The sequence below is a fragment of the Paenibacillus glacialis genome (genome assembly GCF_001637205.1).
Taxonomy (GTDB): Bacteria; Bacillota; Bacilli; order Paenibacillales; family Paenibacillaceae; genus Paenibacillus_AQ; species Paenibacillus_AQ glacialis.
This window is the reverse complement of record NZ_LVJH01000010.1, coordinates 1-57,671: the sequence shown is the minus strand read 5'-3', so window position 1 is coordinate 57,671 and position 57,671 is coordinate 1. Positions and strand designations below refer to the sequence as shown.

The 57,671-nt window shown below is 39.0% G+C and carries 63 protein-coding genes, 2 pseudogenes and 1 riboswitch (1 of these 66 running past the window's edge); of the genes and pseudogenes, 9 read left to right on the top strand and 56 right to left on the bottom strand.

The features are described from left to right. The 13 genes and pseudogenes from PGLA_RS08275 to PGLA_RS08215 all read right to left on the bottom strand — a co-directional run. Positions 1-507, bottom strand: partial view of a GNAT family N-acetyltransferase gene (locus tag PGLA_RS08275; protein ID WP_068531490.1) — the 5' portion only. Its footprint begins 78 nt before the window's first position; 507 of the gene's 585 nt are visible here — the first part of the coding sequence; it begins with the start codon at positions 505-507; its stop codon lies off the left edge, out of view. A 271-nt stretch (positions 508-778) separates the two neighbouring features. After that, a complete protein-coding gene (locus PGLA_RS08270) occupies positions 779-1,546 on the bottom strand; it encodes a class I SAM-dependent methyltransferase (RefSeq protein ID WP_211269517.1) in 768 nt (255 codons plus the stop codon). 110 nt (positions 1,547-1,656) lie between these two features. Next, positions 1,657-2,115, bottom strand: coding sequence for a hypothetical protein (locus tag PGLA_RS08265; RefSeq protein WP_245699769.1), 459 nt, complete (start codon positions 2,113-2,115; stop codon positions 1,657-1,659). 103 nt (positions 2,116-2,218) lie between these two features. Next, positions 2,219-3,007: a class I SAM-dependent methyltransferase gene (locus PGLA_RS08260; RefSeq protein WP_084410854.1), complete on the bottom strand. Its 789-nt coding sequence runs from the start codon at positions 3,005-3,007 to the stop codon at positions 2,219-2,221. A gap of 133 nt (positions 3,008-3,140) precedes the next feature. Next, entirely contained in the window at positions 3,141-3,575 is a 435-nt protein-coding gene (locus PGLA_RS08255) for a GNAT family N-acetyltransferase (RefSeq protein WP_068531485.1), read from the bottom strand. Positions 3,576-3,620: 45 nt separating this feature from the next. After that, positions 3,621-4,118 (bottom strand): signal peptidase I, encoded by a 498-nt coding sequence (gene lepB, locus PGLA_RS08250; protein WP_068531483.1) that lies wholly within the window; start codon positions 4,116-4,118, stop codon positions 3,621-3,623. Between the two features lie 20 nt (positions 4,119-4,138). Continuing rightward, positions 4,139-4,327 (bottom strand): hypothetical protein, encoded by a 189-nt coding sequence (locus PGLA_RS08245; protein ID WP_068531481.1) that lies wholly within the window; start codon positions 4,325-4,327, stop codon positions 4,139-4,141. Between the two features lie 55 nt (positions 4,328-4,382). Next, positions 4,383-4,835 (bottom strand): GNAT family N-acetyltransferase, encoded by a 453-nt coding sequence (locus tag PGLA_RS08240; protein ID WP_068531479.1) that lies wholly within the window; start codon positions 4,833-4,835, stop codon positions 4,383-4,385. A gap of 38 nt (positions 4,836-4,873) precedes the next feature. After that, positions 4,874-5,385, bottom strand: a pseudogene (locus PGLA_RS08235) (class I SAM-dependent methyltransferase). 207 nt (positions 5,386-5,592) lie between these two features. Further along, positions 5,593-6,360 carry a thiazole synthase gene (locus tag PGLA_RS08230; protein WP_068531477.1) on the bottom strand — a complete coding sequence of 256 codons (768 nt, stop codon included), beginning with the start codon at positions 6,358-6,360 and terminating at the stop codon, positions 5,593-5,595. Between the two features lies 1 nt (position 6,361). Further along, positions 6,362-6,565 (bottom strand): sulfur carrier protein ThiS, encoded by a 204-nt coding sequence (gene thiS / locus PGLA_RS08225; protein ID WP_068531475.1) that lies wholly within the window; start codon positions 6,563-6,565, stop codon positions 6,362-6,364. Next, positions 6,562-7,707, bottom strand: coding sequence for a glycine oxidase ThiO (gene thiO / locus PGLA_RS08220; protein ID WP_068531473.1), 1,146 nt, complete (start codon positions 7,705-7,707; stop codon positions 6,562-6,564). Before thiO ends, thiS begins: the two co-directional genes overlap by 4 nt. Before the next feature lie 81 nt (positions 7,708-7,788). Further along, positions 7,789-8,394 carry a thiamine phosphate synthase gene (locus tag PGLA_RS08215; protein WP_068531471.1) on the bottom strand — a complete coding sequence of 202 codons (606 nt, stop codon included), beginning with the start codon at positions 8,392-8,394 and terminating at the stop codon, positions 7,789-7,791. 141 nt (positions 8,395-8,535) lie between these two features. Beyond that, a riboswitch (TPP riboswitch) is annotated at positions 8,536-8,640 on the bottom strand. 279 nt (positions 8,641-8,919) lie between these two features. Here PGLA_RS08215 and PGLA_RS08210 point away from each other — a divergent pair. Beyond that, on the top strand, positions 8,920-10,629 hold the full coding sequence (locus PGLA_RS08210) for a methyl-accepting chemotaxis protein (protein ID WP_068531468.1): 1,710 nt from the start codon (positions 8,920-8,922) through the stop codon (positions 10,627-10,629). Positions 10,630-10,704: 75 nt separating this feature from the next. Here the strand turns inward: PGLA_RS08210 and PGLA_RS08205 are convergent, their stop codons facing one another. The 9 genes from PGLA_RS08205 to PGLA_RS08165 form a co-directional block, all read right to left on the bottom strand. After that, entirely contained in the window at positions 10,705-10,992 is a 288-nt protein-coding gene (locus PGLA_RS08205; protein ID WP_068531466.1) for an immunity 53 family protein, read from the bottom strand. A 34-nt stretch (positions 10,993-11,026) separates the two neighbouring features. Next, positions 11,027-11,428, bottom strand: coding sequence for a ribosomal maturation YjgA family protein (locus PGLA_RS08200; RefSeq protein ID WP_245699767.1), 402 nt, complete (start codon positions 11,426-11,428; stop codon positions 11,027-11,029). A 278-nt stretch (positions 11,429-11,706) separates the two neighbouring features. Then, positions 11,707-12,105, bottom strand: a complete 399-nt coding sequence (locus PGLA_RS08195; protein WP_068531462.1) for a nitrous oxide-stimulated promoter family protein — start codon at positions 12,103-12,105, stop codon at positions 11,707-11,709. Between the two features lie 87 nt (positions 12,106-12,192). Then, a complete protein-coding gene (gene bcbE, locus PGLA_RS08190) occupies positions 12,193-13,395 on the bottom strand; it encodes a bacillibactin exporter BcbE (protein WP_068531458.1) in 1,203 nt (400 codons plus the stop codon). Positions 13,396-13,511: 116 nt separating this feature from the next. Beyond that, positions 13,512-13,889, bottom strand: coding sequence for an ArsR/SmtB family transcription factor (locus PGLA_RS08185; RefSeq protein WP_068531457.1), 378 nt, complete (start codon positions 13,887-13,889; stop codon positions 13,512-13,514). Position 13,890: 1 nt separating this feature from the next. Then, positions 13,891-14,325 (bottom strand): SRPBCC family protein, encoded by a 435-nt coding sequence (locus PGLA_RS08180; protein ID WP_068531453.1) that lies wholly within the window; start codon positions 14,323-14,325, stop codon positions 13,891-13,893. Between the two features lie 240 nt (positions 14,326-14,565). After that, positions 14,566-16,917 carry an RNA polymerase recycling motor HelD gene (gene helD, locus PGLA_RS08175; protein WP_068531451.1) on the bottom strand — a complete coding sequence of 784 codons (2,352 nt, stop codon included), beginning with the start codon at positions 16,915-16,917 and terminating at the stop codon, positions 14,566-14,568. A gap of 227 nt (positions 16,918-17,144) precedes the next feature. Then, positions 17,145-18,974: an adenine deaminase gene (locus PGLA_RS08170; RefSeq protein ID WP_068531449.1), complete on the bottom strand. Its 1,830-nt coding sequence runs from the start codon at positions 18,972-18,974 to the stop codon at positions 17,145-17,147. Between the two features lie 351 nt (positions 18,975-19,325). Beyond that, positions 19,326-20,414, bottom strand: a complete 1,089-nt coding sequence (locus PGLA_RS08165; protein WP_068531447.1) for an FUSC family protein — start codon at positions 20,412-20,414, stop codon at positions 19,326-19,328. Between the two features lie 151 nt (positions 20,415-20,565). On the opposite strand from PGLA_RS08165, the gene PGLA_RS08160 reads away from it, so the two are divergent. Further along, the gene (locus PGLA_RS08160; protein ID WP_068531446.1) at positions 20,566-21,015 is read left to right on the top strand and encodes a hypothetical protein; all 450 of its coding nucleotides are present in this window, start codon (positions 20,566-20,568) and stop codon (positions 21,013-21,015) included. A 123-nt stretch (positions 21,016-21,138) separates the two neighbouring features. Here PGLA_RS08160 and PGLA_RS08155 read toward each other — a convergent pair whose 3' ends face one another. Continuing rightward, positions 21,139-22,182, bottom strand: a complete 1,044-nt coding sequence (locus PGLA_RS08155; RefSeq protein WP_068531445.1) for an AI-2E family transporter — start codon at positions 22,180-22,182, stop codon at positions 21,139-21,141. Between the two features lie 399 nt (positions 22,183-22,581). Between PGLA_RS08155 and PGLA_RS08150 the strand changes: the two genes are divergently transcribed. Together PGLA_RS08150 and PGLA_RS08145 are read left to right on the top strand one after the other, a co-directional pair. Next, complete coding sequence (locus tag PGLA_RS08150; RefSeq protein ID WP_068531444.1) at positions 22,582-23,736, top strand: foldase protein PrsA; 1,155 nt, start codon at positions 22,582-22,584, stop codon at positions 23,734-23,736. Between the two features lie 261 nt (positions 23,737-23,997). Beyond that, positions 23,998-25,248, top strand: a complete 1,251-nt coding sequence (locus tag PGLA_RS08145) for a methyl-accepting chemotaxis protein (RefSeq protein WP_068531441.1) — start codon at positions 23,998-24,000, stop codon at positions 25,246-25,248. A gap of 83 nt (positions 25,249-25,331) precedes the next feature. Here the strand turns inward: PGLA_RS08145 and PGLA_RS08140 are convergent, their stop codons facing one another. Next, a complete protein-coding gene (locus tag PGLA_RS08140) occupies positions 25,332-26,417 on the bottom strand; it encodes a DUF4349 domain-containing protein (protein ID WP_068531439.1) in 1,086 nt (361 codons plus the stop codon). 232 nt (positions 26,418-26,649) lie between these two features. Between PGLA_RS08140 and PGLA_RS08135 the strand changes: the two genes are divergently transcribed. Next, complete coding sequence (locus tag PGLA_RS08135; protein ID WP_068531437.1) at positions 26,650-27,294, top strand: metal-dependent hydrolase; 645 nt, start codon at positions 26,650-26,652, stop codon at positions 27,292-27,294. 454 nt (positions 27,295-27,748) lie between these two features. Further along, complete coding sequence (locus PGLA_RS08130) at positions 27,749-27,994, top strand: helix-turn-helix domain-containing protein (protein WP_084410850.1); 246 nt, start codon at positions 27,749-27,751, stop codon at positions 27,992-27,994. Between the two features lie 98 nt (positions 27,995-28,092). On the opposite strand, the gene PGLA_RS08125 is transcribed toward PGLA_RS08130, so the two are convergent. From PGLA_RS08125 to PGLA_RS28840, 5 genes and pseudogenes are all read right to left on the bottom strand, one after another. Then, on the bottom strand, positions 28,093-29,121 hold the full coding sequence (locus PGLA_RS08125) for a Gfo/Idh/MocA family protein (RefSeq protein WP_068531435.1): 1,029 nt from the start codon (positions 29,119-29,121) through the stop codon (positions 28,093-28,095). Between the two features lie 69 nt (positions 29,122-29,190). Then, on the bottom strand, positions 29,191-29,817 hold the full coding sequence (locus tag PGLA_RS08120; protein ID WP_068531433.1) for an SGNH/GDSL hydrolase family protein: 627 nt from the start codon (positions 29,815-29,817) through the stop codon (positions 29,191-29,193). Between the two features lie 169 nt (positions 29,818-29,986). After that, the gene (locus PGLA_RS08115; RefSeq protein ID WP_068531431.1) at positions 29,987-30,238 is read right to left on the bottom strand and encodes a hypothetical protein; all 252 of its coding nucleotides are present in this window, start codon (positions 30,236-30,238) and stop codon (positions 29,987-29,989) included. Then, positions 30,231-31,265, bottom strand: coding sequence for a TIR domain-containing protein (locus PGLA_RS08110; protein ID WP_068531429.1), 1,035 nt, complete (start codon positions 31,263-31,265; stop codon positions 30,231-30,233). Before PGLA_RS08110 ends, PGLA_RS08115 begins: the two co-directional genes overlap by 8 nt. A gap of 192 nt (positions 31,266-31,457) precedes the next feature. Continuing rightward, positions 31,458-31,624, bottom strand: a pseudogene (locus tag PGLA_RS28840) (catalase); the annotation flags it as partial. A gap of 440 nt (positions 31,625-32,064) precedes the next feature. On the opposite strand from PGLA_RS28840, the gene PGLA_RS08105 reads away from it, so the two are divergent. Beyond that, positions 32,065-32,385 carry an iron-sulfur cluster biosynthesis family protein gene (locus tag PGLA_RS08105; RefSeq protein WP_068531427.1) on the top strand — a complete coding sequence of 107 codons (321 nt, stop codon included), beginning with the start codon at positions 32,065-32,067 and terminating at the stop codon, positions 32,383-32,385. Here PGLA_RS08105 and PGLA_RS08100 read toward each other — a convergent pair. Further along, on the bottom strand, positions 32,382-33,068 hold the full coding sequence (locus PGLA_RS08100; RefSeq protein ID WP_068531425.1) for an LrgB family protein: 687 nt from the start codon (positions 33,066-33,068) through the stop codon (positions 32,382-32,384). The genes PGLA_RS08105 and PGLA_RS08100 overlap by 4 nt on opposite strands. Continuing rightward, positions 33,068-33,472: a CidA/LrgA family protein gene (locus tag PGLA_RS08095; protein WP_068531423.1), complete on the bottom strand. Its 405-nt coding sequence runs from the start codon at positions 33,470-33,472 to the stop codon at positions 33,068-33,070. The genes PGLA_RS08100 and PGLA_RS08095 overlap by 1 nt, the downstream gene beginning before the upstream one ends. Before the next feature lie 247 nt (positions 33,473-33,719). Between PGLA_RS08095 and thiD the strand changes: the two genes are divergently transcribed. Then, positions 33,720-34,532, top strand: coding sequence for a bifunctional hydroxymethylpyrimidine kinase/phosphomethylpyrimidine kinase (gene thiD / locus PGLA_RS08090; protein ID WP_068531421.1), 813 nt, complete (start codon positions 33,720-33,722; stop codon positions 34,530-34,532). Positions 34,533-34,825: 293 nt separating this feature from the next. Here thiD and mqo read toward each other — a convergent pair whose 3' ends face one another. Further along, positions 34,826-36,322: a malate dehydrogenase (quinone) gene (gene mqo / locus PGLA_RS08085; RefSeq protein ID WP_068531419.1), complete on the bottom strand. Its 1,497-nt coding sequence runs from the start codon at positions 36,320-36,322 to the stop codon at positions 34,826-34,828. A 997-nt stretch (positions 36,323-37,319) separates the two neighbouring features. Further along, positions 37,320-38,150 carry a nucleotidyltransferase domain-containing protein gene (locus tag PGLA_RS08080; RefSeq protein WP_068531417.1) on the bottom strand — a complete coding sequence of 277 codons (831 nt, stop codon included), beginning with the start codon at positions 38,148-38,150 and terminating at the stop codon, positions 37,320-37,322. Positions 38,151-38,264: 114 nt separating this feature from the next. Between PGLA_RS08080 and PGLA_RS29690 the strand changes: the two genes are divergently transcribed. After that, entirely contained in the window at positions 38,265-38,519 is a 255-nt protein-coding gene (locus PGLA_RS29690) for a transposase (RefSeq protein WP_425415363.1), read from the top strand. Between the two features lie 97 nt (positions 38,520-38,616). On the opposite strand, the gene PGLA_RS08075 is transcribed toward PGLA_RS29690, so the two are convergent. The 23 genes from PGLA_RS08075 to PGLA_RS07975 form a co-directional block, all read right to left on the bottom strand. Further along, a complete protein-coding gene (locus PGLA_RS08075) occupies positions 38,617-39,021 on the bottom strand; it encodes a GNAT family N-acetyltransferase (RefSeq protein WP_068531415.1) in 405 nt (134 codons plus the stop codon). Positions 39,022-39,096: 75 nt separating this feature from the next. Then, entirely contained in the window at positions 39,097-39,240 is a 144-nt protein-coding gene (locus tag PGLA_RS27910; RefSeq protein ID WP_161487861.1) for a hypothetical protein, read from the bottom strand. A 49-nt stretch (positions 39,241-39,289) separates the two neighbouring features. Beyond that, entirely contained in the window at positions 39,290-40,084 is a 795-nt protein-coding gene (locus PGLA_RS08070) for an AAC(3) family N-acetyltransferase (RefSeq protein WP_068531413.1), read from the bottom strand. A 58-nt stretch (positions 40,085-40,142) separates the two neighbouring features. Further along, positions 40,143-40,931, bottom strand: a complete 789-nt coding sequence (locus PGLA_RS08065) for an SDR family oxidoreductase (protein WP_068531411.1) — start codon at positions 40,929-40,931, stop codon at positions 40,143-40,145. Positions 40,932-41,271: 340 nt separating this feature from the next. After that, positions 41,272-41,661 (bottom strand): DinB family protein, encoded by a 390-nt coding sequence (locus PGLA_RS08060; RefSeq protein WP_245699765.1) that lies wholly within the window; start codon positions 41,659-41,661, stop codon positions 41,272-41,274. Between the two features lie 245 nt (positions 41,662-41,906). Next, on the bottom strand, positions 41,907-42,563 hold the full coding sequence (locus tag PGLA_RS08055; RefSeq protein ID WP_068531409.1) for a metallophosphoesterase family protein: 657 nt from the start codon (positions 42,561-42,563) through the stop codon (positions 41,907-41,909). 216 nt (positions 42,564-42,779) lie between these two features. Next, positions 42,780-43,319 (bottom strand): GrpB family protein, encoded by a 540-nt coding sequence (locus PGLA_RS08050; RefSeq protein WP_068531407.1) that lies wholly within the window; start codon positions 43,317-43,319, stop codon positions 42,780-42,782. A gap of 279 nt (positions 43,320-43,598) precedes the next feature. Beyond that, positions 43,599-43,844 (bottom strand): hypothetical protein, encoded by a 246-nt coding sequence (locus PGLA_RS08045; RefSeq protein ID WP_068531405.1) that lies wholly within the window; start codon positions 43,842-43,844, stop codon positions 43,599-43,601. Between the two features lie 221 nt (positions 43,845-44,065). Further along, complete coding sequence (locus PGLA_RS08040; RefSeq protein WP_068531403.1) at positions 44,066-44,656, bottom strand: GNAT family N-acetyltransferase; 591 nt, start codon at positions 44,654-44,656, stop codon at positions 44,066-44,068. A gap of 251 nt (positions 44,657-44,907) precedes the next feature. Continuing rightward, entirely contained in the window at positions 44,908-45,699 is a 792-nt protein-coding gene (locus tag PGLA_RS08035; protein WP_068531401.1) for an aminoglycoside adenylyltransferase domain-containing protein, read from the bottom strand. 82 nt (positions 45,700-45,781) lie between these two features. Then, positions 45,782-46,135 (bottom strand): acylphosphatase, encoded by a 354-nt coding sequence (locus tag PGLA_RS08030; RefSeq protein WP_084410848.1) that lies wholly within the window; start codon positions 46,133-46,135, stop codon positions 45,782-45,784. Positions 46,136-46,177: 42 nt separating this feature from the next. After that, positions 46,178-46,624: a DinB family protein gene (locus PGLA_RS08025; RefSeq protein ID WP_068531399.1), complete on the bottom strand. Its 447-nt coding sequence runs from the start codon at positions 46,622-46,624 to the stop codon at positions 46,178-46,180. Positions 46,625-47,191: 567 nt separating this feature from the next. Then, positions 47,192-48,811 (bottom strand): glycoside hydrolase family 13 protein, encoded by a 1,620-nt coding sequence (locus PGLA_RS08020; protein WP_161487860.1) that lies wholly within the window; start codon positions 48,809-48,811, stop codon positions 47,192-47,194. Between the two features lie 232 nt (positions 48,812-49,043). Then, entirely contained in the window at positions 49,044-50,048 is a 1,005-nt protein-coding gene (locus PGLA_RS08015; protein ID WP_068531396.1) for a LacI family DNA-binding transcriptional regulator, read from the bottom strand. 521 nt (positions 50,049-50,569) lie between these two features. After that, complete coding sequence (locus tag PGLA_RS08010) at positions 50,570-51,034, bottom strand: DinB family protein (protein ID WP_068531394.1); 465 nt, start codon at positions 51,032-51,034, stop codon at positions 50,570-50,572. Between the two features lie 244 nt (positions 51,035-51,278). Continuing rightward, positions 51,279-51,881 (bottom strand): class I SAM-dependent methyltransferase, encoded by a 603-nt coding sequence (locus tag PGLA_RS08005; RefSeq protein ID WP_068531392.1) that lies wholly within the window; start codon positions 51,879-51,881, stop codon positions 51,279-51,281. 234 nt (positions 51,882-52,115) lie between these two features. Further along, positions 52,116-52,604, bottom strand: a complete 489-nt coding sequence (locus PGLA_RS08000) for a hypothetical protein (protein WP_068531390.1) — start codon at positions 52,602-52,604, stop codon at positions 52,116-52,118. 222 nt (positions 52,605-52,826) lie between these two features. Beyond that, positions 52,827-53,318: a hypothetical protein gene (locus PGLA_RS07995; protein ID WP_068531389.1), complete on the bottom strand. Its 492-nt coding sequence runs from the start codon at positions 53,316-53,318 to the stop codon at positions 52,827-52,829. Between the two features lie 276 nt (positions 53,319-53,594). Beyond that, the gene (locus PGLA_RS07990) at positions 53,595-54,725 is read right to left on the bottom strand and encodes a phosphotransferase family protein (RefSeq protein WP_068531387.1); all 1,131 of its coding nucleotides are present in this window, start codon (positions 54,723-54,725) and stop codon (positions 53,595-53,597) included. A gap of 152 nt (positions 54,726-54,877) precedes the next feature. Beyond that, a complete protein-coding gene (locus PGLA_RS27905; RefSeq protein ID WP_211269516.1) occupies positions 54,878-55,078 on the bottom strand; it encodes a hypothetical protein in 201 nt (66 codons plus the stop codon). A 95-nt stretch (positions 55,079-55,173) separates the two neighbouring features. Beyond that, positions 55,174-56,268: a DUF3626 domain-containing protein gene (locus PGLA_RS07985; protein ID WP_068531385.1), complete on the bottom strand. Its 1,095-nt coding sequence runs from the start codon at positions 56,266-56,268 to the stop codon at positions 55,174-55,176. Between the two features lie 149 nt (positions 56,269-56,417). Continuing rightward, positions 56,418-57,014, bottom strand: coding sequence for a YdcF family protein (locus PGLA_RS07980; RefSeq protein ID WP_068531383.1), 597 nt, complete (start codon positions 57,012-57,014; stop codon positions 56,418-56,420). Between the two features lie 229 nt (positions 57,015-57,243). Continuing rightward, positions 57,244-57,627 (bottom strand): hypothetical protein, encoded by a 384-nt coding sequence (locus PGLA_RS07975; RefSeq protein WP_068531381.1) that lies wholly within the window; start codon positions 57,625-57,627, stop codon positions 57,244-57,246. Between the last annotated feature and the right edge of the window lie 44 nt (positions 57,628-57,671).

Here is a 57,671-nt window from a genome sequence, read left to right as displayed (position 1 = left end):
TCTAAAAAAAGCGTACCCTTCTAATAACCCTTCCTTCTTAAATCCTTGCTTCTCTAGACTTCCAATGGAAGCTTTATTCTCAGGATACACCACTGCTTCTATTCTATTTAAACCCATAGACCCGAATCCAAATGTTATCATTTCTGTCAAAGCTTCATTCATGAGGCCTTTCCCCCAAGCTTCCATAGACAATTCATATCCAAGTTCGGCCCTGGAATGCCTTCTATTCCAATTATGATAACCACAAGTACCAATGAATCTATTCTCTTCTTTAAGTATAATCGCCCATCTTATTCCTTTGTCACTTATGTAACTCTCATTAAATATTGCAATTAATTGATTAGCCTCTTCAATAGACTCCATAGGGAATCGACCGTAATACTTCATAACTTCTTCATTTGAAAAGATCCGAAATATGGACGAAGCATCTTGAATTTCGATTTCTTTTAATATCAATCTGTCTGTTTCTAGCCTTGGGAACAACTTAGATTCATTCGAAATTTGCATATATCACCGCTCCATTTATGCATTAATTGATTATAATCAAACACCGTCTCATTAAATCCATTTTTCTGAAGTAATTACTTAAAGAGGTTATGATGGGGTAAATTATACCACATGAATAGAAGTACACGTTCCTATTTCCTGAAAAACCATAAGATCGAAACGATAGCCGAAAGTGCATCCAGAATATATCTAACCATTGATCGCAGATCTAAAAAAGAAAAAACCAGTGAATGAATTCATATTCTTTTCACCAGTTCTTTATAGTACCTTCTTATTTAAAAGCGACCACTCTTATTCTCTTGTAGTCAGCAATCCAAGTTTCACCATTAAATAATGATTCTCTAGCATGAGTAGCTATTTTTGTGAAAATACGTTTCTTTTCCGACTCGGAGAAATCTTTGAAAAATACATCTGCTGCAAGTCCATTTAACCAATGCTCAAGGCCATTCTCCCCATCTTCTAGTTGTGTAGGACGATCAAAATGGACCGCATAGGTGATTCGAAACCCTTGTTGTTCCAGCAATTGACTATATTCTCCTATGCTCGGGAAGTACCAAGGGTTGAGTTCGTTCGCATCAACACTGTAATCTTGAGATAATACGTCGGTTATGGCCTTTACAATCATCTCAACGTTACCCTTCCCACCGAATTCTGCTACAAAACGGCCACCCTCCTCTAAAGCATTCCAGACACTTGAAATGACACTTTCTGCATTCTTAACCCAATGTAAAGCAGCATTCGAGAATACAGCATTCACAGGTTCATCCAACGAGAAATTCTCAGCATTCCCACTGATGAAATTAATGTCAGGATACTTGATTCTCGCTCTCTCCATCATCTCCTCGGATAAATCCATCCCGATAACTGAAGCACCTAATTGTGCAATCTCATGACTTAAATCTCCCGTGCCACATCCTAGATCTAGAACTTTCTCTCCTTGCTGTACATTCAGAATCTCCAAAATCCCTCTTCCGTATTGTGATACAAATCCTAATTTATCATCGTATAATTCTGCTTTCCATTCATGAATCGATCCCATATTATATATCCCCTTCAATACTGTTAATGTTGTTGAAGGTATTATTACATATATTTACTCATTCATGAAATATATAAAATAAATAGCACTTATAGTTAATAACTATAGAACTACTGATCATTTTGTTTTAAAAAGGCATCTTTCACATAAATTGAATATATCAAAACGATAATCGACCAAATCATATTTCCTATGTAGGGTTGTTGGCTATGCGTTGTTGCCAAGGATAAACTTATCATTCCAAAAAGAATGGAGTATAAAATCATTAACCAAAATCCCCATTTTTTAAGGTTTCTATATCCATAGACCATTACCAAGGATAGACCTGCGACTAATACCCTCACTAACTGCTCAGGTGCATTTGGTACACCAAATCTTTCAGCTATCCCAATTTCATTAGCATTTGCATCATAAAATACAGAGGTAAAAAGTAAAAGAATAGCACCAAAAAAATAGAAATAACAAATCAATGAAACACCTAACGGTCTTTTCAATTCAGCCACCTCCGTTTTGATAATTCTACCACATAATGTAATCAGGCTCATAAAATATCTTTGATCAACAGCCAATATTCAGAACTAAGCAGAAATATAAAAAAGCTACCGCAACAATCACGGTAGCCTCATTTATTAGTCAAAGACTATGATATTTCATATCCATTGAGTCCTTTGATTACATTTTTTCAGCAACAATTGTAAATGTCTTAGGAATCCCCTTGTCGAATACTTCTGATGAGAGGTTAGGTAGTTCTTCTAAGATCTTAATGAACAACCCTTCGCTTGCAACGGAAGTGACAATTTCTCCAATTGTCCACTTTCTTAAGCGAACTTTTTGAACAACAGGTTCTTTGTTCTCATAAGAGCTGAATTTAGAGAATGATATTTCCTTCTCCTCAAGGGATGTATCGAAATAATCACCCGTCACTTTATGTTTTCTGATATTTGCTGTAGTGCCTTTGGATGATATTAATTTGGTTGATATCGGATGGAAATCCTGTAGAATCAATCGCCCACCCTTGGCAAGCAACGTAGACACCACATTAAATAATGGATGCAAATCCTCAAAGTAATGAAGAATTCCAAATTCCATAAATACAATATCGAACTCCCCAGATAACTTGTCCATCGGTAAGCTTAGTACATCAGAAACGATATATTCCATCTTCACTTTGGCTGCAGCGGCTAGCTCTAGTGCATATGCTTCATTCTCAACGGAGAAATCTGCGATCGTAACATCTGCACCTAATAAGGCTAGCGCTACAGCTTTATTCCCATTGGAACCAAGTAGATTAATAATTTTTTTATCTTTAACCCCGTCCATATGTTCGAACGCGTTACCAATTCTTTTTATAGGATCATCTATGATCTTCTGTGCTGCTTCATTCGGCGTACCAAACCGATTAACCCATGCTTGATATGCTCCCGAATTCCAAGCACTTTTATTTTGTTGAAATGGTTCCACTTTCATTCCTCCATACCCTTATGCTGGGATTCAATAATTAAAATTTCCTTCCCTCACTAGAAGGAGACGTCAAGAAATCATACCATGTTCAACACATGTCTTCAATTTATTATTTAATTAATATCACTTTTTGTTAGATCATTTTCCTAAACCCTTGCACCTCATCTAACTTATACCCTAAAGACTCATAAAATCGATGAGCGTCCTTACGGTATGAGCTTGATACGAATATGATATAATAGCACTCTGCACGCTTCGCAATGTTCTCCATTTCATTCATGATCTTTTTCCCCAGACCTAAGCCCCTAAACTTAAGTGATATCACCACATTCTCAATGACCATGAAAGGTCTACAATCCCCCACAAGATCTTGACAAATAATCCCCATCACAGAACCAGCTAATACACCATCTACCTTTATTCCAGTGATTCGATAATTCACGTTGTCCTTTAGGTTCGCAAAAAGTTCTTGCATCTTCTTCACATCAGACGGACTGCCAATCAATTCCTCATATAATAAACCAAGTTCAGCTAAATCTTCATGTTCAATTGGATCTATACTTATCACGACACATCTACCCACTTTCTAATGCGATAATTCTATTCTTAAATGTTAATTAAACCAACCATGTGTTGGAATTTCAATCATGACTTTTCCAATCAATTTATCATAATCAATAAAAGGATACTCCCATGCATGCGAGTCAAAGCTTACGTTACGATTATCGCCTAAAAAAAAGTATTTATTAGCCGGTACGACGATAGGTCCATAATTATAATTCATTTTCTCTTGGATATAGGATTCGTTAACGATTAATTTATTTCGATATAGTTCTCCATCTTTGACTTCAATTTCATCTCCAGGTAACCCAATTAATCTTTTTACGTACCTTTTGTCTTCCTCTGGAGCTTGAAATACGATGATATCTCCATGATTTAAGCTAGTCATCCACATCATTTTCTCTACAATAAGGTGATCGTTGATCTGAATCGTAGGGATCATAGATCCTGTAGGTACTTTCATGGCTTCCGCTACATAAGTCCGAACAAATATCGATACAACAAGTGCGATCAGGATGCTAGGTAGATATTGTTTCATTAATCTCATCATTATTCCTCCTGATTTACATATCATATACAACTTGGTTCATTCATTAAGACGACAGATGACTGTATTTGTTTATCCGGAACATTCCAATATTTACGTAATAACGTCTCTTTAGATGCCTCAGACACGACTTGAAACCCATTAGGCTTCATGAAATCTATCTTCAGGTATGACTCCTTTATATGCTTGAGATGCATCATTAATAATATCATATATAGACTCCACATCGTATTCCCTGCATAAACGAATCATCAGTATCCATCCCTTTTAAAGTCTCATTTCAAAAACAACCTCATCATCCTCGATCTCTCCAGTTTCTGAGAATCCCATCTTTAAATACAATGCTCTTGCCGAGTCATTATCCGGATCAAAGGAAATTCTAATCGCAACAATATTCGTCATCGCTTTCATCGCTTCTATTATTTTCTTCATGCTAGCTTTCCCATAACCTTGCCCTTGAAAGCCTGCATCAATCATAAATCTTGGAATCCAATGGCACATGTCCTTCGGATCTGATTCACTATCGATTAGAGCAAATCCGATCATTTCTTTGTTCGCATAAATAGCGTACGGCAATAAATTGGGTTCCACCTTCGATTGTGCAATCGAATAAAGATTAGGCGCAATAAATTTCGTCTGATCTTCCTTTAGCTTTAATCTTATACATGCATTCCAGTTATTCCTATCTACTATTTTCAATTCAATCGTTGGTTCTATCATTTATATTCGCTCCTTCAGCATTTTCATCGTAAAAAAACTTACTTTTTGCCAATAATACAAATCCACTTTTTATTGTTATTTTCATGAAACTGCACTTCCTTAAATCCTATCTCCACAAATAACCGTTTCAATTCTTCTCTGTTTCTATACTCTTTCATGTGATAGTTTATTTTATATAATTCAGAGACAATCATGAAACACCCATTAGGTTGTAACACTCTATACACTTCTTTCACATCATTTTTTAAATCCGACTTAACTTACCCGTCATGACATCATGTTTATTTTTTCTAATCGAATCCTCAACAGATTTCTTTGAGTAATCAATCCCATACAATTTAACTTGTTCATTCAATCTAGATAGTGTGTGAAGTGTTTGGCCTCCACCACAGCCTATATCCAATATGGTATCATCTATTCTGATATGGATTTTTTTCAAAGCCCAATTTCTCATTCCAGCATGTGCGACATTCATGATACTTATCATGATAGATCCAACGATTCCCTTAGGATTTCCGCTCTGCTCTATTAATTTTGTTAATAAAGTCAATCTGACACCTCCTATTTCATGACTCAGATTACATAGTAACAGAAGACCATCTATAAATATAACAAATATTGGATTGTACTGCACCGAAAAAACGCACTACAAAAAAGCCCAGACATTCATAACCCTCTGGACTTCAATACATATTAAAAATGCACATAATCAATAATCGATGTGTGTACATAACTTCTCTCGTATCTTTAAAATCACTTAAATACTACTCCATCCTTCCGTCGGACTACTCGCGGAAGCATAACGTTTCTTCGGAATTCTTCCCGCTTCGAGTCCTAATCTACCCGCTTCAATAGCAAGCTTCATCGCCAATGCCATCTTTACGGGATCCCTTGCTCCCGAAACAGCTGTATTCAGCAATACTGCATCGGCTCCAAGCTCCATGGCGAATGTCGCATCAGAAGGACTACCTATCCCAGCATCTACAATGATAGGAACACTTGCTTGCTCAATAATAAACGATAGATTCAACGGATTAATAATACCTTGACCTGATCCAATCGGGGATGCACCTGGCATAATCGCATGAACACCTAACTCTTGTAGTCTTTTGGCTAACAACACATCATCTGACGTATAAGGAAGGACGATAAAACCTTCTTCTAGTAACATCTCGGAGGCTTTTAATGTCTCCAAAGGATCTGGCAACAACGTCTTCCAATCACCAATCACTTCCACTTTAATCATGTCACATAGGCCCGACGCTTTCGCTAATCTCGCAATGCGCACGGCTTCCTCCGCTGTGGAAGCACCTGCTGTATTCGGTAGTAATGTATATTTACTTACATCTAACATTTCTAGAAAATTAGGCTGAGTCGCCTCAAATATGTCCATTCGTCGAACCGCAAACGTCAAAATTTGTGCTTCAGATGCATCAACAGCTTCCTTTTGGATCTCAAAGCTTGGGAACTTACCCGTTCCTAGTAATAATCTCGAATTAAATTCATATGGTCCTATTTTCAACATATCAACCACCTCCTACAAAATGAACGATCTCAATACGGTCTCCGTCTGATATACCTGTCTTATCATGATTGGATTTCTCTAAAATTTGCTTATTCCATTCGATAATCACAATTTTGGTCTCTAAGCCAAAATGCACGAGCAAGTCAGTAATTGTCGTACAGTTACTAGGGATCTCAACTTGTTCTCCGTTAATCTCTATCTTCATGATGGAACACCTTCCTTCTTTAGATGAACATTCTCATGCCGATCAACTCGATAGGAATCTAGAGAAAGGTCCTTCTCTGTCTTTCCTTCGGCCCAATCTGCAACGAGCTTGCCCGTCATCGGACTAAGTAGAATACCATTACGATAATGGCCTGTTGCAGCATATAATCCTTTCCAATGTGGATGCTCACCCAAATACGGTAACCCATCTAGTGTCTGAGGACGTAGCCCACTCCATGCTTTCTCCCACTCTGCCTCGATAATACCTGGTAAAAGGTGCTTCGACGCTTCTAAGAGCTTGGAAATCCCACCTAGAGATACCTTGCGATCATAGCAATGTGCCTGCGCGGTTGCTCCAATAACGATACGTCCTCCCTTCTTAGGGACTAAGTAACAACCATGACTAAAAATCGTAGATTGAATTAACGGTGTATGACTCAGAACAGAGAAACACTCCCCCTTAACCGGATAAATAGGACATGTTAATCTAGCCTGTGCAAGAAGAGGTCCACTCCACGTTCCTGAAGCAATGATGACTCTATCAGAATAGAGGGTTCCTTCACTAGTCATCACTCCAGAAATCCGTCCTTGGTCAAGAAGAAGAGATTTCACTTCGGTGAACTCCTTTATTTGTGCTCCAAGTACTGCTGCAGCATGTGCAAATGCAGAACATAACTCTGGAGCGTCTACTTGGCTATCTTCTCCAACGAACATAGCCCCTCTTATTTCCGAGGAAATACTTGGCTCTCGCTGTCTCACTTGTTCCGTCGACAACCACTCCGCTTGCTCTCCCGCTGTCTTTTGAAAAGCTAATGTTCGCTGGATTTCTGCCACATCTGCATCAGTTACCGCTACTCGGAGTAAGCCCTTACGCTTCAGTCCAATATCTATCCCTGTTAACTCACTCAAATCAGTAGCGAGTTGAGGAAATAAACCACGGCTGGCCCGCGCCAAATCGAACATTGGCCCAGCTTCATGTATTTCAGCTTGCGCTGCAAGCATCCCGGCTGCAGCTGACGAAGCTTGGCTTCCCACACGATCACGCTCTAAGAGTATGACCTTCATCCCTCTCGCGGACATATAATAAGCAATAGAACTTCCGATAACTCCCCCACCTACGATAATGGCATCTAATGGCTTCATTTATGATCCATGTCCTCCTAAAAGTTGCTGAGCATAAGCTTCTTGATTAGCATCGAAATAACTAAATTCGGAAGCATACCACTAACTATTTAATGCCTCTCGGTAGTCCTTCACCGACTTTAACGGATCATCGCTTTGCGTAATGCCCGACAATATAGCAATTCCAGCTGCACCAGTTGCGACAATCTGCTGTACATGATTAGGCTTAATTCCTCCAATCGCAATCACTGGGATAGGAACCTTCTTTACTACTTGATCTAAGGCTCTTGTTCCTCTAGGTCCCTGACCAGGTTTAGAATCTGTCGAAAAAATATGTCCATACAATAGATAATCAGCACCTTGTTTGCACATCTCCTCAGCTTCATGAACATCATGAACAGAACGTCCTATTCTCAATCTTGGAAAAGTTCTCCTGACTACCTGCACAGCTAAGCTACGGTAACTTAGCTGTACACCTCCCACACCCGTCGCCCAAGCTACGTCAACTCGGTCGTTAATGAATACTTTACTGAGAGGTACTCCACACGCCTTCAAAGCATGTACTCCCTCCCAGATTTCAGCTGCACTACATGATTTCTCCCTAAGATGAAAGGCCGTTACATAAGGATGAATAAGCGTAGCTATCCTCGTATAACGCTCCAATTCAGATTGACCATTTGAGATCACATGTAACTCTCGTCCGGGCATTTTCTTTCCTCCTACTCTTTTCGTAAGTACAACTCAAGATAAGAAACCAACAAAAAAAGCCGCCCTCTGCTTAGAAGGTGGCTCTATAACCATAGTCAAAAGAATGCAGACGTATATACGCATACAAACCTATCTTAACCAAAGCTCTTAAGCTCACTTCCCTACGCTGGTATAATCCAGATCAGGTTCAAAGGGTTTGGAATCACACACTTCCGTCTCAGCCAAATAGCACCCCTAGTGATCTAACGTATTCAATTGGATACATACTAACATAGATATTGGAAAATTTGAACCCCTTATCTACAGAGTCGGTTCTGGTTCTATGATTGCCTTCATTTCTTCAAAATTCGATAGCCTGTAACTTCAAGTCCTCTTCCTTTGTAAAATTTATGGTCCGATATCCCAGATTATTCACGAGATTCAGTCCTTTTCTCCCATTGCTCTCCTACTTTCCTACTAAATTTTCAATCTGAAATGACGATAATATATATAGAATTAGATAGTGTTGAAAGGGGCAATTTCATAATGAGGTTTACAGTAAAAACAAAATTCGTTGCAGTATTTGCCAGTCTGATCGTTATGATAGGAGCCTTTTCCTGGTCGGATATTAGTAGGATTCAGAAGCTTACATCAAATAACGTACAAACTGTTCAAGTATGGTTGAAGGGGATTGAAACCATCCAAGCCATCAACTATCACGTAGAACATATCGATTTTGCACAATATAAAATTCTAGCCACTAAAGTCGTACAGGAGCGTACCGATTTATTCACAGATATCTCCAGTACAATGGCTAAAGTCGATGGTTTATTATTAAGCTATCAAGATTCACTAGATAATGATAAAGATAGAGCTAATTTCACGAAGTTAACAGCAGAATGGAAGATATTCAAAGAAGCTTTCGCTACATTTGAAAAGTCGGAACTCTATTCAGTGGAAATAAGAGAAGCAACAACAAAAATAGCGGAATCCCTTGGTAAGGTGAAACAATTGGTCACTCCCATTGTGCAATTTAATCACGATGGAGCTATAGCTGCTGAACAAGACAGCAAAGATTTATCAAGCTCTAGCATGATCCAGTTATTAATCGGTCTCGGTACGATGGTCATGTTTATCATTATTGTAGGATCAATCCTTATTCGAAGCATCTCTGTTCCTGTGAGAAAAGTGTCAGAAGCACTCAATCGTATTGCGGATGGTGATCTTACTGTAGAGACAATCGTCGTCAAAAATAAAGACGAAATTGGAACCATGGTTCTTGCTGTTAATCGTATGGTTGTACACTTGAGAGAATCAGTTAACCAAATGCTAAGCGCTTCTCACAAAGTGGCTTCATCTTCTGAACAGCTACTCTTTAACTCTAGAAATAATGCTGATGCCTCCAATCACGTTACCCTTTCGGTTCAAGAAGTTGCCACCGGTGCAGAAATTCAAGCCCAAAGCTCCTTGGATTGTAGCCGAGCTATGGATGAAATGTCCTCAGGGATACAACGAATTGCTGAGACAGCATCTGATGTATCGGAGCTTTCTCTATCTGCAACTGAGCATGCAAAGACGGGAACCGAATCTATGCAACGGGTCTCACATAAAATGCAAGCAGTCAGTACAGCTGTGGATAATGCCAACGGAGTATTGAAGGAATTGGAGATTCACTCCAATAATATTAGTGAAGTCTCCACTTTAATAGGAAATATTTCATCGCAAACGAATCTACTAGCATTAAATGCAGCTATCGAAGCAGCACGCGCTGGTGACGCCGGCATGGGATTTGCAGTAGTGGCTAACGAAGTACGTAAGCTGGCCTCCCAAACGGAAGAATCTGTTCAAAGTATTTCAGCATTAATCAATAACATCCAAGCAGATTCAGCAAGGGCCGTTCAAGTAATGAATGAAGGTCTAATAGAAGTGAATGAAGGTTTACATGAGGTTAGAGAAGCTGAGAAAGCATTCCATCAGATCTTTAAATCTTCTGATATGGTTGCCCTGAAAGTGCAAGAAACGGCAGCAGCAGCTGAACAAATGGCAGCAAGTACGGAAGAAGTCGCTGCAACAGTAACTAATGTAGGTGCTGTAGCCCAGCAAACATCGGCTACAGCTCAGACCGTAGCCTCTGCTGCTGAAGAGCAGTTGGCATCTACGGAAGAAATTACAGCTTCTGCTAAGAGCTTGCTGGATATTTCTCAGGATTTATTCAAGGTTGTAAATACATTTAAGACTGACAAAACACATCTCTAACATCTTACAATACGTATTATTCAACCTTAACCCAAGCTTTTACAGTTGGGTTATTTATATGACTAGAAACCGTCCCTATTCTTCTCCCCACTCCTTAAATAGCTTTATCATCTCTTCTAAATTCCTTAACCCACCTGCGCCTTCAAAATGTCCATCTTTTATCCAACATCTTACCCAGTCATTGTCATCACGATCTATAATAATTTCATTTAATTGTTTATCTTCTAGTTCAGTTTCAAGCAATGGAATGGTTACTCTCCATCCGGGCGTATCAATCGATTCAATCTTCACTACATGTGTTTGCTCCCATTCATCATCACAATAACTTTCATACCAACCTTCTAACCATTTAAGGTAACTCATCAGTCTCATCCTCTTTCTTATTAATTTTTTTGTTCTAATGCTTCTCTTTCACATGGCTAATCCAGAAGTAATCCATAACATAAGAGAACACAATCCCTACCATGTATCTTATTAAATCAACACTTAAGAAACCTCTTCCTAATATGAGTGCTCCGAGCACGGTTGATCGTATGCTATTGATCCACTCTGCTTGGTACAACTGACTGAATTCAATAGTAAAACTAAAGAGTACACTCAGATACACAGACACCATTAATCTTTGTTTTAAGAGCAATATCCTACAACCGAAATAAACCATACTTGCCCAGAAGATATCTCCGAAATGTCTTGAAACAAATATGGGTATTACATCTGTTAGAACTCTCGAGCTAATCCCTAGAATGATTACCGTAAAGAATACAATAATATAAACTACTCTAGCTTTCAAATAAGCCAATGATATGTCATCCTCCCTTAACATTTCTCACTTTTTTGTTTGGTCTGAATAACAAATTCTTATGTACATATAAGGGTTCATTGTAGCGTTGGCCGGAACTGTTTGCAACTGCTCATGATCATCAGTAGACGATTTTTCCACATGAAATGTAAGCTTACCTATCCATAACTCACTTTCGACAATGAAAAAGAGTCATCTAGTAGGAACAATCATCCATACCTCATGACTCTTAGATTATAAACGATCAATCCACCTAAGTACGACTCGATCTCTCTATCTTATACGCGTTTTTCTCTCGGTCCAATTATTCCATCCATCGCATGTCTTAACGCCGTAAACGGATGACTCCATAACATACGCGGTCCAGCATACTTCATAACTGTCTTAATCTGCAGTCGCCGATCCGGTTTATAGCAGTGAATAGGGCATTGCCCACAAGTTTTTTTCTCCTCACCAAAACGACAGTGTTCTAGGCGAAGATGGCTGTACTGAAGAAGTTCTAAGCAATTTGCACATAGTTCAACAGAGCCATGTTCTACCCTTTTGCTTCGAGTATGTCCATGTCCCACACAATATTTGTTGATCATGATAGCAACGATATTTTTCTCCCGAAGAATACGTGGACCATTGTTTTTAGTTGGTTTAGTCCGCTGATGTGTTTTCACAGTTTCAGCCATGGTTATACACCTCTCTTCATGTTAACCAGGCTATTATACTTCTAAATTATATCGTTATAATATTACATATATCTCACCTAAGCGATTCTAAGCTTTCTCCTCTGAAGGCTTGATCGCAATCAAGATCAGCAACCCACCTATTCCTCCAAGCGCAGCCATAATGCTAAACAGGATCCAGTGATTCACATTCTGTAACAATGATACGATTGGAGGACCAAGAGATACCCCGATAAATCTCGTACTGCTATATAAGGATGTAATTGTCCCTCTTTGTTCTTTCTCAATTCCTTCCGTAATTAACGCATCCATACAAGGAAGAGCGATTCCTATTCCTGCACCGCAAAGAGAAAACAGACTAATCACAAACACAATCTGACTACTAAAGCCAGTAATGATTAGACAAATGGTTATAAGCGCCATCCCACCGAACCCGATCCATTTCATGCGGCTCTTATCCTGTCCAATCACTTTCCCACCGATGTAGGAGCTCAAGCAAAGAACTGCAAGTGGAATCGCCAGCACCAATCCTTTGAGAACTCCATCAAGTTTATATTTCGATTCTAGGGTATCTGATAAATAGAAGAGCACTCCGAACAATATAAACATACAGATGCAACCTACAGCAAAAATGGCATATAACCAACGGCCTTTTTCCTTCAACGCATCTTTCGTTCCCAATAGAAATTTCTTTAAAGATACGTCGGACGCGTCCCTTTTGGGAGATTGGACAAGAAATATGACGAGCACTAACGAGATCATACAGAGTATCGGGATACTAATAAAGGGTAAGTACCATAACACAATCCCGAGTGCCGCTCCTAAGATCGGACTAATGACTTTTCCCAATGTGTTCGCGGTTTCAATAATTCCTAAGCCCTTACTTACCTCTTCCTCTTGGTCAAACATATCTCCCACTAATGGGATAACAATAGGAAATGCTCCCGCTGCGCCGATTCCTTGAAGAAATCTCCCCCCAAGTATGATCCAGTAAGCTGTCATATCAGCCGTTAGCCATGCTGCAATCGCAGAGATCGCTCCCCCCACTGCAGCAATGATTAGACTTGGAATGATAACTTTTTTCCTACCGAACCGATCAGACAGATAACCCGCAATAGGAATTAATAGTATAGCCACAATCGCATACACCGTAATTAACATACTTACTTTGAAAGAACTAACATGAAGTTCCCGTGAAATTAGCGGTAAAATAGGAATTAGCATGGAGTTACCAAGCGTCATGATGAGCGGAATGGAGGCAAGTGCAACCAAGTCCCACTTCTTATTCTTCATTCTTAAACCACCTTTAGGGTACTTCAGACATACCTATTGTGGTTTAATTGTTCCAGTCATATTCATATTACCAATTTAAAAGGGTGAAGATTGAAAAATAGGCTCTCACAAAGAGCCTATTTCTCGTTCTCCTTATATGTCCGGAGTGGTAGAAATGATTCCATAACAGCCGGGTCATCCGATTCGACGTACCTCTTAAGTACGGATAATTTATTCTCCCAGAAGCGTTCGTAGTTTGAAAGCCATTTCTTAAGTTCAAGTAGTGGCTCAGGATCTAATCTATAACGCGTTTCTCGGCCAACCTTCTGATCTTTTACCAGTCCAGCGTCGGCAAGCACTCTTAGATGCTTGGACACAGCTGTACGACTCATTGTAAAATGCCCGCTTATGATGGTTACCGACATCTCCTGATCACCGAGCAAGCGCAGTAGCCTGCGGCGTGTTGGGTCGGCGATTGCTTGAAATACATCATGCTTAGATGCGGACTCAGCCATCTTAGACCTCAATAATCTTTCTAAGCGAATCCACCAATCCAACCCATCCATTCGCCATTCTCTCGCGTACAATGGCATGTGTCTCTCCAAATTCAGTAATACTATCTGCATCCCAACCTGAATGAGTGAGTGTAAATTCTGTTGTACCCTCCAACTCAACTAACTCGAACGTTATTGCCCAATCTTTACCCCAATTGAAGGAAAGCTTGTGTGGCGGATCAATAACTGTTACTTTACAAGGCGATTTACCGAAAGGTCCTGCTTCCAAATGAAACTCATAACCTTCGATCGGTTGAAAATCATTTGGCATGAACCATGCCGCTATTCCCTCTGCAGTCGCAACAGCGTTCCACACCTTTTGAATCGAAGCCTTAAGGATAAGGGTTTGTACAATATCCGGTATGTCCTCTGTTGCTTGTATATGTTTGTTTTCCATTTAAAGACCTCCATTAATGTATATTTCTATTCTGTAATTACGATACCATTTGGTTTCATGTCAAACACAAGTCCACGCTTGTTAGCATATCTCAAAAACTTCCCGAGCATACCGCAAACAAATATATGCAGAAAAAGGTGGCCTCGCGGGACCACCTAGCATTTACTCTAAGATCGCATCATTCACAAACATAACCTTACTTCTCAAGAAAACGTTGATATTTCTTACCCCTCATAGGGTTTAGTTTATCAAGACGTATTTCTCTGAACCTACATCTGTAATGAAATGACTCGGTTCTCCAAGACTGTACATATGAAGTAGATGCATAGCACGTGTACAAACCGTATAAAATAGTTTCCGTTCACTCTCACGAGCATATAACTCATTGGAGGCGTTATATATTATTACAGCATCAAACTCAACACCCTTAGCTAAGTACGACGGAATAACCAAGGTCCCTTTTACAAAAGATGGTGTTGTCTTCGTCACTTTTTTCAGCGTCAGATGGTCCTTAAGAGCTTCATACACCTGCTCGCTCTCCATAAGCGTCTTACAAATAATCGCTGTATGTTCATAACCTTGGTCATTTAGAGCTTTAATATCTTCAATGATCTTCTGATGAAGTTGATCTCGATCTGTTTCAATTACAACAATCGGTTTATCACCTTGGCGATTAAATGGGACAATTCTTTCCCCACCAGGCATCATACTACGGGTGAAATCCACAATCTCATAGGTTGAACGGTAGCTTCTTATAAGAGATATCACTTCTGTCTGCTGTGGACCGTACAATTGCTGAAGCGATTCCATACTATCAAGCACTGATGCATGTGCATAAATCCCTTGATTCAAATCACCAAGTGCTGTCATGCGGGCGCGCGGAAACAATCTTTTTAAATATTCAAGTTGGAAGGGAGCATAATCCTGTACTTCATCTATGAACACATACCGAATCGCACTGTTCGTCTGGAAGCCTTTGACCAATTCCTGTAAATATAGATAGGGTGTCGCATCCTCATATGATAACTTACCCTTCTTAAGGTCAGCTACCGTAATTTCGCTAATTTCATCCCAAAATACAGGTAACGAACTCTGCCCGCTAACGACTTGAAGAAGTTCGTTGTTGAGAAATAGTTCACGATACAATCCCTTTGCATCCACGAAACGTTTGCGTTTGATCCATTTACGAACGGGTTTAAGCCATTCATTCACGATCATACGAGCTAGTAGATCCCGCTCCTTCTCATAATCATCAAAGGTATCCTTCTTCTTATGTTGTTTCCGTCGAACATGAGTATACGCTTTCTGATACTCATCAGCACTTAGCAGATCAATCTGATTGTCCACCCAAGCTGCCTCTCTCTCCTTTTTAGCGAATACTGACAATTCCTTCAGCATCCATTCCCGCATCAATTCAATGCGATTCGCGAGCTCCACGCTGGGTTCAAAGCTATAGAACTTCTCCTTCATCGTATCAGAAGATATAATCATTCTTCCTTGGAATTGAATGGGTCTAAACATCATTCCGCGAGACTCTAAATACCCCTTGTACCGGGTAATGACCTCTATATATGCAGGAGAAGATTTAAAATTTATGGATGCCCTCTTTACTTCAAGTGAGTGTCCCTCGTCTGTCTGTAGCATAGTTTCCATTTGTGTAAATATATCTTCAAGTTCAAATTCTTTGGCTAGTCGAAAGTCTAAATAGGCCTGAAAGGTTGTTTGTTGCATATTCTCTTCCCCAAGCTCCGGAAGAACCGAAGACACATAACTATTAAACAGAGGATTTGGCGAGAAGAGAAGAACTTGATCTGCTTTCAAGATCGCACGATATTTGTAAAGTAAGTAGGCAACACGCTGTAGAGCAGCAGATGTTTTACCACTACCAGCCGAACCCTGAACAACCAACATCCGACTCTTGTCATTACGAATTACCGCGTTTTGTTCCTTTTGAATCGTGGCTACGATGCTCTTCATTTGGTTATCAGCACTGTGACTAAGCACCTGTTGAAGTAGCTCATCACCTATCGTCACGCCAGTGTCAAACATGACATCAATTTGGGCGTTACGAATGACGAACTGCCGTTTAAGCTTCATTTCCCCATTAATCTCGCCCATAGGTGTATCATAACTAGTCGGTCCCGGTGCACCATCATAGTATAGACTTGATACTGGCGCACGCCAGTCATATACAAGAAATTCCTCATCATCGTCATCCAACAATGAAGCTATACCAAGGTAAATCGTTTCATTGTTATTCGATCCATCTTCTTCAAAGTCAATCCGTCCGAAATAAGGAGACCTAACAAGTAACTTCATTTTCTTTAGAGACTCCGAGGACTGAAGGTGACTCCGTTCTCGCTCTGATAATACCTGAGACTGTTGCCGAAGACTGGTAGAAGTTTCGCCTAAGTCATCCGAACTACTAAAATTTACTCTTACTTCGTCCCAGAACTCCTTACGCAAATCTACGACGTCACCGCGTACAGTTCCTACTTCTCGTTGAAGTTTCTCAATTCTACGTGTAACTTTGGTCGTTACTTCATCGACTCGGTGCTGTTCGTCACGCCATTCCTGATCGCTCGTGCCCATGATCGTTTCATCCCCTTGCTTGGTTTGACAATATTATTGAACCATGCTATAATATAGTAATATTTTGAATTTATATGCTTTTATTCCAATTACATAATACGATCTATTGTAGCAATCTACGAAATAGAAATCAAATAACATCATATGTAACCTTCAAACGGATATCATCTTTTAATAGATGATATCCGTTTCTTGTGTAACCATGTTATATTCTTATCTATTCATGCTCATACAACGGCATCAAATAAAGGAACAATGTCAATCCCGTCCGCCGAGATCCGTACTAATCCTTTGTCCGACATACGAATTTCCGGAATAACGACAAGTGCAAGTAATGATAAAGTCATGAACGCATTATTAAGAGTACAACCCGCCCGTATTAATGCATGACTTATGGCCTCTGACTGAAGTGCCACCGTCTCGAACGGTTCTGGTGACATCAACCCGCCAATAGGAAGTGGAAATGACGTGATCTCATCTTCCGTCACCATAACTACTCCACCCTGCATATCTGCAGCGAGGTTTCCTGCTTTAGCCATGAGTAAATCATCATTTCCAATAACCGTCAAATTGTGACTATCATGTGCTACTGTCATTGCGATTGCTGCTGGAATGTTCAAACCAAGTCCCTTCAGTATACCAAGTGCATGTCCTCCATTTAATCCATGCCGTTCAAATACACCCATTTTACATAGATCGTCCGTTGAATCAAGATTCACATGATGATTCTCTACTTTAACTCGGACTTTCCTTTCACGAGTATCCACGTGATTCTCAACGACTTCAATCGCCTTAACAATGAGACCACCGTCGGCTATAGGAGCCACTATTTGGAAATCCAATTCAACCAATTGGCGACCAATATGAACGGTCTCGAAAGCTTCCTTAGGAATATTATACCCTTCCCATGTCGTCGTCATGACGCCATTCTCAGCAACAACCTGACCTGAAGCAATGGTCAACACCACATCAACATCAGCTAAATTCCCATCAAGTAATATAATATCTGCACATGAACCCGGAGTGATAGATCCAATATCTCTGGCAACTCCAAACCGTTCAGCCGTATTAATGGTTGCCATTTGGAAGGCCGTCACAGGTTTAACACCTTGGGCAATGGCATGGCGCACTACAAAATTCATATGCCCTTCTCTCAGTAGAGATTCAGAACTTCGATCATCCGTTACTAGCATCATTCGTCTTGTATCTATGCCACTTTCGGTATGAGCTTTAATCGTCTCTGCCACATCATGCCAAGCAGATCCTTGGCGCATTTTGGCATACATCCCAAGTCGGATGCGTTCAATAACATCTTCCTTAGTCACACATTCGTGATCTCCACTCACTCCGCTAGCCGCGTATACCGGCAGCCGCCAGTCATCCGACTTCCATGTGAAATGACCATCAGCATATTTCCCCGCACGAAGTGTCGCCTGAATTTCGCGAATCATCTTGTCGTCACCATAGACAACACCAGGGAAGTTCATCACTTCTCCTAATCCAATCATATCTGGGCCCCAACTTAGCGCTTCAGCTACTTCTTCTGGTCCAATGAACGCTCCAGTTGTCTCGAGTCCAGGATGAGTTGAAGGAACACATGAAGCCACCTGCATATAGGCTGCAAGAGGCGTGGTTCTTGCTTCTTCTAACATAAACCTCAGACCTTTAAGACCCATTACATTGGATATTTCATGCGCATCGAAGAAACCTCCAGTTGTACCAAGCGGAAGTACTGCCTTTGCGAACTCCGTAACGGTAAGCTGGGTACTTTCAATATGACAATGCCCGTCTAAAAGACCGGGAGCTGCGTATTTGCCTTTTGCATCAATTACAATAGTGTTCTCATCCAAGGCATGACTAATATCCTTACCGACATATGCTATTCTTGAACCCTGTATCGCTATCGACATTCCAGGTAGTATTTCCCCAGAAACAACATTCACTAGTTTAACATTGACCACCGCTAGCGTCGCCTTAAGATCCCCACGAGCTGTGGCTACAAGCTCAGGCATACAATCTGCTAAAGTCGATCTGTTCGATTGAAATAATTGTGTCATATTAAACCCTCCTAAAATCTCATGATGTAATAAACATCAAATTTGTTATAAGCTTGTTATGTATTATAAATGCATGTCACCATAACGTAAATTAATATTTCATAAAATCAAGAAAATCAATTCAAACGGCATGATTAGCGTTACATATTATTACATTAGGAGGCCCAACTTATATTAGTATTATTTCCCCCAGTTAGCCTGACAATCCGTCATTTCAAGAAGACACGGCTACACCGTCCCTTATGGATGGGCGTCCGTCTCTTCAGAAATATAAGAAGTAGAGTATCATGAAACTCATCCTTTCTTATATTTGAAAAAAAGACTACCTTAAACGATCAAGGTAGCATATTTCTATCTTTTCCATAGCTTGTTTAACTTTTTCCACCATCTTACCGAATTCGATTTAGCCTCATCTTTATCCTCATCATATCTGTGATTGTTATCTACTAGCCGATTAAGCCTATTTAATTGAAGCCCATAGTCATACATCGATGCAGCTACAATTGCTAGTCGGTATGATGCTTTGCCCTCTTGTTCGATATAACACTTAAGGGTTCCTTTGATAAATTCATCACTACTTTCTTCCATCAATAAAGCTTCTGTCGTATTGGGCTTCAGCTTATGATCGAATTTAAGTAGAATATGTTCATGAAATTTCGTTAACATTTCAATTTCTACGATGAAATCTTGGTCCGTATTCGATATTCGTTCCGATTGGAAGTAATGATCTTCGATCGTTTCCAGTACTTCTCGGCCCTTTTCCAATGCATGAAGCATTTGCTTATACACAACTAAATGCCTGCTTTCATTGAATGAGTTCCGTTTCATTTTCTTGTGTTCTTCTTCAAACAATACATACTTATCAGAGAGGGCTCTTATGTCACCTTCCAATTTGTTCTTTTCATCTCTAAATATATTTTCTTTCATTTCATCTGTAATTGATGTCCTGAGCAATAATGACATTTGATCAAAGATACCATGAATCTGTCCATACAATTGCTGCTTTGGTTTCGGTGGAATGACTAATATATTTATTAAAAAGGCCGAAACGATCCCAATAATACTAAGTGAGAATCGATTCAAAGCGAAATCCCACTGTCCTGAGGCTTCCATAACGGAAATTACAGTAACTAACGTCAACCCAATCGTGTCCCCCATATTAAGTTTCAGACAGATCATTATGACTAGAATACAAACAAGTCCAACCGCAATCGGCTCACTCGAGAAAAAATAACCCGCAAGCATCGCAATAACTGCGCCCAACGTATTGGTCTGGATTTGATCCAAAAAATAACGCCACGAACGATAAATCGAAGGTTGCATAGCGAATATAGCAGCCACAGCAGCAATCACGGAAGGGGCTAGATTAAGCCAAGAACTAAGATATAGCGCAAGGGTTACCGCAATCCCTGTTTTTAGCATACGCGCTCCAAAAGTCATAGCTAACTCTCCTTCACAATAAGTTATAAATGTATTACCCGATTCACGGAAAAATGTTTCAATAGCGTTTGTTGTGCTATTATGCATGAAATCTAAAAGATTGCTCATACTAATTCTGGAAAACAAAAGTATGAATGAGGTGAAATGAAACATGAGAACCATTACTCAACTAGCATTATCATCGGTGATCGTTGGTCTTATCGTGAGCGGAACACAAATCGTTTATGCAGATCCGGCTGTTCCTTCTATGGAACCCTCCCATCATAATAGACAACACCGACATCATCAACACGGTGGAATCACAAGAGATGCAGCTCAATTACTTGGCATGGAACGTCAGGATTTATTAAAAGAATGGCAAAAGGGAAAGACCCTTGTTCAAATCGCACAAACACAAAAGGGCTGGAGCGAAGAAACGTTCCTCCAAAAATTAAGTGACATTGAGTTCAAGAAGATAGACGAAGCCATTAAATCGGGTAAGATAAGTAAAGAACAAGGTGCACTAATCAAGAAAAAATTACCTGACAAGCTGAAGAACGTTCTGAACCATAAACCTGGCAATCACCATGAACGAATGCCCGGCACTTTTTCACACCTTTAATCTGATAGATTTATCAAACCAAGTTTTAAATAGTTTGCATTCCGTCTCAAACACAATTTGAATAGGCGCTAAAACTTTAAAATCCTAACTTTGTAGTTAGGATTTTTGTTGTTTCCTTTGAAATTATGATAATTTCTTCTTGTCAGGAGCCAGCACGGGTACTTCAAGTAAATCCAGAACAAACATGAAGATTGGCACTCCAAGAATAAGTCCCCATACGCCTAAAAAGTGTTCAAACACGATTAGAACGGTAAACGTATAAAAGATAGGCAAGTGCGTTTTGGAGGACATAAATTTAGGATTCATAAAGTAGGCTTCAAAAGCATGCAATGCCGCAACCATCGCAAGCACATACACTACTTTGATGATTCCACCCATTTTAAAGGCAATAGCACACAAAGGGACTAATGAGACAAAGACACCTACAACAGGGACTAACCCTAACAGAAAGATCATAATTGCTAGAGCGAACAAGTTAGGGAATCCCATAATCCAGAGAAATAGTGTTGAAATAATGCAATTGATGATGGAAATCAGGAATTGAACTTCAATCACTTTACCGAATGAGAATACGAACTTCTTACCAAAGTAAGCTAACTCATCATAGAAATAAGAAAATTTGCTATCCTTAAATTTAGCACTGAACTGCGTAACTTTCTCCTTCTCTAGCATGAAAAACAAACTCATAATAAGAGCAATTCCAATGTTAAAGCTCCAAGCGCCTATATTAGAGACTGTCTTCATAATAATACTCCAGCCTTGATCCACATAACTCGCAACATCAATCTTACGGAGAGACTCCATTAAATAATTCATCACTTTATTATCCGTTGGCTCAAAGGATTTACTATAAAAAGAAACCACTTGTGCTACAAGATCATTAAGCTGCGTTATGACCTTAGGAGCATAATTATATGTACCTACTGTTAAAACGGTTAGAACTAGAGCATAAAGAATAACAATCATTGCTATACCATTAATTTTAAAACGACTACTAACTTGTTGGGTGAGAAAAGAATGAAGTCGATTAACCAGATAAGTAATGATAAACGTGATTAATAAAAGGTTCATCATACTTCTAAATAAGTAAAGCGCTAAGACCAGCGTTGTTAGAACCACTATCCTTCTAACTGGCGGGCTTTGGAGAGATTCTTTAAAGGATGTCATCAGTATGGTTATGCTCCTAGTGTTCAAGGTATTTTTTAAAATATAGGTAACGTCTTCTTCACTTCAATTCACTATGGTCTATTGTATCATTAGACTCATACTGTTGAAAAGTGTGATCATACCTGAAAATATATTTGACGCACGATACAATAACCAATTTGGGAATTTAGCTTATCTCATTCCATCAAAAATTAAAATCCCCTTAAAAATATACAAAACATTTTTATAAACTCTTAAGGATTGAATTCGTAACTTCTGATACACTGGTATCTATATAGATTGAACTAAAGACGAACCCCCATATTCATGATTCTCTTAGAAATGATTGAACTTGTGAGCGCAAACTTTAGTGCAATCTATCTAGTAAGCGCGCATATATTAAAGGGGGATTTGAAGTAAATGACTGACAAAGAATTAGGAAATCCAGGAAATGAATCATCCGAAGTAAAACCAGAAGAATCGAACTTAGACAATAACACGAATAATGAAAGTGTAGTTGAGTTAAGCGAATCGACGAACATTCCAACTTCAGAGCCACTTGACTTGAAAGAGGATACGATTATTCCTCCATCGCTAGATGCACAGAATCTATCAGACAATGCTTCTGCTCCTACTCCAACATCAAGTGGGAACAGTAAGATATGGATGGGGCTTTCACTTGTACTTGCTGTCGCACTTGTTATCGTCCTTATTAAACCGCCTTTTAGCGGTGGAAGTAATAAAGCCGTAGCTACCGTAAATGGCGTAGATATTACTAAGGACAAACTGTATGACCAATTGGTTACGATTGGTGGTGCTCAAACACTAGAAAACCTTATTACTGAGGAACTTATTGAGCAAGAAGTCAAAAAAGCGAATATCACCGTTACTGATGCAGATCAGACTAAGGAATTAGAATCTCTTAAGAAGAGTCTTGGAACTGAAGAAGCATTCAATCAAGCCCTTACTCAAGCTGGCATGACATTGGAAGACCTCAAGAAAGAAATGAGTGTTCAGGTAAAAATCCGTAAATTGGTAGAACCACAAGTGAAGGTAACTGATGCTGATATCAAGAAATATTTCGAAGAAAATGTCGGTGCATTTGATACAGCAGAACAGGTACGAGCTTCGCACATTCTAGTTGCTACTAAAGCAGAAGCGGAAAGTATCTTGAAGGAACTTAAAGGTGGAGCCGATTTCGCTACCCTTGCCACTGCTAAATCTTTGGATACAAGATCCAAAGAGAAGGGTGGAGATATGGATTTCTTCGCTCGGGGTGCAGTTGGTGACGAGAATTTTGAAAATGCAGCCTTCGCTCTAGATAAAGGCCAACTAAGTGGCGTTGTCCAATCAAGTGGCGGATTCCATATCATTAAAGCAACTGATCACAAAGATGCACACAAAGCAACTTTGGAAGAGAAATCAACAGAGATTAAAGAGCTGTTAACAAGTCAACAAATTACAACTTTATCTTCAACTTGGTTGACTACGATCAAAGAAAAGGCCGACATCAAGAACACATTGGAAAAAGAAGAGGTACCTGCAACAGAAGCAGTAGAAACACCAGTAAAATAAATATTCCAATAAATAGACCGCATGGGGTATTCTCCATACGGTCTATTTTCTATTTTCATTCCTTTATTGATGCCAATGTGATACTGATACTTAAGAGAATGCTCACATTTGCCTTCTTTCATTAAATGTAGGGAATCAAATATAGGTCTTATATCCCTGAGGCAATAATTATTAAGACCTATGATGTAGACTCTTTCTCCTATATAATGATAATATATAGACAAGAAGTTACATGAATTAGGAATTAGGAGGATGCTTACTATGTCTTGGCTATTTAAACTTCCACTTCACCAAAAAGTTATCGCTGGATGTTACCTTGTTGCTGCTCTTTTCTCTCTTCCTGTCTTTGTTACCTTTATTGTTATAGGAAAGATTTTTGTTGGAATTATATTAATTGTGTTACTCCTAGCTCTTACATACCCTCTTTCACGCTTTATCGAGAAAGCGCTGTCATCATCTTTTGATGAGATATCTATCGTTACTTCCCGTATTGCCCAAGGTGATTTTACGGAACGGGCCAGTGAAACAGGTTCCATGACCGCATTGAATCAGTCCTTCAATAGTATGATTGATAAACTCACTACGATACTAACTGATGCCTCTGGCATTACGAAACAAGTCATGGGAACAAGCCGAGGTATTACAGACAAGAATCAAGAACTAAAACTAGTCATGACACAAGTTGCTCATTCTTCGCATGAACTAGCTGTCGGAGCCAATGAAATTTCTCAAGATATTGCAGGTATGACAGAGTCCATTCAGGATATTGAAGAAAAGGTAAGTAATTATACTCTTTCAACTAAAGCTATGAATGAACGTTCTATACATACCCTACAACTCGTGGAAAGCGGTCGTGAATCCGTCGCAAAACAATCTGAAGGCATGAAAAAAAATATTCACGCCACTCAACAGGTTTCCAATTCCATTGATGCCCTATCCAGGAGCGCAAAGCGTATTTCTAGAATTACAAAGTCTATTTCTGATTTAGCAGAACAGACAAATCTACTATCCCTCAACGCTTCCATTGAAGCAGCACGTGCTGGAGAACATGGTAGAGGATTTGCCGTTGTAGCTCAAGAAGTGCGTAAATTAGCTGAAGAGTCAGCAACTTCCACGCAGGGGGTTTTTGGTTTAGTACGAAATATAGAAGACGATATACAGCTAGCCATCGGGAATATTCTTATCAACGAAGAAATCGTAAGTCAGCAGAATGAAATGATCCATGAGGCTGAACAAATATTTACCCAAATTATACAAAGCGTTCAGTACATTTCCGAACAAATCGCAGCCTTCTCCAATGAAAGCGACAACATGTTGGAAAGTGCCCGTAAGATTTCTTCCTCAATTCAGAATATCTCAGCTATTACTGAACAATCTGCAGCTGGTACGCAACAAGTATCTGCATCCATGAACGATCAGATGTCCACAATCCAAACTGTAGCTGAAGAGGCAGAGATTATGAATAAAGCTGTCTTCCAACTTCAGAAAACAATTCAGATTTTCAAATTTTAAAATAACAAACAAAGAGACCCGTTTAGTAAATGGGTCTCTTTGTTTGTTGTTTTAGCATGATTCACATTCTTGATCACTTACAATCACTTTAGATCGTCCGAAGAATCCTGAACATTATTAATCTTAATCTCATGTTCATCAACCGTTTCTATGACTGGCCGATAGTGAGTAATACGATTATGGTCATTTTTCTTCTCTACTCTGTTTCGCCGTATCAACCACAGAACTATCCATACAATAATAGCAACAAGTATGATCGGTGAAGCACCAAACAGAATAACGACTATCCACTGAAACAAGATTGTTAGAGCATTGATTGTTCCCTTTAGCGCATCGTTAGCTCGATCGAATAGAGGTGCCTTCTCTTCATTAATTAAGGCTGGGTCTACTATCCCGTCCTGTTGATACAATCGAATCTCGACCGTAGAGTAGGATACATTGTTATTTATGTATCGCATCCTCCCTTTAACTAGTTCAATATCCTCCTGAATTTTACCTAGCTCATTTGCAAAAGAGACCAACTCGTCCGTCTTCGTTGCCTTTTTCATAAACTCTGTATACTGCTTCTCCATAAGCTCTTTAACTTTAAGTCTAGATTCCAGATCTACATATTCCTCTGATACGTCTTGACCCTTAATACTTTGCTGTAATGATTCATGCTTTATTTTCTCTATATTGTCTAATAAAGATGAGAAACCATTCACTGGGACTTTAAGTACAAATGTGCCTCCAACCTCTTGTGTCGATTGATCCTCTGAGAACTCCACAATATATCCACCTGAGAGGGATGCCAAATTCCTCACTTCGGACTGTGCCGTTGCGTAATTCTTGACGCGCATCACAAGATTGGCTGTGTAAATAAGTTTTTTATTCAAAGCCTCCGCAGTTGAAGCACCGTTAAATCCCTTTAGTTGCTCGACAGGTACAGCAGACGTTGATGTCGTTACACTCTGTAGATCCTTCTCTGATATTATTGTATTTTCTTGATCCGATGGAAGCTCTGCTGGTGATTCGGCTGTACCACTATCCTCAGATAAGGATTCCTCCATTCCCACATTGATTGGTGACCCAGCCTTTGCTGTAGATTGGTTAGCATTGGATGCTGAACCAGAACAACTACTTAGTAACATTGATAATAACAGAATGCAAATAAACCCCCGTTTACGCATGCTATTCCCACCCGCTTCCTTTCATATTTGCTCAGCTATTTCCGATTCTAATGAGAGAACCGAAATTAGATGCTTTCTTTAAAGACGTTTACAATACTTGGAAGGTTGCGTGTAAATGAATTTAAATAACAATGCTTCTTGTTTGTGTGAAGGATCTGCGTGTATAATAATACAGCAAACATATGTTTGTATCGCTATAACTCAGTCAACTTCGTAAGTCACAGGAGGTCCTATGAAAGGTACTACACATCTTGCTATTGGAACAGTTATCGGTGTTGCTGCTGCCATGTATTATCCATTTACGATACAGAATGCAGCTATTTATATTGCAGTATCAGCCTTTTCTGCTCTCAGTGCAGATCTAGATGGACCCAGTATTCTAAGCTCCAAGATTGGTAAAGTGTCTAGACAACTTCGTCAATTCCTTGTCTGGGTTGGCGTCTTACTCGTATCCGTGTTAACCTTTCTATTTCTATCTGAGCAGTCTTTCTACCCCGAATATTCCATTGTGTGTCTGATTGCTTTACTTTTTGGTTTCATTACCAAGGAAGGATTGATTCGAAATGCACTGGTCAGTGCAATAGGAGGATTAATCATGTATGGGGGCTGGGTTTTCCATATGAACTGGTTAATCGGACTCGGTTTATTTATAGCTTGGGCACCATGGTTGAAACATCGAGGCATGACCCACACGGTGTGGGCTCTATGTTTATGGGGAATCATAAGTTATGGAATGGAACAACAGTTACAAGTTAAAGGCTTAATGTCTGTATCAACGACCAGCTATCTCTCCCATCTACTCGCTGATACGTTAACACCACAAGGTGTGAAATGGTTGTATCCCTTTTATAAGAGATCAATAAAGCTACGGCTGTAATGTCATAAACAGCGTGATCTAAGAAAGACGGTCGCAGAACGGTGTGTGGATACCGTATGCGACCGCCTTTAACCCATTAAAATAAATTTCAATTTCTTTGTTACATGTGGACTAAGGTTCACCTTCAGCATTATAAGCTCCCTAGTTCGGATTCACTCTCATATCAACCTCATTCCCCCATGACCCGCCCCCGACGAACAAATAATCACGATCACCTCGTAAGTATGTTCTTTCCTCTAAAGAAATCTATGAGAAAATCTTATTTTTCAATTTACTTTTTCTTTTTTTCTAGAAGCTAGTTGTATATCGAAGCTCTTTAAAGTTATAATGATACAAAATGTATCAAACTACGCTGTTGATTAACGATACAATATGTATCAAATCAAATATCATGTCAAATTGTTTTTATGCCTTTATTGATTATTATGGTTGATATGTTTAGGGAGGAAGATGAATGAAGATTGGGGATCGAATTGCAGAATTGCGAGAGCAGAAAGGATTGACGCAAGAAGAATTGTCTAACCTTGTCGGTATCAGCCGAGGGGCATTGTCGCACTATGAGAAAAGTCGAAGAAACCCGGACTTTGACACACTTACACATATTGCCGACATACTTCAAGTTTCCCTTGATTATTTAATCGGAAGAAAGCCGTTATCTCAGAACACCGTTGATCCACCATTACAAGGGTATCCAGAATAAGAGTTCAATCTTTTTATTAACAAAAATAAGCTGTCGCTATAGCGACAGCTTATTGTATTCAACTAGTAACCATGAGATTCGGAGAGGATAGAACATCACTACAGATAAATGCGCTTATTCTCTTTGCCTGATTGATAAATTCCTGCAATCATTTCTTGAGTCTTGAGCGCTTCTTTGCCGTCAATATAAAGAACTTCACCAGTCTTCAGGGCTTCATAGTAATCACGAATTTGTTTCAAATGACTAACACCCCAGTACATTTTCACGCCTTGGCCATAATCTACCACTTCATTTGGATCCTTATCTTTAGTAATTTCGGTTCCATCATTGTATCTAATCATCGCCTTTTCAGCGACCATCTTAGCGATACCCTTCTCACAATGAACCTCAATTTCTACTGGAGCATCATAACTGTAGTAATTTACAGCGAAGAATCCACCGAATATCCCACTCTTAAACTTCATAACACCCTCAACACTATCTTCTACCTCGATTGATTCGTGAGCACGGTTACCCATTTGAGCATCAACATACTCAATTTCCTCTCCTACGAACCAGCGCATCAGGTCCATCGTATGAATGGCTTGGTCAATCAGTACACCGCCCCCCTCCTTCTCCCATGTCCCTTTCCAATCGCTTAGGCTATAGTATTCGTCAGAACGGTTCCAAGTTACCGAGCATTTGGCTCCGAGAACTTGTCCAAGGCTACCATCTAGAATAGCATTCTTAATCAGCTGTGACCCTGGATTATAGCGATTTTGAAATATGACTCCCAGTGTTACGCCATTACTCTCACATAGTGCCACCATTTCGCGAGCGTCTTCTGTACTTATGCTCATAGGTTTCTCTGTCAGTATGTGCTTGCCCTTGCTAGCCGCATAAGTCGTCATAGGTGCATGTAAATAATGTGGGGTACAAATATGAACAACATCAATTTCTTCTTTATCTAACATTTCTTCATAGCTCGTATAGAAATTACAATTATGTTTCTCAGCAGCTTGTTTAGCGCGATCTTCCTTGATGTCACATATCGCGACTAACTCAGCAACATCAGATAACTGTATTGAAATAGCATGCATTGGAAAAATGTTTCCACATCCAATAATACCTACTTTAAATTTACTCATGAACTAATACTCTCCTTTGTTGTTGAATCTTGTTAGTAATGTCATGATCATTAGTGATATACGTAAGTGTTAAGCATGTATCGTATTCAACCAAGCCTTAGAAATAAGTGCATGACCTGCGGGTGTCGGATGTACGCCATCTTCCGCAAAGTACGCAGGATCAATCTGTGTACTTACTGACGCAAACAACCCGTCCAGTGGGACATACAGTGTATGAAATTCACGTGCTAACACACGAATCGCCTGGATCTTGGGATCTAAATCTTCCCTCCACGCCTTACGATCCTCCGGTACAGGCAAGCAAAATGGCTCCACCAAAATCAATTTGGCATCTGTATGTTCATGGGTTCGTTCAATCAATTTACGATATCCTTCATAAAACTGTTCAACAGAGGTTGGATCATTATCGTCATAGCGTCTCCAAACATCGTTTATACCGATGTAAATCGACACCCACGATGGGTTTAGCTGCAAACAATCTTCATCCCATCTACGATTAAGGTCAGTCACACGATTACCGCTGACTCCTCGATTAAGAAAGTTAATATTCTTGTTTGGATACTTACGACCCATTTCAGCAGCAGTTAGTAAAGCATACCCAGAGCCTAAGCTTCCCTTGTTCGAATAGTCTCTCCCACAATCCGTGACACTATCTCCTTGAAAAAGAATAGTTCCATTATTCTCAATCGTAAACACCTAAATTTCAACTCCCTTAAGAATATGTATTCTTGATGCCCATCTAGTTTATTCTACTCTTACTAAACCGTCTATTAAAGTTATCTTATTTGAAGGATATAAAACAAATCTGCACATTAAAAAAAAAGTCCTTGGGAGTACCCCAGGAACTTTCTTAGGTCAGGATCTATTACGCAAACGAAGGTTTGTGGTCATTTACATTCCCACTAAGCACTTTAACATACTCTTTATCGCTTCCTTCAACAGAAGGACCTATAAACAGTGCTCCACCTTCAAATTTACGGGCACTCATCCGATTGGCTCGAGATATGGTTCTCCCTCTCGCTACGGTTGCATTTCTAATTGTTTCATACTTCACAACCCAAGGTCCTTTGGCGGGTAAATCTAGATGAGATTGACGAAAGCTGTCGTTATTATTCATTGTGTTCCCCTCCAACTAAATGCCTTATGGTACGAAGTAATTCGTCATTAAAAGTTACAATATCTTCCAAATTGTCTTCAGGTATCATTTCAACACCCGAAATGTGTACGGAGAGAACATGTTCTCTACCTAAAGGATAGCATAGCACATATACGTCCGCAACTTCCTTGCGCTTGAAGAACGTCCACTTACCACTATTATATACATCAAGCACATAAATTGGTTGTGACATTTCATCCAATTCTTGAACATTAAATGAATAAAATCGACCTCTCCCTACATTCCCTCCGACTTGTCTAATTCCATCATTCCCTTTCTTTTGCCAGAAGGCCGCACCCGTGACGCGACAGTTGACTGGAGAGATGAACGAATTACGAACTGCTTCGCTTAATGCGTGATATTTCTGTTCTTCTGGAACCGTAACATTACGATTGAACTCCCAAAAAAAATGAAGAATGCTCTGCTTTCGTTGTAATTCCTCTTCCTTTTGTTTAAGGAGGAGAAATGGATCTATATAATGCCTCTCACGTTCAATAACATCCAATATTTTAATGCAAGCGGCAGTAACCGCTGCTTCATAATTACGATCATTACGGCATTCATATTCCAAAATTGTTAAACCTGCAAGATCCGAGAGCAAATGGAATTGATCTATGTTAACTCCAGTAATGAGATCATCCCTTTGTATTACTTCTTGTGGAACCATACAGAATACACGATTCCTTCTTAGTTTCCCCCAAAATAAACCCATTTCAAATATTGTATTATCTCTTGTAATGAAGACATGTTTGCCACGAATAAGTGCCACATCATCTGGAGAAAATACAAATATTCCGTAATCACTTTGATCTAAAATACGTTCTAATGATTCCATCGTATACTCATTTGCACCAAAGGTTCCTGCAAACCAAGGTGTAACTTGAACTAATCTGCCGATTTGCGATTGAATCGCACTAGCATATCTTATGGATTCTCTTGCTGATCCAATGAATAAATTAGGTTTTATACTTTTGGTAGGCAAAGGCATGTTCTCCTTTATGAGAAATTAAAGAAATTCACTATCACCCATTATACATTATTACCATTTTTTAGGGAAGTTTGTGCTTGAAAGGGTTTTCTTATCCTTTAATGAAGTCCTCATAAACTTCAAAGCTAGGGACATACGAAAGAGAGCCTGTCTCTTCGGGGTAATCCGAGCGCAGACAGACTCTATTTTCTTTACCAATTCTGGAACGCGTTCTCTATCAAAATGAGTAATCTTCTCGATAAAGCGGTGGTTCTCTAGTGGCGTAGGACCACGACTACCCACTGTACCATACTCTGGTTATTATCGATTGGATGCCCCTGACGATTTGTCAGCGTTGTATCGTCTTCACCCGAGACCATTCGTGGATCTGTTGAGAGGTAGGATCCAGACCATTAATTCATCGCCCTTTTATTTATGCGATATCTACGAATGATTCGGTACTCGACCGTAAACAGCATCAGAACCTGATCAGCATTTTGCGCGATGCTGATGTGCGCATCATGTTACTCGGTTACAGCACTGTAGCTGAGGGTATTACAAACCGAAAGAACATAGTTACTTATTACGTAACACATCATGCAAATAGAGGTCCCGCTAACATATTGTGACATGTTGGCGGAACCTCTATTTCCATTCCATTTAAAATCTATATGAATTAGGAATGAATATTCATTCCTAATGTAAGAAGCTAAAGAATCAATGAAATGTCAAAATCACTTTCGTTTGTCATACGCTATGTAACCAATACTATAGTATAATGGACTTCCACTATATTTTTTATGAGGAGCGAGAATATCCTATGAAGATTACAATAACAACGTTAGCTGAACAGAAATTACAAGATGCCCTCGGTGATCAGCCTGGATACTTCAGGCTTACTTATGATACGGAAGACTGCGGCTGTGATGGAATATCCGTATTATTGATCAAAAGCGAACCAGACAACGGAGATGTCAAAATTGATGCTGGCTCTCTTCCATTTATCATTAACACGAATCATCAGATTTTCTATGAAGAGTTCCTGTTACTTGATGTGGAACCTAATTTCCCTTCATTTAAATTATCCAGTGATTCAACGATTTACAATACTAACCTTAAGACTAGAGATATGCGCGTTTAATTATACAGCAACCAAGTAATCAAGGGAGCTACGCATGAGCCCGCTATCGCACATACGGTCATCGCTACAGAACTCATCGAAACGGACTCCTCACCGTATTCGAGCGCTTTGGCTGTACCGAGCGCGTGCGAAGCCGTCCCGAGGCCTATACCAAGACCGGTCTTACCTTTAATTCTGAATAGCTTTAAGATATAAGGTGCGCCAATGGCGCCCGTAAATCCGGCAATCATCACAAATACCGAGGTTAAGGACGATTCACCACCAAGATTATGCGATATTTGAATGGCTACTGGTGTAGTAATGGATTTAGGTAATAAAGAGAGAACGTATAGTTTCGGGAATCCCAAGGCAATCGCCAGAAATATTCCACTGAACATCCCTACAAGTAGGCCCGTAAGTGTTCCTCCTAGAATAGCCAGAAGATTACGGCGGAGCACGTGGCGCTGCTTATATAAAGGATAGGCTAATGAGACGACAGCCGGCCCCAGTAGTTGGCTAATCCATTGGCCACCGATCATGTAAGTATCATAGGGAATCCGAAAATACAACAGCAGGACAACAACAACAAAAGAAGCGGTTAGCGCAGGCATAAGCACGGGAATGTGAACACGTCTATAAATCATGGACATCACAACATAAATGCTTACATTAATAAGAACAATTATTACTGCAGTTAATGACATTATAGTTCTTCTCCCTTCGCTCTGACTTCACTTACTCCGCTTCTATTGCTGTTACTCCATCTTGCCAACCATTGACTGGAATGTGCAGCCGCTCCAATCGTCAGTACCGTACTTACGATGAGTATAACGATCAGTAGCAGGCCTCTTCCGCTGAATATGCCCAAGTGATTTACAATACCTGCCGTCGCAGGAATGAAAAATAACGGAAGATACGATAGAATAGCGGTTGAACCTTGCTCAATCCATCTTACAGGCACTACCTTGCATAATAGCAACACAAAAAGCAATAGCAACCCTACGATACTTCCCGGAATCGGGAGATGAAGTAGCCCTTGTACATAGTCTCCTGCCAAATAAAACAAATATAACAATCCGACCTGAACAATGATTCGAATGATTTTCATGATGTTGAAGTCCCTTCATTAATTAAACGTATAATTTCTTATATTTTAAAAGACACGAACTCTAACAGACTAACAGAGTTTTCATAATTATTTCAATGGTTTTTATGAAAATTGTATGTAATATTCATTGTCGATCAATTAAAATGACATTTTGATTGCTCTAAGGGTTAAATTAGTACGAATTTTTGTTATAATCAATGCACATCGCGTTTTAACCATTCAGATAAGGATAAAGGAGACGTTACCATTGACTAACATCATTAAAACCTTAACTATTGCCGGAAGTGACTCTAGCGGAGGCGCAGGCATTCAAGCGGATTTGAAAACTTTTGAGGAATATGGAACCTACGGCTTAAGCGCCTTGACTACCATAGTTACAATGGACCCGGACAACGGCTGGCACCACAATGTTTATCCAATTGATGCTGCTATTGTCGCGGAACAACTGAAGACCGTCTTTGCAGGTGGACCTGTTGATGCTATGAAGACTGGCATGCTCGGAAGTGTAGAAATTGTACGTGTCACTGAACAAGCCATTAAGGATAATCGCCAGAGTAATGTAGTCATTGATCCAGTCATGGTATGTAAAGGCGAAGACGAAGTTCTGAATCCTGAGAGTGCTCATGCGATCCGCGATTTGCTGCTGCCATTAGCAACCGTAGTAACGCCTAATCTATTTGAAGCAGGTGTCTTGTCAGGTCTTGGCAAACTCTCTACGATTGAAGATATGAAGGAAGCTGCTCGCCTTATTCATGAACTAGGAGCAAGTAATGTCGTAGTAAAAGGTGGTAAGTCGTTGGACGGAGATCAAGCGATAGATGTCTTCTACAACGGATCTGAATATACGGTCTTTACAGCAGACAAAATTGAACCTGCTACGAATCATGGAGCAGGTTGTACCTTTGCAGCAGCGATTGCTGGCGGTCTTGCTAATGGACTAACGGTTGACGAAGCAGTTGCGAAAGCCAAAGATTTCGTCTTGGCTGCCATTCGAAACGGTTTTGCGTTCAATGAATATGTAGGACCTGTCTTTCATGGTGGCTACCGTTTAGGGCAGTAGGAAATTGTAATATAGCAAACAATGGAAGTCCAGAAGGCGAATATTACCCTCCGGACTTCCATTTTCATTTTGAAAGATCACTATGTAATGATCATGTTTATGCTTTGCATCAGGTCTAGAGATTCACGCCTTCACCTTCTTCTATTAATGGTTATTCGTACTTCCGAGTATTTCAGATAACGTAAATTTGTTTACGATGTCCCACTAAAGATTACAAGCAAAGCTAAACGGCCTCAGTCCCATTGAATTCAGGACTAAGGCCGCATAACTCTTTTTTTATTTTCTGGTATTGTCTACATGACGGATTGCACTTCTCTGTTTAGACCAAGCGTCCGCGCTGTTGAAGTATGAATTTCGTGTATAAGCTCTGGTTCTTGTAACAATGACACGCCATAAGAAGGAATCATTTCTTTTATTTTCGGTTCCCACGTTTTTATATGTTCCGGGAAGCATTTATTTATGACCTCAAGCATGACGGAAACGCCGGTAGAAGCACCCGGAGAAGCACCAAGCAATGCGGCAATCGAGCCATCAGCAGAACTAATAACTTCCGTACCAAATTGAAGTGTCCCTTTACCGGCAGTAGTATCTTTGATAATTTGAACACGTTGGCCAGCTACCACTATATCCCAATCCTCACTTTTGGCGTTCGGGATAAACTCTCGTAACTCTTTCATGCGCTTCTCTTTCGATAACATAACTTGCTGGATTAGGTATTTTGTCAATGAAAGGTTTTTTGCACCTGCCGCCAACATAGTAATAACATTATTCGGTTTTACAGAACCTAACAAATCAAACATTGATCCGGTTTTTAAGAACTTTGGTGAGAACCCAGCAAATGGTCCAAAGAGCAACGATTTTTTATTATCGATAAATCTGGTGTCAAGATGCGGAACAGACATTGGAGGTGCACCAACCTTAGCTTTACCATATACTTTGGCATGATGCTGTGCTACAACTTCCGGATTATTACACACCATAAATAGTCCACTTATCGGGAATCCACCAATATGTTTCCCTTCAGGAATACCAGATTTCTGAAGTAAAGGAAGACTTCCTCCCCCGCCGCCGATAAATACAAATTTTGCAGTATGGCGTTCCACTTTACCGCTATCATTCCTTACTTTCAATTCCCACAAGCCATCGCTAGTACGTTTAATATCATCAACACTATGCTTGTAATTGATGTCGACGTTTTTGTTCTTTAAGTGGTCGAACAGCATGCGCGTTAAAGCACCAAAGTTGACATCCGTACCAGAGTCAATTTTTGTTGCCGCTATAGGTTCATTCGGTGTACGGTCTTTCATAATAAGCGGAATCCAATCCATCAGTATTTTCGGGTCATCGGAAAATTCCATCCCATGAAACAGAGGATTGTTTGACATCGCTTCAAAACGTTTTTTCAAAAACGCTACATTTTTTTCCCCTTGTACTAAACTCATATGAGACAATGGCATGATAAACTCTTGCGGATTACGAATCAGATTGCTTTTTACAAGATAAGACCAAAACTGCATTGAATCTTGAAACTGTTCATTAACATTTATAGCTTTGCTAATATCTACCGATCCGTCCGGTTTTTCGGATGTGTAGTTAAGCTCGCACAGTGCAGCATGCCCCGTTCCCGCATTATTCCATTCGTTAGAGCTTTCCTCTCCTGCGTTTGCTAGTTTCTCAAACACCGTAATTTTCCAGTCCGGTGCTAATTCTTTCATCAGTGACCCTAAAGTCGCACTCATGATTCCGGCACCAATTAAGATAACGTCTGTTTCGGTTTGTCTATTGCTCAATTTTTACCTTCCTTACATGCTAATATATTTTTAAAAAAGATGTGGATGCTCCTGCCTGCTTGGGCTTTCACTATTATTAATAGATTAAGATATTTTCTATTTATATGCTATTAAAAAACCGATAAATTTCAGTGATGACATACTGTTACAGTGAAGAAGTGAGAGAACGTCCACAAAACCATAGCTATACAAAAAACCAAGGCCTTAACCCAGCTACTTGCAAGGGTTGTGACTTTGGTTTGCCGTTTCCAGTAAATAGCCGCCCTTAGAGTTCCTTAATAGCGCTGTACTGCTATATTTTGGACATGAAAAATGCTCTACTTTCCGGTAGCAGTTTTTTCTATTATAATCTGACGATATGTCCCTGAATACGGCCTATATATGTGATTCACAAGAATATGGAACATGATAGAATATTATCATCCTCACACCATCCTACATTCTCCTGCAGAATCAACAACAATGTGGTACCACCATTTTTGAATTGCGGATCATCCCCAATAAGCATTACTCACCAACGAATTTAAAAAAGCAATCTATAAGAGCAAAAAATCAACCTGAGAGCAGAAAATAGATGTTCTCAGCGAGGAAAGAAATGTCTAACTCAATTTTAGACACCCCCTTTTTAAAACTGTAGATTCAAAAAAAGATTGAATCTCCTCAATTTGCTGATAAAACAGGGGTGCGTTCATTCCTTTTGAGAATTATTATTATCATATCACAAAAAAATATCCAATTGTTAGTACTGATTTTGAACTTCAATAAAGATTTTAAAGAGGCTTTGCATTTTGAATTTTTTTCGCAGATCTCGTATAACGTTTCCGCGTTACCGACGCCAACCGGCTTAAGGATCGTAGGGCCGGGTCGTCAGACTTAGCCTTTGGATGTGTCACCTGAATCCACTCCTCTGAACTGCATCATGTGGACCAAGGGGCAATGCCCCTAAACGTGAATACGGTGTTATGAAATAATTTCCTTCTTTGAGTTACCCTAAAATTTAGCCCTTGTATTCATACCATCTTTCAATCCACGGATAGTTTTCAAAATTATCTTTAATGAAATTTCCAAGATGATTTATTAATTCAGAAGCTCTTAAATAACAGGAGTAGTTTTCCAATTCTAAATTTATATTTATGTTTCCACTATTGGGAAAGCTATCAACAAATGATTCTATGGATTTTCGATACAAATTTCCAAATCGAGTTGTATTCAGATATGTAGAAACCCACTTGTCGTGGGGATAGCATTTATTATCAAGTAAATAAGATATTCTACATATATCTTGTAGAAACTTCGAGCAATGTAAATTAGAAGAAATAAAGTCACCTCGTTTGAGTGGATGTCTCATCCAATCTAAAGTATGAAACAAATCAACGTATTTTTCTCTAATATCATCTGTCCAATTATTTAAAAAACGATCCGAAAGATCTTTAAACAAAAGCTGAAACCGATCTAAAGGATCATGAATCGGTATAGCACTTTGAAATTCCCAGATCTGTGTTAATGAATGACTTCTATAGTATTCTTCGAGCATATTGTAAGATTCAAAATGATAATGCCCTTCCCAATCACCAATCGCAATAAAAACCCAATCTTGTCTATGAGATAATCCATTGTTGTAGAACTGGTTAAATATGTTTAAACGTACACTTTCATTACAAAAGAAAACAAAATCAATATCCGAATACTGATCACTATTTCCTCTAGCTACGCTTCCTTTTAGGATAAGTGATAGCTCATTCCAGTATTCCTTAAGTATTTCATGCTCAGATAACTGTTCTGCAAAGAAATAAGCTCTTTGTAAAAGTTTTTTGCTGTGCTCATTCATTGATTAATCCTTCTTTCAATAAATTATTAGCAATTATTTCAGATAACGTTCTTGTATTCACGACGTCCCACTAGCCTAAAGGAGCGAAGCGACTGGCCACAATGCGGTTAGGTTGTGCGGGTGTGTCCGGAATTCCGCTTCCCTTCTACTGCAAATTACTTCTCTGAACACTTATCTAACTCCTGCCTATCATCTACTACGAACGATACGGGTGTTAGACCACTAACAGCTGTTATGCTGATCGCTGAAATCGGGGATATAAAAAGGTTCCCATCCGTTAAACAGCTAGCAGCTTTTGCCGGGCTAGACTCAGCTGTTCACGAATCGAGAATCTTTAAATCCAAGAAATTCGATTCTCTTCCAATTTAATCAGCAAAAACGTGCGGAAGGCAAACCAGCAAGTCGCAATTGTTGCTACTTCTCACAAGCTTTTAAATGTGGCTAATTCTATAACTATCAAATACTCTTAGAGATTTTTTGTCAGTATTACTTCAAGAGGTTGAGTCTCCAATAGTAAACATCCAGCATCACGATATCCAATCTTCCTATAAAAATGTTGTGCTTCTTCATCAGATTGCGTTGACGTCATTACTAATTTGAATCCTCTTTGACGCATAATTTCTTCCCAATGCAGTACAATTTTCTTACCAATTCCTTGTCCTCTATATTCTTCATCAATCGATATCATGTTCATAAAAGGAATGTTATCCCAAAAATATCCATATCTCATCCAACCAATTTCTTTCTCTGAATCTTTAAGTATAAAGATCTCCTTTTCTTTAATCTTAGTTCTTACAAGTATCTCAGGAATATGTTTGTCTCTTTCAACAATGTACTTATAATCTTTCTCTGTTGCCAATTCTATCTCCATAGTAAATCCTCCGATATGCTCTAATTCGTAGATTTTTCTTCTTGTATACACTCCGCACTGATTTCTGATAACGTTCTAGTATTCACGAACCCTTACCACTTTAAAAGAGCGATAGAGACTGGCCGCGGTGCGGTTAGGTAGTGCAGGGTTGTCTGCTGATTTACTTCTTCGAATTGCCTCTTGCAGACCAAGACCAGAAGGTCGCAGCGTAGATGCCATGTTATCAGAAGGACTTGCCTTCTATGAAATTGCTTTCAATGTTTTCAATCTATCTTCTATTCTTATTCATCCAATCTAAGGCGAAATCAACTATTTCTTTCTGTGGTATTAAATAACTCACCGCTTCGCCTACCAAGCCCTCTTTTACCAAAGTAGTCTTAGATTTGAACTCATCAAAAATCATGTTAAAATCGTCAGATTCATTATTGATATCATCATAAGTAGTCCATTGCTCTTTTCCATCTACACTCACTTTTACTTCCCAAACTTTAGGCTTTATATAAGAATTTTTCTGGCTATACTCAGCCAAATGTAATGAAGTATTCCCATTCGTAGAAGCTCCAAGCAATAGAATATATCCTTCTAAATCATAGATCTTCCCCAAAGGAGAATCCTCGCTTAACGCATAATCTAGTCTATGATTCATCGTTATTTCTTTAGCATCTTTCCCCCACGCAGCAAATGACATATGAGGGTGTGAACTTCTTAACACTCCATCTTGTTTTCGAAATGTTTCAGGGATAAATCCCATATACGAAGTTGGTGTTAGATCAGGGTAATATATTGGCATATTTTCTTTTATTATTTTTATTTCCTCTAAAGTTATGTCCCCATCGTTGTTCACCGGAGCACACAAATGTTCAGATTGAGTCGGCATAACAATATTCCCGTTAATTCCTACCGACTCTTCCAATGCTAAAATAACAGTTACAGGTCCCCCTACAACATTTCCTAAAGATTTCAAAGAGGAGTGGACGATCAGAGTCATTCCCTCTTTTACCCCAAGTCGTTTTAAATCATCAATAATTGTCTTTCTCGTCTGTAAAGTACTAGATGCTTCCATTTTTATCTCCTCAAAAAAATAGTTTATACGCTGTTACTCGACTTCCTTGAAATACTTACTAACCTCTCTGAAATCCACCTTCTGAGTGGATAAGTTGTCCAGTTATCCACTCAGCTTCGTCACTTACAAGAAAAGTAATTAATCGTGCTGCATCTTGAGGCAGTCCAATTCTACCCATTGGGGATTTAGTCAAAATGTAATCTTTTACGCCATCATTCATCCATCCCGTATCCGTTGGTCCTGGATTCACCGCATTTACTGTAATTCCTTTCGAGGCTACTTCAGCCGATAAGGTTATAGTGAATGTATCAATGGCACCTTTAGTGGTTGCATACGCTATATTACCAGCCATCGGTCCTAGCGATTGACCAGAAGTTAAATTAATAATTCTCCCACCTCTTGAATTGCTAAACCGACTTGCAAACTCTGCACTTAATAACATTGTTCCACGAATATTTACTTGGTAATGTTTATCAAGTACTTCAGCAGTTAATGTATCGTATCCTACATCAACGGAATAAGTCGCATTGTTGATTAAAATTGATGGCTTTCCTAATTTTTCTTCCACGGCATCTAATAACTTTGCCGGTGCAAGCGTGTCAGAAAGATCTAATTCCAGTTTCTCACAACGCACACCATATTCTATGATTTTATCTTGTAACAATTGAGGTTCATTTGAATGAATTCCCCAAGGCATTTCTATATCATAGGTAGTCCAATATGTAAAGAATACATCGACTCCTTTACTCGCCAGTGCTGTACATATTGCTGCTCCTAAGCCGTTAAAGCGAGAAGCACCTGTCACTATGGCTATTTTTCTTTCTAAAGATAAATTTCTATGCGGCATGATCTATTTCTCCTTTTTATGGGTTTGAGTAATTACGTATAACGCCTCTCATATTCACGAACCCGAGAACCTTGAGGCACGTTAGGGCCGGCCCGCTACGCGGTTAGGTTCGCAGGGTTTTCCGCCTGACCTACTTCCTCGAAATGCCTCGGGCGGATCGAGCAGCCGTCAGGTTGCGATGCGTGAATACGATGTTATAGAATCTTCGAATATGCAAAGAGCCTTACTTAACTCTATCTTTAATTTCATTAATTTGTTTAATATGTCTTTGCTCATGCAAGTAGAGTGATCTAACCCATTCGATTAATAACATCTCCTTAAACACTGGGTGTATAAAATGTCATCTACTCAGCACTGATGAGTCTTCTACTGTGTTTAATATTTCGTATAACTTTTCTCTTGAACTGTTTAGTTTTTCAATGATTTCTTGATATTCTAAAATTTCGTCAGTTGGTTTAGCAATGTCAGGAGCTTCTAACTTTTTACTTCTATCAAGTAGAAATTCTAATGGTTTATTCTCTATGAATGAATCTTCCTTGCTCTTTAATCCTTTCTTTATTGCTACGACATATAATTCTTCTGTCTTAATTAAGTGTTGACATACCTGACTAATACTCCAACTGTATGCGTCTTTACGTTTGTTTAATTGATCTCCACTCGATTCATTAAGAATTCCTAGTAATTCGTCTCTTGTTTCTTTTAATTTTTGATTGATATCTTGAAGTTCCATGGAAAACTCCCTTTCTTTAATTTTTTGCGGATATTTCCTATAACGTTCTTGTATCTACGAGCCCGAAAGGCTTAAGAGAGCTTCAGCGACCGTGTCCGACGGGCTTAGCCTCGGAGGGTTGTTCGCTGAATCAACTTCTCTGTTTAAACCTTTTGGCGAACCAAGGGCAAAGCCCGCAGCGTATAATACGTTGTTATGCGTAGTTACTGCCTTCTTTGAATCTACTATGTACAAAGAATATCTTTTCAAACTGTTACATCAATAGAAAGCGTTGGTACAAATATTATTTCATCAACTTTACCTTCATCATTAATTTTTACAGCTGTAAGCCCTTTAGGCAGATATACCCCTGAATCTATATTCAAAGTATTGCTATCATTATCAAATTCCGCCCTACCTGATTTACAAGGAGTATGTCCGATAATCTGCAGTTTACCAATATTCTTTAGTTGTCCCCTATTCCACAAGACACTTTCTGGATGAGATTCTTCAAATGGATTTTCTGCTGTCAGAGAAATACCTGCATGACTAATAAAGGCATGGTCCGTTTCATAGTATAAAGGTAGCGATTTCAACCAAGAAATATAGTTAACTAGATCTAATGATTTTCTTTCAAATTGCTTTAATATCTCTTGTCCACATTGTTTTAACCAATTCTCATTTCCTTCTTCTAAATGCACAATAACTTCAAACTCATGATTCCCTTTAAGAAAGTAAACTTTATCGGAATTGTGTTTTTTTAATTCGATCGCATATAAAATTGTCTCAGGTGAGAACTTTCCTCTGTCCAATAAATCACCAAGTTGCACTAATATCTGTTTATCTCTATTCCAATGTTCATTAATTAATTTAGTAAAAGTATGAAAACAACCATGCACATCACCAACTACTAATAACTCCATTGTTTAACCCCCATAAATGTCTCGCGGTAATTACGCATAACGTTTCCGCATTCCTGACGTTCAAGCAGCTTAAGGACCATAGGTCCGGGTGGCACTGCCACTTAACAGGTTGGATGTGTCGCCTGAATCTACTTCTCTGAAATCCCTCTTGGCGACCAAGGAGCGTCAGCGACGACGTAGGAATGCAATGTTATCGGATGTCTTCGTCTTCCTGAGTCAAATATTCTTGTATTCATTCATAATTGTATTTACAAAATGTGTTTTCCCTTCAGTATATGCTATACGGTTATTTTTAAATTTCTCTGCAAGTTCTTTCTTTAATGCTGAGTAAGCAGTTACTAAATCAGGCCTTTTTCTTAATATGTCTCTAAATATTATGTGCTTTATTAATGCGTCACTTTCTTTATTACAAACATAAAGATGATGTGCCTGCTTTTGATCCATCTCGTTATTATAAGGAACTTTATCATCAATTCTTGCAAAAGCGTCCCTGTTCTCAATCCCTAAATTCCCCTCATGAAAGTAACCCAATTTACTTAGCTTTTCAATTACCTGTGGAAGTACCGTCATAGAGTCTATTACGATATCAATATCTATAATGGGTTTAGATGCTAGTCCAGGTACAGATGTGCTTCCAACATGTTCTATGGTTGAAGCCAATTTTCCTAAATTGTATCTTAATAAATCTTGTAATTTATTAAACATAATAGGCCATTCCTCATTATAATCTTCAATAATCACTGGTCTAGAACCCATCCTGAAAAGCCCTCCATAATAATATGTATTTACGAATATTTCCGATAACGTTCGCGTATTACCGACGTCCAAACGGCTTAAGGACCAAAGGTCCGGGTGGCTCTGCCACTTAGCTGGTTGGATGTGTCACCTGAATTAACTTCTACGAAACTTCCTCCTGGTGACCAAGGGAGTGTTGCGACCGCTGTGGTAATGCAATGTTATCGGATGGTGGTGGCTTCAATGAATCAACCCATCAAGATTACTTATTGTTACTATGCACTTTATAATTCCTCTAATCTATTTATTTCTCTTTGGAAATCCGAAAGCTAATAAAAGAAATCCTAAGAAAAAAAAGAACCATACAAAAAAATTATCAAAAAATCCTGAATAATAAGGTGTTCTATCGATACCTGCTCCATGAGAGGCATATCCTGCAGCAACTATTGAAGCAGATAGTTTCTCAACAATTCTTTCAATAGTATATAATCCCCCGCTAACTATCATAAATATTGTCCCTAAAATCTTATATGAGTTATTCCCCAAGAAAAAAACTCCCTCCGTTGTTAATCAAGTTTAGTGTTAAAACATGTCTTTACACCAATTTCCGATAACGTTTGTGTATCTACGAACCCGAGAGGCTTAAGGTCCCTAAGGACCGGGTGGCTTCGCCACTTAGCCTCGAAGGGTTGTCTGCCTGATTCATTCTCTCCGAATTATCTTCTGGCAGACCAAGGGACGAAAGTCCCGCAGCGTTAGATACGTTGTTATCGGATGGCAAGGTCTTCCTCGAATAATCTCACGGAATCTTCCTTTATTATTGAATAAATCTTCACATCTTCAAATTTCCCTTTAATTAATATATGTTTCCTTAGAGTTCCTTCAAGTTCCATTCCTGATTTCTCCATTACTCTTGAAGAACCAATATTCATCAAGACACATCTCGCTTCAATACGAACTAAGTCCATATTCTTGAAACCAAATTCTATTAATCTCTTAACACACTCAGTCATGTAACCCTGTCCCCAATATTCTCTTGACAATGCATACCCAATCTCGGCCCGGTAATTATCAATATTCCAATTCACAAAATCACAAGTTCCGATTATCTTCTCAGTGTTTTTATCTTGTATACCCCATGGGCTTAACTGACTTTTGCTGTACCTGTCTATTACGAAATTAACAAAGCCTTCCGTATCCTCTAATTTCTTATGGGCATCCCATGTTGTATAATTTGATACTTCTTTGTCATTACAATAAGAATAGATGTCTTGTACATCGTTCTTTTCAATTTTTCTGAGAATTGTTCGTGAAGTCTCAAGTACAGGTAAATCCTTGAAAATATCTTCTACTTTCATTTCAGACCCTCCAGTTTTTTATATTATTTAACTATTGCCTTGCTTTCCGTTAACGTTTCAGCATTCACGAACCCTCACTGGCTTAAGCGCATAGCGCGGGCCGTCAGACTTAGCCGGTGCAGGGTTGTCCGCTTGAGTTCCGCTTCCTACGAAATTGCCTCTTGCGGACCGAGGGCGTCAACCCGATACGTGAATGCGGTGTTATATGATGTCATCGCCTTCTTCGAAATACTTACACTATTCAGCTATCCTCACCCATTAGTTAATGATTTTTCCTGCTTTATTTCACCTATCATGAAGTCAACGAAATCTAATAGCTGGTGGGGATCCAATTCGCTTTTATCTATATCACCGTTGTATTCTATTAAACATTCATTTACTAGTCCCTGGTATTTTAGAGGTAATTCCTTTGCTCCCCACTCTCCACCCTCGCGCTTAGAAGATACAATTCCCTCTTTTATAAAGTACAGAACTCTGCAAAGATTTAAGGTAAGGTACATGGGTGTAAGGTACGCTGGGGGATTGATTTTTATATCACGCGAAGCTCCTTCTACATCATTTAGAATTGAAGCAAGGTAAAATTGTTTATCGATTGGTTCACAAATTTCACTTAAAGGCTTTCCATACAACGTTATCCCACGCTGATAGGCAACAACTATTTGTGAAGCTAAATCTTCATCTTCAAATCCTCCACAAAGATAATTCTCATCTGCACGATATTTATCCCGATGATAATCCGAATAATGAAATTCAAAGGGTGTGGGATAAACAAAAGAGATTAGATAAGTTTCAAGTATAATGCTGAACTCTATTCCACGATCATTAGGCATTTCATCATGCAAAGATAGCGCGATATTTGCAATTCGATTATTATTTACTGGTGTCAGCTTTTCTCTTACTATAACTAAAAAGTCGATATCACTTCTTTTGGGATTAAAGCACCCCATCGCTAAAGACCCATGTAAATAAATACCTAACAAATTTTCCTTAAGTTCTTCTTTAAATGATGTAACGAATTTGTCTAAGTACACCTGAGTATTCAAATTTTTAAAACCACCTTTCCACTTCCCGTTAGTTTTTCGAACACGTGACTTTCTGGAATAAGTCGCTTAAACTATATGTGCTTTATCCCACTATTGTAAAGTTTTCCTCACCCTCACTAATAGGCAGATCAGTTATAGTCATTTTCTTTACAGATGCCCGTTTCAATGACTTCATGCAATTGACCAGAAAATAAATTTGCGACTCTTCCCCTTGAAGTTCTGCTTCCACACTTCCATCTTGTAAATTTTTCACCCATCCCGTTAATTTCATTCTTTGAGAAATACAATATATTTCCAAGCGGAATCCTACTTTTTGTACCCTTCCATAAAAAGTAACTTTCTTCCTGACTATAGTACTTGATATAAATTTTGGAAACCTAATACGATTTGCATGCGAAATTACATATTCATCTCTTAATTTCTTGAAAACACTCATTCTATGTACTCCTTTTTATAGGGGTTACTTAATCTGATACATCTATCTTACAAAAGTAATATAATCAATGTTAACTGGATCAATACCATCTACTCGAAGTCGCGAGTTAATCTGTCCTCGATGATACTGACCATGAAGTGCTACGTGAGTTAAAATATCTCGTATAGAAGTCATAAACTCTTTACCACTACTATTTGTGTATGTTATTAAGTTATCTAGATCAGTTTTTGCTATTTCAGTGAGAAATGTTTTGAAGTTTTCTTCATTTTGTTTAATAAGTTTTGCACAGACTGTTATATCACCATCCTCCCAGATGGGCATTTGTAAACTGTCCATTCCTTTTAATCTAGTTAGCCATACTTGTTCAGAATATAGAATATGAGAAAATAAACTTAACTGCTGCTCCCCAATCTCTACATTTTGAAATATTTCTAGAATGCGTTGATTAGCCCAGTTTAAATGCTCAAACATCTTTTGGATTGTTTTCAATGATACCGCCTCCTACATTATCAATCACTTGTTTTATATGAATTCTATAAAAAAGAGAAAACAGAGTTCCACCCATTCTTTCACTCTACTGTCTGTTAGCTGAAAAGCATCTATGTAATAAATGATCAATAACTTATAGTGTGTTTTTATGATGTTCGCTGGTTTCCTATAACGTAATATCTGCGACTCCCTTCGCAGATCCCTCTTATCATATCTGTATCCACGACCGACTTTATGACTTTCGGCAAAGCAATCGTATACCCCTCTTTTCAATCTCCTATTCGTCAACCGATAATTATTCAAGTTACACACTAGACAAGACTAAATAGATTAACTAGAAAGAGGTCAGACTGTATTTCTTTGGCTATTCTTGTAATTCAATGAACCTTCGGATGACCAATTCATGAACTAAGCTTATACATATGTGTTGATTTCATTATAATCCACCCTACCATGCTCTTTCATCTTATTTGTTTGAGCCTCTAATCAATAAATATAAACAAAAATAGCCTACAGTATTTGACACATACTGTAGGCTTGATCGAATGAATAATTCATCCGCAACGCTCAGACTTTCACAGCAAAAGCTTCATAAGGATTTAAAGCGAGTTGATTAAAGTTAACCGATGATCTTTCATAGTTACTGATGATCACGTCGTCACTTTGTCCAAAATCCGGTAGCTCTAGAGATACCTTCTCTTCCCCAAAGTTCGCTACGACCACCCAAGTTTGGTCTTCATAACGTCTTAAATACATAAAGACTTGCTCCGGAACGTCCGTTACTAACTCATAGTCGCCCCATACGACAATTGGATTCTCTTTTCTTAGCTTAATTAATTTTTGATAACAGAAAAAGATAGAATTCGGATTCTCCAAGTTCGCTGCCACATTAATTTCGCGAGAATTTGGATTTACATGCAGCCAAGGGATTCCGGTTGTAAAACCGGAATTTTCTGTGTCGTCCCATTGCATTGGCGTCCGGGCGTTATCGCGTCCTTTGACGTTAATAGAAGCGAGAATTTCTTCCTTCGTATAACCATTCGCCAATCGTTCATGGTACATATTCACACTTTCAATGTCATTAATTTCACTAATGTCGCTGACGGGGTAATTGGTCATCCCAATTTCTTCACCTTGATAGATGTAAGGCGTGCCCTTCATTAGGTGAAGCAGGATAGCAAACATTTTTGCACTTTCGGCATGATAAGTGGAATCATTTCCCCAACGAGATACAATTCTTGGTAGATCATGATTGTTCCAAAACAGACTATTCCATCCCTCGTTGCCCAATGCGGTTTGCCACTTACCTAAGATATTTTTCAATTCACTAACCTGTAAAGGTTTAAGATCCCATTTTTCTCTACCCTCTATTTGGTCAAGAGAAACATGTTCAAATTGGAAGACCATAGACAACTCATTGCGTTTGGGATCAGAATACAATTTGGCAATTTCCGGCGTTGCTCCCCAGGTCTCTCCCACTGTCAAAACATCATGTTTCCCGAAGGTCTCCCGGTGCATATCTTGCAAATATTCATGCAATTTCGGACCATTTCCCGTGATTTCTTCATCTGGAATTTTACCGACCAAGTCAATAACGTCCATACGGAAACCACCAACACCTTTATCCAGCCAAAAATTCATCATATCCCATACTTCTTGTCTGACCTTTTCGTTCTCCCAGTTTAGGTCCGGCTGTCTTTTACTGAACAGATGCAAGAAATATTGACCACTTGCTTCGTCATATTGCCAAGCAGAACCACTAAAAGTCGACCTTAGTGAGTTAGGGGCTTCACCATTTACTGGATCTCGCCAAACATAATAGTCTCGATATGGGTTGTCCTTACTTTTACTGGACTCGATAAACCACTTGTGCTCATCCGATGTATGATTTACAACCAGATCCATGATAATCTTGATGTTTCGCACTTTAGCCTGCTTAATCAGTTCATCCATGTCATCCATCGTGCCAAACTCCGTCATAATCGCTTGATAATCGCTAATATCATAGCCGTTGTCATCGTTAGGTGATTGATAAACCGGACTGAGCCAAATCGCCGTAATCCCCAATTGTTCCAAATAACCCAACCGTTCAATAATACCTTTCAAATCACCAACGCCGTCGCCGTCGCTATCTTGAAAACTGCGCGGGTAAACCTGATAAATTACCGCAGTTTGCCACCACTTCATCTTCACTAAATCCACTCCTCAATAATTTATTTAAATTTATTTATTTTACGTAAACGTTTACGTAAATATCCAAACAGATTTATCAAATCCATAATTATTATATTTGTAGTATTCATCCGCTTACTTCTGTTTAAGTATACACCACCACCTTATTAGAGTTACTTATACAAAACTCTTATTTCCATGGATATATATCCGAGTTGGATGTTTACCTTTTTAGGAATAAGAAGCCTTATCCCTTTGACCGAACTGTCTGTCTCTCTACAATGTGATGGCTCACAATGGTGCTAGAAACATCTTGTGAATTCTCAATTAAAGCTATCAATTTATCGGAAGCAAGACGTCCCATCTGAGCGAGAGGCTGATGAACCGTCGTTAACGGAGGAAAGGTTATTTTGGCCAAGGTCAAATCATCATAACCAATAATGGATAGATCATCGGGAATTCTCATCCCCTTCGCAAAGACTGCTCCCATAGCCCCAATAGCCATTTCGTCACTGGCGGCAAACAAGGCTGTGAAAGGAGGGGCATCCGCTAGTAGCAACTCCATCGCTTTTCGACCACTTTCCCAACGGAAATCACCATAAGCCACTCTAGATTCTAAGAACTGTATGTCATGATCCTCCAGAACCTGACGATAACCTTCTACACGAGTTCCAGCAACCGTATCCCCCAAAGTCCCACTGATCATTGCAATTTCGCGATGACCATTCTGAATAAGATAGGCGGTTGCTTGATACGCGGCTTGTCTATCGTCAACTTTAACGTAGGGAATCATATATTTGTGGGATTGAGTGTTAACGAGTACCACCGGTATCCCCATTTCTTTCAGTGCCTGATAATATTCATCCTTAAGAACCTCACTAGTAAACACGACTCCGTCCACTTGTTTTTCACGAAGAACTTGCAAATATTTCATTGTCCTTTTGCCTTCTTCGGCCGTATTGCAAACAATGACACTGAACCCTTTTTCATGGGCAACTTCCTCAATACCATGCAGAATATCCGATGAGAAACCGCTGGAAACATCAGGAAAAAGAACACCGATGGTCTGCGTTCGTTTGTTAATGAGTCCCCTTGCAATTGCATTAGGGTGATATCCAAGCTCTTCAACGGCTTGCAGTACCTTAAGTTTGGTTTTATTCGAGTACCCTGAAAGATTATGAAGTACCCGGGATACTGTGGCCACAGATACATTCGCTGCTTTTGCTACATCTTTAATGGTCGGAATATTCATTAATTACCCTCGTTATTCTTTACGTTAATGAAGTGAGTAAACGTTTAACCAAAGTATAATTATCCCATTCTATTTTGTCAACGGTTTCATAGGTGCCACTATCACTACCTTATAGTCAAATTTAGAATGACCACTAACATAGAATATATACCCTTTAACACTCAAAAGATAATTTCTCAGATAAAAAGAAAAATCCCAGGTATTCATGGAATTTTCTTTGTTTTATATCATCCTATATCATTCAAATAAATCTGTTTCCAGATCATTAATGTAGAAGTTTTGAGACTCCTACTCAGCAATTCCCCCAGCATTATAGTTCAACAAGCTCTCATCTCTCTTGGCACGTTCCTTAACTTGCGCTCTATCTCTGCATCTACCTTTTCACGGTAGTCTTAACCAAGTAAATCAGCAAGTGAGATGTTTAAATTATAAAAATACTGAGTCACAATGTCTATCCATTTGGCGTTCCGGTTATGTGAAGGTTCGGTCTTCTTCCAGTCATCACACAAATATTCATTGATTTATGTCTTTATATTTCTTCCAATGAAATTTGAACTTACTGGTTCTATCTCTGATTCTCTTGACCAAACTGATAACTGGCCGATATGATGAATTTCATGGGCAATTATATGTCTAAGGATCTCACCTTTTTTATAGGTTTCTGTCATCCAAGACGGTTTAACAACTTCGTTTTCATCACTAGGTGTCCATTGTCTCAGAAACACTGATATTTCTTTCCTATACTGATTAGATAGTTCCTTTATAGATTGTAAGTCATTGAACTCTTCAAAATATATTTGAATATCATTCTTATTATACATTGCTCTAAACCAACTGTATTCAGTATCTATAATATGAAAAAGAGTCCTTAAAATAGATCCTACTCCTGATTTTCGCTCCTTGCTTAACTCCTCTGTAGATAAATTATTTAATACTTCAAACCATTCATCTCTTACTTCCCGGTTATATGTAATAAGACTTTTCATAATTCACTCCTTGTATCGCAGAATTGGTTTTATCATGTAGTACCGAACTTTCACATAACGTTGTTGTTTTCACGACGCCCCACCACCTTAAGCCGGAAGGGCAGCCGCGATGCGGTTAGGTAGTGCGGGTGTGTCTGCTGATTAATCTTCCTCCAAATCCCTCTTGCAGACCAAAGGTCCATCAGGACCCGCAGTGGGGAAACGGTGTTATACGACGTAGGTATCTTCATTCGAATACTTACGTTTACTTCTTCCCTTTAATAATTGTTGCATATTTGCTTTCTGTTTCCTGAATTGATTCAATTTGAAAACCAATTGATTGGAAAAGACGAATATATTCTTCTAATCCAATAGGGTATAGCTTCACCTTCCTATCACCACACTCAAACCACTCATTATCTTCACTAACTGATAAAACAAATGATCCATTATTCTTTAGAGATTTGTAAATATTACTTAATGCTTTTTCCTTATCCTCTATGTGTAAAAATGTCAATACACTGTAAGCTAGATCAAAGGTATTAGGACGAATAAAATTGTTTACATCAGTATTTACTAACTCAAGGTTAGGATAAGAACTTAGATTAGTCCTTGCTCTGTCTAAAGTCTTCGGTGATATATCTATTCCAACAAGGAATTGACACCCGGTAAGTAATACCGTTTTTGCTATTCTTCCAGTTCCAATTCCAATATCTAGTACCATACAATTGTTGGGGTTTAATTTATTGAAAAAAGTGGGACCGTCCCATCTGTTCATATATGATTGTAATTGTGGTGGGTCTTGTACTGGATCATTACCCTCATCTATGAGCAATTCATAATGCTCTTGAGTACTTACAATCTTCATGAAAATGCATCCCCCTTTATAGTTTTTTTGTCTTTATGCCCATGTCGTATAACGTTGTTGTGTTCCTGAACTCGAGACACTTAAAGGAGCACAAGCGACTGGGTGACTTCGCCACTTAGTCTCGCAGGGTTGTCTGCCTGCATCCGCTGCTTCGAAATGCCTTGGGCAGACCAAGGAGCGACGCGACGCAGCAAGAAAACAGTGTTATATGATGTGGGGCTTCAAGAAATACCTTCAGGAATTGTTTAATCTGTCTTGTTCGAAATAGAAGCCTTTAAGTTGTTCATCAAAAAAATGTTTTAAGTTATCTTGGTAAATCGAATACATCACTTGCGTACTCTTTATATCGGTTCTTGTAATGAATATACCTTCAAGATCGTATTGAATCCGGATTTCTTTTTTTGACTTTAATCGAAATACTATTCCTGCACTAATATTAGAAGGTATATGATTCAACTCTTTAATTGATGAAGTAGGTACAGTATTGATCCAATCAGCAATATTCCTTATTTGTTCTTCTGTCAATTCAACTTCAATAAACTTAATATTCGGGATTGTTTCATGTGAATAGACTACCTTCGACATTTGTGTACTGGAAATTTGCTCTGTAGATATCTTTATGTTCAGGTTTGAGTTCTTCGTCAGTCCACTTCCGTTATACTGTAAAATAAAAAATACTACTCCAACTAATAAGATGAAGATTATGATTGTTCTCGTGCTCATTAATTTGTTATTAATATCTCTTGCCCCATTTCATATAACGTTGCGCATTTCTGACGTTCAGGCGGCTTAAGGTGCGTAGCACCGGGTCGTAAGACTTAGCCGGTTGAATATGTCGTCTAAATAAGCTTCTTCGAAATCCCTCATGACGACCAAGGAGCGTCAGCGACGTAGTAGGAATGTTCTGTTATGAGATGTTGCCGCCTTCCTTGAACGACTATCAATTTATCCTTTTAATTCTCTTTGAATATGTTCCTTTAACGATTTCTCGTTTATTCCGTTCTGTACAAATTGAAATCTATTTCCTGTTATTCTTTGGGTTCTATCAATCACCTGCCCTAGATGATATCCTGTATGCTCAACTAAGTGATATATATTGTACATATCAATAGATTCAGTCTTACTAATTGCGTCTTCGAATTCTGAGAATGTTTGTTTAAGATTCTCTAGTAATAACTCTTTTTCTTGATTTAGGTCTGCAAACAAATCCTCTATTCCAAATTCATACTTAATGTCTGGGTTTATTATTCTCTGAGTATTTCTTTTAACATGTTCGATAATATGTATAACTATTCCACCAATACTATTTGAATCTGCTGACTCTTTCAGCCAAATTTGATTATGATTCAAAGATTCTAAACTTGCTTTGAACTTTAAATAATAATGATTTACCATTCTGTGTTTTGAAATGATCTTAAAATCAAATAATGAATCCATTGTTTCTTCATCACCCCTGTTTCAACATTTTTGTGATTGCGGCAATTTCTTATAACGTTTTGGTATTCACGAACCCTCACTGCCTTAAGGCCTAAAGGGTCGGCCGCGACGCGGTTAGGCAGTGCAGGGTTGTCTGCCTGATCCGACTTCTCCGCTTTATCTTCGGGCAGACCGAGGATCGGCGTTAGCCGACCTGAGCGTGAATTCTTTGTTATAGGATGTCAGCGCCTTCTTAGAAATATCAATATTAATTTTTCACCATCTTTTTCATATAGGTTAAAGACTATAATTATGTCCTCTTAATGATTCCGCTTCATAATCCATTGCAATTTGTATATTGATTATTTGTTTTAGTTGATATACTCTCTCTTGAAGTTTGGAATTAGTTGGATTACTTTCAAGCTGGGCAGCTAACGAGCAGAGCTGGGGTACTTCCCAGACGCTTCGTAAAGCGGTACTTATACAATAACCGTATCTAGCTAACCTCTCATCCCCTTCCCATCCCATCTCCCTCATTCCTTTAATATAGGAGTAAAACAATGAATCCCGATAAGCTTCGTATTGATCCGTAGGAATGATTCCAAGGCTCATATTTGCGCCAAACATCTTACCGAGATCTTCTCCAATACCTGAGATACTCATGAACTGCCAATCAATGAGCACCAGTTGATCGTTTGGAGTTAAGATCATATTTTTTTGTCCTAAGTCTTGATGTGCTAACACACGCGGCAAATCGCTAAGAGAAGCCAACTTTTCATTTATTTCTTCAGTAAGTTCCTTGAACCATTCCCAAATATACTTTATCTCTTCATCTTGTAACTGGATTATGTATGGCCCTGGGTTAGGCGCATACTTTCGACTTGAGGTTGTCCACGATTTAAGCCAACTTTTGCAGACCCATGCTTCGTCTGGTATTGCTTTTGTAGTAAGATACTCTGCGTTAAACATGCCAAGTCGATGAGCAATAAAATTGAATTGCTCCTTTGATTGTGCAAAACGCCCATTTACCTGTTCCATCCATAACCAGATAGTTCCATCATTCTGTTCTTCAACAAGATAAGTATTTGGAGCTTGGATATATCCAGAAAGATGATCAAGGAGCTTGGATTCGAACAAAAGCGCCTCCCGGCGCCAGTAATTGTGATGTTTGATATCATCCTTTTCTTCACTATCTGACTTGATTACTTTTAGAATGATAGACCATGGTAGTTGTTCATTATTAGTTTGTAAGAAACCGTATAAATGATAGATACCTTTTGTAGTAAAATTTAGAGTTTTATTTTCTAAAGCGTCACACGTAAAGGCATCTATCTCAAAAATAATCTCACCGATCATCTTATGAATACAAGCATAAAGTTGGTCTATTTTTTTCTCTATAGGTAAACTTGTGTTATTGTTTATTATCATTTTGAAAACCACCCCTCTCTCTAAAAAATTCTTGTTATAGTTAATACCCTCCAACTTAGAACATACGTTCCGTGTTGTGAATATTTTCATTTAATTGGATTGCTACACTATCCTTGCCGTCAGTGTAATTCTACAAAGAATTTAAATAGGTTTTAATACTTGCGCTGATTTCCTATAACGGTTCCGTGTTCACGACGCCCCACTGACTTAAGCGAACGAAAGTGAGCAGCCGCGATGCGGTTAGTCGGTGCGGATGTGTCCGCTGAATCTACTTCCTTGCAACTGAAAATCCACCCCGAATTCACTTCTAACTTCTGCGGATCGAGGGGGCTTGCCCCTCGATGCGTGAACACATTGTTATAGAATGTGAGCGCCTTCTTTGAAATACTTACTTTACACAAATAGTATTATTAAATTTCGTTTCCTGATAGCTCAATGAACAAATCCCTCATTTCCTTGCAAATGGGTTCCCAAATTGAACTACAATATGCCACATGTATTTTAATTCCTGAAGCACTTCTTCATAGCCCCCTCGGTCTTTCCAAAATTCTGGATTTCGTTTCAAATCAGTGGCCGCAGCCCCAATCACACTAGCGTCTATGTAACCATTCCGTGCTATCCGTTTAGCTAAGGAAGGCATGGTTGGTCCCCTAAAACCCGAGGGTATTTCTTCTACACGCATAGAAAATCCCATATGCCAATATAGTTTAATTGAATATTTTAAGCTTATTTGCTCTAAGAGATCTCCTACGTACGTGCCTTTGAACGAAGGATCGGCAACTAGCACTTCTACGTCATCCTTTAATGCGATATCACCGTGGACCTGGGCCTCGATATAGTGGTTGAGGTTTCGATTGGATTCACGCTTTGAAGGATCCTTGCATGGTTCTTCAAGATTATACAACAGATGCTCAATAAATTTCCTTGGTGTCAGATCTTTATCACCGATCGCATCATTTCGAAAAAATGCATCTTTAAAAATCGCTGCTAAAATGTCATCAAACTCACCATAGGTGCCTTTTTCCTTCGGATTTTGATGCGAATCCAAATAAGTAAACGTGCAGCGATAGGAGATACTTGGTGAGAGAAGAAAGTAACATGACCCAAACCGTGGTGCCGGTCCTTCTGGGTGTAACATTAAATCTAACGCCCCGTACTTCGGGCGCTGACTATCAGTCACGCCATCTAACTGATAAGCGCCTCCAAACATCATTTTCTCCCATTGATCCCGTGCACCTCCTGGATAAGCAGATACGCTGCCATTGGAAATATGAGTTTCGAACTGACTCTTATAAACTCCCTGCTCAAGTAATGCCTGAGCTACATTTTTCATGTCCACAATTGGCCGATCTGGATGAAAATGCAGTGCGACCCTAGTGTACTTAAATAACTTCACAACGGCGTCTTCAAAAGTACCCCAAGGGATATTTGTCATCTGAAGAACTTCCTTAATTGACTTTTGAGCTTCATATTTTCGGGTTCTAGCATACTTTGTAATATGCTCAATAGCCAAGTACTGTGAATTTGATAAATTATCTGACATTAATATCACCTTCCCATTAAAGCGAGGACAAGTATTCGATTCTAAAAAGCGACCGGAGAAGGAGAAAATGCCTTGGGCAGATCAAGGACCACATGGCCCGCAGCCCGAATATTGTATTATCAGATGTCCCAGCCACCTTGAATATTCATTCACAAAGCTATTTCTTCGTCTTCGAGTTGCCCTTCATTAATATACTGTATTAAACTTCTTACTTCCTTTTCGGCCCTTTCTTTGATAGGACGTATATTCCACCAATTTGCTGGTAATTCCACGTCAACTCCCACCATTACAAATGGTATCCAGTTTGGCATATAAGTCTTTAGCGTAAGTAGACATCTTCTTAAGTGCCCGGAATTACTGACTGCAATTATCCTCTTAATTTTATGAATTCCAAGTGCTCTGTCTAATACTAATATTGATGCCAAGACGTTCTCTTTGGTGTGATTCGATAGTGTTTCGACTACTATTGCTTCTTCTGGCACACCCTGTTCAAGTGCAAATTCTTTCATAAACATTGCTTCAATCTCATTACGTTCTCCCCACTTGTCTCCCCCTGAAAATAAAATAATCGGGGCTCTACCTTCTTTGTATAATTGTATCGCCTTTTTTGCTCTATCTAAATTGCCATTTCCGAATACCATGATGCAATCACCAAACATTTCTGATTCCTTCGGATCACCAGGATACAATAGAGTCATTATTTGTTCTTGTGTTAGTTGTTCTGGATTTATTTTTGAAATTAGCATTCATGATTCCTCCTGTTTATTTTGATGGAATTTCTGATAACGTTGCGCATTTCTGACGTCCGAACGGCTTAAGGACCGTAGGTCCGGTTGGATGTGTCACCTGAATCCTCCAAATATCCCTCTTGACGACCGAGGGCGTTAGCCCGATGCGTGAATATATTGTTATCTGAAGGAACCGGCTTCCTTGAGTAACAAAACAAAGTTCTTAAGCTTAAAATAAGTAGATACGTTATTTATTACTGAATAATTCTCCATATTCCTTCGGAACTTTTATAATGTTTTGAATTTCATAATTATTATTCTCGGGATTTTTAACAATCTCTAACAAGACAATCTGATCTTGATCAATCATCCTCAAAAGACTATATGTTCTGTGTTCGACTCCATGAGAGTTTATTCCAATTAAATCCTCGAAATATTGATCGTCTAAAGTTTCTTTACTTGAATCTGTAAAATATGATTTCAATTCATTAAAGTCCTGATTATTAATTGCGACCGATGCGAGATAAGATAAATTCTCTGGACTATCGGGTTTAACGATCTTCTCATGTGTACAGCCCACTGTCAGAATTAATAAGAGTAATATGAAAATTAATCTTGTAGAATTTATCATTTTTCCCCTCCGGTTCTTTCAGCTAACGGTTGGGTGTTCCCGAC

Bases quoted from the DNA above. Each gene is read 5' to 3' on its own strand.
- PGLA_RS08015 (WP_068531396.1), bottom strand. From the start codon at position 50,048: ATGAATATTCCGACCATTAAAGATGTAGCAAAAGCAGCGAATGTATCT.
- PGLA_RS08145 (WP_068531441.1), top strand. From the start codon at position 23,998: ATGTCTTGGCTATTTAAACTTCCACTTCACCAAAAAGTTATCGCTGGA.
- PGLA_RS08205 (WP_068531466.1), bottom strand. From the start codon at position 10,992: ATGAGTTACCTTAAATGGTTAGAAGGTTGGTATGAAAGTTATTGTGAT.
- PGLA_RS08240 (WP_068531479.1), bottom strand. From the start codon at position 4,835: ATGATAGAACCAACGATTGAATTGAAAATAGTAGATAGGAATAACTGG.
- PGLA_RS08080 (WP_068531417.1), bottom strand. From the start codon at position 38,150: ATGAATGAGCACAGCAAAAAACTTTTACAAAGAGCTTATTTCTTTGCA.
- PGLA_RS08115 (WP_068531431.1), bottom strand. From the start codon at position 30,238: ATGAATAATAACGACAGCTTTCGTCAATCTCATCTAGATTTACCCGCC.
- PGLA_RS08070 (WP_068531413.1), bottom strand. From the start codon at position 40,084: ATGGAAGCATCTAGTACTTTACAGACGAGAAAGACAATTATTGATGAT.
- PGLA_RS08065 (WP_068531411.1), bottom strand. From the start codon at position 40,931: ATGCCGCATAGAAATTTATCTTTAGAAAGAAAAATAGCCATAGTGACA.
- PGLA_RS07995 (WP_068531389.1), bottom strand. From the start codon at position 53,318: ATGGATTCATTATTTGATTTTAAGATCATTTCAAAACACAGAATGGTA.
- helD (WP_068531451.1), bottom strand. From the start codon at position 16,917: ATGGGCACGAGCGATCAGGAATGGCGTGACGAACAGCACCGAGTCGAT.
- PGLA_RS08075 (WP_068531415.1), bottom strand. From the start codon at position 39,021: ATGGAGATAGAATTGGCAACAGAGAAAGATTATAAGTACATTGTTGAA.
- PGLA_RS08245 (WP_068531481.1), bottom strand. From the start codon at position 4,327: ATGATATTATTAATGATGCATCTCAAGCATATAAAGGAGTCATACCTG.
- thiO (WP_068531473.1), bottom strand. From the start codon at position 7,707: ATGAAGCCATTAGATGCCATTATCGTAGGTGGGGGAGTTATCGGAAGT.
- PGLA_RS08020 (WP_161487860.1), bottom strand. From the start codon at position 48,811: ATGAAGTGGTGGCAAACTGCGGTAATTTATCAGGTTTACCCGCGCAGT.
- PGLA_RS08095 (WP_068531423.1), bottom strand. From the start codon at position 33,472: ATGAAAATCATTCGAATCATTGTTCAGGTCGGATTGTTATATTTGTTT.
- PGLA_RS08000 (WP_068531390.1), bottom strand. From the start codon at position 52,604: ATGAGCACGAGAACAATCATAATCTTCATCTTATTAGTTGGAGTAGTA.
- lepB (WP_068531483.1), bottom strand. From the start codon at position 4,118: ATGATGAGATTAATGAAACAATATCTACCTAGCATCCTGATCGCACTT.
- PGLA_RS08150 (WP_068531444.1), top strand. From the start codon at position 22,582: ATGACTGACAAAGAATTAGGAAATCCAGGAAATGAATCATCCGAAGTA.
- PGLA_RS08030 (WP_084410848.1), bottom strand. From the start codon at position 46,135: ATGAGTGTTTTCAAGAAATTAAGAGATGAATATGTAATTTCGCATGCA.
- PGLA_RS08210 (WP_068531468.1), top strand. From the start codon at position 8,920: ATGAGGTTTACAGTAAAAACAAAATTCGTTGCAGTATTTGCCAGTCTG.
- PGLA_RS08215 (WP_068531471.1), bottom strand. From the start codon at position 8,394: ATGCCCGGACGAGAGTTACATGTGATCTCAAATGGTCAATCTGAATTG.
- PGLA_RS08160 (WP_068531446.1), top strand. From the start codon at position 20,566: ATGAGAACCATTACTCAACTAGCATTATCATCGGTGATCGTTGGTCTT.
- PGLA_RS07985 (WP_068531385.1), bottom strand. From the start codon at position 56,268: ATGTCAGATAATTTATCAAATTCACAGTACTTGGCTATTGAGCATATT.
- thiS (WP_068531475.1), bottom strand. From the start codon at position 6,565: ATGAAGATAGAGATTAACGGAGAACAAGTTGAGATCCCTAGTAACTGT.
- PGLA_RS08010 (WP_068531394.1), bottom strand. From the start codon at position 51,034: ATGAAAAGTCTTATTACATATAACCGGGAAGTAAGAGATGAATGGTTT.
- PGLA_RS08195 (WP_068531462.1), bottom strand. From the start codon at position 12,105: ATGGCTGAAACTGTGAAAACACATCAGCGGACTAAACCAACTAAAAAC.
- PGLA_RS08040 (WP_068531403.1), bottom strand. From the start codon at position 44,656: ATGAAAGTAGAAGATATTTTCAAGGATTTACCTGTACTTGAGACTTCA.
- PGLA_RS08155 (WP_068531445.1), bottom strand. From the start codon at position 22,182: ATGACATCCTTTAAAGAATCTCTCCAAAGCCCGCCAGTTAGAAGGATA.
- PGLA_RS08105 (WP_068531427.1), top strand. From the start codon at position 32,065: ATGAAGATTACAATAACAACGTTAGCTGAACAGAAATTACAAGATGCC.
- bcbE (WP_068531458.1), bottom strand. From the start codon at position 13,395: ATGAAGAATAAGAAGTGGGACTTGGTTGCACTTGCCTCCATTCCGCTC.
- PGLA_RS08170 (WP_068531449.1), bottom strand. From the start codon at position 18,974: ATGACACAATTATTTCAATCGAACAGATCGACTTTAGCAGATTGTATG.
- PGLA_RS08100 (WP_068531425.1), bottom strand. From the start codon at position 33,068: ATGTCATTAACTGCAGTAATAATTGTTCTTATTAATGTAAGCATTTAT.
- PGLA_RS08165 (WP_068531447.1), bottom strand. From the start codon at position 20,414: ATGACTTTTGGAGCGCGTATGCTAAAAACAGGGATTGCGGTAACCCTT.
- PGLA_RS08180 (WP_068531453.1), bottom strand. From the start codon at position 14,325: ATGGAAAACAAACATATACAAGCAACAGAGGACATACCGGATATTGTA.
- PGLA_RS08185 (WP_068531457.1), bottom strand. From the start codon at position 13,889: ATGGCTGAGTCCGCATCTAAGCATGATGTATTTCAAGCAATCGCCGAC.
- PGLA_RS07980 (WP_068531383.1), bottom strand. From the start codon at position 57,014: ATGCTAATTTCAAAAATAAATCCAGAACAACTAACACAAGAACAAATA.
- PGLA_RS27910 (WP_161487861.1), bottom strand. From the start codon at position 39,240: ATGGCATCTACGCTGCGACCTTCTGGTCTTGGTCTGCAAGAGGCAATT.
- PGLA_RS08055 (WP_068531409.1), bottom strand. From the start codon at position 42,563: ATGGAGTTATTAGTAGTTGGTGATGTGCATGGTTGTTTTCATACTTTT.
- PGLA_RS08130 (WP_084410850.1), top strand. From the start codon at position 27,749: ATGAAGATTGGGGATCGAATTGCAGAATTGCGAGAGCAGAAAGGATTG.
- PGLA_RS08230 (WP_068531477.1), bottom strand. From the start codon at position 6,360: ATGTTGAAAATAGGACCATATGAATTTAATTCGAGATTATTACTAGGA.
- PGLA_RS07975 (WP_068531381.1), bottom strand. From the start codon at position 57,627: ATGATAAATTCTACAAGATTAATTTTCATATTACTCTTATTAATTCTG.
- PGLA_RS08125 (WP_068531435.1), bottom strand. From the start codon at position 29,121: ATGAGTAAATTTAAAGTAGGTATTATTGGATGTGGAAACATTTTTCCA.
- PGLA_RS07990 (WP_068531387.1), bottom strand. From the start codon at position 54,725: ATGATAATAAACAATAACACAAGTTTACCTATAGAGAAAAAAATAGAC.
- PGLA_RS08050 (WP_068531407.1), bottom strand. From the start codon at position 43,319: ATGGGTTCTAGACCAGTGATTATTGAAGATTATAATGAGGAATGGCCT.
- PGLA_RS08140 (WP_068531439.1), bottom strand. From the start codon at position 26,417: ATGCGTAAACGGGGGTTTATTTGCATTCTGTTATTATCAATGTTACTA.
- PGLA_RS08135 (WP_068531437.1), top strand. From the start codon at position 26,650: ATGAAAGGTACTACACATCTTGCTATTGGAACAGTTATCGGTGTTGCT.
- PGLA_RS08110 (WP_068531429.1), bottom strand. From the start codon at position 31,265: ATGCCTTTGCCTACCAAAAGTATAAAACCTAATTTATTCATTGGATCA.
- PGLA_RS08270 (WP_211269517.1), bottom strand. From the start codon at position 1,546: ATGGGATCGATTCATGAATGGAAAGCAGAATTATACGATGATAAATTA.
- PGLA_RS08005 (WP_068531392.1), bottom strand. From the start codon at position 51,881: ATGAAGATTGTAAGTACTCAAGAGCATTATGAATTGCTCATAGATGAG.
- PGLA_RS08060 (WP_245699765.1), bottom strand. From the start codon at position 41,661: ATGGAACTTCAAGATATCAATCAAAAATTAAAAGAAACAAGAGACGAA.